38 protein-coding genes (1 of these 38 cut by a window edge) are annotated in these 45,762 nt (G+C 49.8%); 15 read left to right on the top strand and 23 right to left on the bottom strand.

The annotated features are described in order from the left end of the window. Positions 1 to 147 precede the first annotated feature (147 nt). Entirely contained in the window at positions 148 to 1,005 is an 858-nt protein-coding gene (locus tag ACY0JR_RS17785; protein ID WP_462635507.1) for a DUF3575 domain-containing protein, read from the top strand. A 213-nt stretch (positions 1,006 to 1,218) separates the two neighbouring features. Here ACY0JR_RS17785 and cysK read toward each other — a convergent pair whose 3' ends face one another. Next, positions 1,219 to 2,133 carry a cysteine synthase A gene (gene cysK, locus ACY0JR_RS17780; protein WP_462635506.1) on the bottom strand — a complete coding sequence of 305 codons (915 nt, stop codon included), beginning with the start codon at positions 2,131 to 2,133 and terminating at the stop codon, positions 1,219 to 1,221. A gap of 100 nt (positions 2,134 to 2,233) precedes the next feature. After that, the gene (locus ACY0JR_RS17775; protein ID WP_462635505.1) at positions 2,234 to 3,067 is read right to left on the bottom strand and encodes a serine O-acetyltransferase; all 834 of its coding nucleotides are present in this window, start codon (positions 3,065 to 3,067) and stop codon (positions 2,234 to 2,236) included. Between the two features lie 285 nt (positions 3,068 to 3,352). On the opposite strand from ACY0JR_RS17775, the gene ACY0JR_RS17770 reads away from it, so the two are divergent. Next, positions 3,353 to 5,206: an ABC transporter ATP-binding protein gene (locus ACY0JR_RS17770; protein ID WP_462635504.1), complete on the top strand. Its 1,854-nt coding sequence runs from the start codon at positions 3,353 to 3,355 to the stop codon at positions 5,204 to 5,206. An 89-nt stretch (positions 5,207 to 5,295) separates the two neighbouring features. Here the strand turns inward: ACY0JR_RS17770 and ACY0JR_RS17765 are convergent, their stop codons facing one another. Continuing rightward, positions 5,296 to 6,498, bottom strand: coding sequence for an MFS transporter (locus ACY0JR_RS17765; protein ID WP_462635503.1), 1,203 nt, complete (start codon positions 6,496 to 6,498; stop codon positions 5,296 to 5,298). Between the two features lie 135 nt (positions 6,499 to 6,633). Here ACY0JR_RS17765 and ACY0JR_RS17760 point away from each other — a divergent pair, with 135 nt between their 5' ends. Further along, a complete protein-coding gene (locus ACY0JR_RS17760; protein WP_462635502.1) occupies positions 6,634 to 8,577 on the top strand; it encodes a peptidylprolyl isomerase in 1,944 nt (647 codons plus the stop codon). 42 nt (positions 8,578 to 8,619) lie between these two features. Beyond that, positions 8,620 to 9,366, top strand: coding sequence for a DUF6882 domain-containing protein (locus ACY0JR_RS17755; RefSeq protein WP_462635501.1), 747 nt, complete (start codon positions 8,620 to 8,622; stop codon positions 9,364 to 9,366). Positions 9,367 to 9,518: 152 nt separating this feature from the next. On the opposite strand, the gene rsmG is transcribed toward ACY0JR_RS17755, so the two are convergent. The 4 genes from rsmG to ACY0JR_RS17735 all read right to left on the bottom strand — a co-directional run bounded on the left by rsmG (position 9,519) and on the right by ACY0JR_RS17735 (position 12,837). Then, on the bottom strand, positions 9,519 to 10,160 hold the full coding sequence (gene rsmG, locus ACY0JR_RS17750; protein WP_462635499.1) for a 16S rRNA (guanine(527)-N(7))-methyltransferase RsmG: 642 nt from the start codon (positions 10,158 to 10,160) through the stop codon (positions 9,519 to 9,521). Positions 10,161 to 10,558: 398 nt separating this feature from the next. Next, complete coding sequence (locus ACY0JR_RS17745) at positions 10,559 to 11,167, bottom strand: RNA polymerase sigma factor (RefSeq protein ID WP_062542709.1); 609 nt, start codon at positions 11,165 to 11,167, stop codon at positions 10,559 to 10,561. Continuing rightward, positions 11,158 to 12,294 carry a glycosyltransferase gene (locus ACY0JR_RS17740; RefSeq protein WP_462635498.1) on the bottom strand — a complete coding sequence of 379 codons (1,137 nt, stop codon included), beginning with the start codon at positions 12,292 to 12,294 and terminating at the stop codon, positions 11,158 to 11,160. Before ACY0JR_RS17740 ends, ACY0JR_RS17745 begins: the two co-directional genes overlap by 10 nt. A 60-nt stretch (positions 12,295 to 12,354) precedes the next feature. Further along, on the bottom strand, positions 12,355 to 12,837 hold the full coding sequence (locus ACY0JR_RS17735) for a hypothetical protein (RefSeq protein WP_462635497.1): 483 nt from the start codon (positions 12,835 to 12,837) through the stop codon (positions 12,355 to 12,357). A gap of 181 nt (positions 12,838 to 13,018) precedes the next feature. Between ACY0JR_RS17735 and tgt the strand changes: the two genes are divergently transcribed. From tgt to ACY0JR_RS17720, 3 genes are all read left to right on the top strand, one after another. Then, positions 13,019 to 14,149 (top strand): tRNA guanosine(34) transglycosylase Tgt, encoded by a 1,131-nt coding sequence (gene tgt / locus ACY0JR_RS17730; protein WP_462635496.1) that lies wholly within the window; start codon positions 13,019 to 13,021, stop codon positions 14,147 to 14,149. A gap of 24 nt (positions 14,150 to 14,173) precedes the next feature. Further along, positions 14,174 to 15,250 (top strand): LptF/LptG family permease, encoded by a 1,077-nt coding sequence (locus tag ACY0JR_RS17725; protein ID WP_462635508.1) that lies wholly within the window; start codon positions 14,174 to 14,176, stop codon positions 15,248 to 15,250. A 267-nt stretch (positions 15,251 to 15,517) separates the two neighbouring features. Next, the gene (locus ACY0JR_RS17720) at positions 15,518 to 16,441 is read left to right on the top strand and encodes a DMT family transporter (RefSeq protein WP_462635495.1); all 924 of its coding nucleotides are present in this window, start codon (positions 15,518 to 15,520) and stop codon (positions 16,439 to 16,441) included. Here ACY0JR_RS17720 and ispE read toward each other — a convergent pair. Beyond that, entirely contained in the window at positions 16,418 to 17,230 is an 813-nt protein-coding gene (gene ispE, locus ACY0JR_RS17715) for a 4-(cytidine 5'-diphospho)-2-C-methyl-D-erythritol kinase (protein WP_462635494.1), read from the bottom strand. The two genes, ACY0JR_RS17720 and ispE, sit on opposite strands and share 24 nt — an antisense overlap. Before the next feature lie 136 nt (positions 17,231 to 17,366). Here ispE and ACY0JR_RS17710 point away from each other — a divergent pair, with 136 nt between their 5' ends. Genes ACY0JR_RS17710 through ACY0JR_RS17695 form a run of 4 tightly spaced genes read left to right on the top strand, consistent with a single transcriptional unit; the run spans position 17,367 to position 20,910 of the window. Continuing rightward, positions 17,367 to 18,476: a transglutaminase domain-containing protein gene (locus ACY0JR_RS17710; protein WP_462635493.1), complete on the top strand. Its 1,110-nt coding sequence runs from the start codon at positions 17,367 to 17,369 to the stop codon at positions 18,474 to 18,476. A gap of 24 nt (positions 18,477 to 18,500) precedes the next feature. Next, entirely contained in the window at positions 18,501 to 19,121 is a 621-nt protein-coding gene (locus tag ACY0JR_RS17705) for a sugar transferase (RefSeq protein WP_462635492.1), read from the top strand. Then, entirely contained in the window at positions 19,118 to 19,777 is a 660-nt protein-coding gene (locus ACY0JR_RS17700) for an acetyltransferase (RefSeq protein ID WP_462635491.1), read from the top strand. Before ACY0JR_RS17705 ends, ACY0JR_RS17700 begins: the two co-directional genes overlap by 4 nt. Then, positions 19,774 to 20,910, top strand: a complete 1,137-nt coding sequence (locus tag ACY0JR_RS17695) for a DegT/DnrJ/EryC1/StrS family aminotransferase (protein WP_462635490.1) — start codon at positions 19,774 to 19,776, stop codon at positions 20,908 to 20,910. Before ACY0JR_RS17700 ends, ACY0JR_RS17695 begins: the two co-directional genes overlap by 4 nt. 594 nt (positions 20,911 to 21,504) lie before the next feature. On the opposite strand, the gene ACY0JR_RS17690 is transcribed toward ACY0JR_RS17695, so the two are convergent. From ACY0JR_RS17690 to ACY0JR_RS17620, 15 genes are all read right to left on the bottom strand, one after another. Beyond that, on the bottom strand, positions 21,505 to 22,089 hold the full coding sequence (locus ACY0JR_RS17690; RefSeq protein ID WP_462635489.1) for a 50S ribosomal protein L25/general stress protein Ctc: 585 nt from the start codon (positions 22,087 to 22,089) through the stop codon (positions 21,505 to 21,507). Positions 22,090 to 22,293: 204 nt separating this feature from the next. Further along, positions 22,294 to 23,226, bottom strand: a complete 933-nt coding sequence (locus ACY0JR_RS17685; protein WP_462635488.1) for a ribose-phosphate pyrophosphokinase — start codon at positions 23,224 to 23,226, stop codon at positions 22,294 to 22,296. Between the two features lie 631 nt (positions 23,227 to 23,857). Further along, a complete protein-coding gene (locus ACY0JR_RS17680; protein ID WP_462635487.1) occupies positions 23,858 to 24,445 on the bottom strand; it encodes a LutC/YkgG family protein in 588 nt (195 codons plus the stop codon). Next, on the bottom strand, positions 24,438 to 25,823 hold the full coding sequence (locus ACY0JR_RS17675; protein WP_462635486.1) for a lactate utilization protein B: 1,386 nt from the start codon (positions 25,821 to 25,823) through the stop codon (positions 24,438 to 24,440). Before ACY0JR_RS17675 ends, ACY0JR_RS17680 begins: the two co-directional genes overlap by 8 nt. After that, complete coding sequence (locus tag ACY0JR_RS17670; protein WP_462635485.1) at positions 25,823 to 26,566, bottom strand: (Fe-S)-binding protein; 744 nt, start codon at positions 26,564 to 26,566, stop codon at positions 25,823 to 25,825. The genes ACY0JR_RS17675 and ACY0JR_RS17670 overlap by 1 nt, the downstream gene beginning before the upstream one ends. 1 nt (position 26,567) lies before the next feature. Further along, the gene (locus ACY0JR_RS17665) at positions 26,568 to 27,959 is read right to left on the bottom strand and encodes an FGGY-family carbohydrate kinase (protein WP_462635484.1); all 1,392 of its coding nucleotides are present in this window, start codon (positions 27,957 to 27,959) and stop codon (positions 26,568 to 26,570) included. Positions 27,960 to 28,067: 108 nt separating this feature from the next. Beyond that, on the bottom strand, positions 28,068 to 29,342 hold the full coding sequence (locus tag ACY0JR_RS17660; protein WP_462635483.1) for a sugar isomerase: 1,275 nt from the start codon (positions 29,340 to 29,342) through the stop codon (positions 28,068 to 28,070). 99 nt (positions 29,343 to 29,441) lie between these two features. Beyond that, positions 29,442 to 31,568 carry a bifunctional aldolase/short-chain dehydrogenase gene (locus ACY0JR_RS17655; protein ID WP_462635482.1) on the bottom strand — a complete coding sequence of 709 codons (2,127 nt, stop codon included), beginning with the start codon at positions 31,566 to 31,568 and terminating at the stop codon, positions 29,442 to 29,444. 79 nt (positions 31,569 to 31,647) lie between these two features. Then, on the bottom strand, positions 31,648 to 32,700 hold the full coding sequence (rhaT, locus tag ACY0JR_RS17650) for an L-rhamnose/proton symporter RhaT (RefSeq protein WP_462635481.1): 1,053 nt from the start codon (positions 32,698 to 32,700) through the stop codon (positions 31,648 to 31,650). A gap of 311 nt (positions 32,701 to 33,011) precedes the next feature. Beyond that, positions 33,012 to 33,950 carry a glycoside hydrolase family 43 protein gene (locus tag ACY0JR_RS17645; RefSeq protein ID WP_462635479.1) on the bottom strand — a complete coding sequence of 313 codons (939 nt, stop codon included), beginning with the start codon at positions 33,948 to 33,950 and terminating at the stop codon, positions 33,012 to 33,014. A gap of 50 nt (positions 33,951 to 34,000) precedes the next feature. Next, complete coding sequence (locus ACY0JR_RS17640; protein WP_462635478.1) at positions 34,001 to 35,530, bottom strand: rhamnogalacturonidase; 1,530 nt, start codon at positions 35,528 to 35,530, stop codon at positions 34,001 to 34,003. Positions 35,531 to 35,712: 182 nt separating this feature from the next. Continuing rightward, positions 35,713 to 37,017, bottom strand: a complete 1,305-nt coding sequence (locus tag ACY0JR_RS17635; protein ID WP_462635477.1) for a rhamnogalacturonan acetylesterase — start codon at positions 37,015 to 37,017, stop codon at positions 35,713 to 35,715. 251 nt (positions 37,018 to 37,268) lie between these two features. Further along, positions 37,269 to 38,417: a glycoside hydrolase family 88/105 protein gene (locus ACY0JR_RS17630; RefSeq protein ID WP_462635476.1), complete on the bottom strand. Its 1,149-nt coding sequence runs from the start codon at positions 38,415 to 38,417 to the stop codon at positions 37,269 to 37,271. A gap of 187 nt (positions 38,418 to 38,604) precedes the next feature. Next, positions 38,605 to 39,438, bottom strand: a complete 834-nt coding sequence (locus ACY0JR_RS17625) for a rhamnogalacturonan acetylesterase (RefSeq protein ID WP_462635475.1) — start codon at positions 39,436 to 39,438, stop codon at positions 38,605 to 38,607. Between the two features lie 60 nt (positions 39,439 to 39,498). Next, the gene (locus tag ACY0JR_RS17620; RefSeq protein ID WP_462635474.1) at positions 39,499 to 40,284 is read right to left on the bottom strand and encodes a rhamnogalacturonan acetylesterase; all 786 of its coding nucleotides are present in this window, start codon (positions 40,282 to 40,284) and stop codon (positions 39,499 to 39,501) included. 515 nt (positions 40,285 to 40,799) lie between these two features. Here ACY0JR_RS17620 and ACY0JR_RS17615 point away from each other — a divergent pair. The 4 genes from ACY0JR_RS17615 to ACY0JR_RS17600 form a co-directional block, all read left to right on the top strand. Continuing rightward, positions 40,800 to 42,086, top strand: a complete 1,287-nt coding sequence (locus ACY0JR_RS17615) for a DUF4861 domain-containing protein (RefSeq protein ID WP_462635473.1) — start codon at positions 40,800 to 40,802, stop codon at positions 42,084 to 42,086. A 247-nt stretch (positions 42,087 to 42,333) separates the two neighbouring features. Continuing rightward, positions 42,334 to 43,755 carry a glycoside hydrolase family 88/105 protein gene (locus ACY0JR_RS17610; RefSeq protein ID WP_462635472.1) on the top strand — a complete coding sequence of 474 codons (1,422 nt, stop codon included), beginning with the start codon at positions 42,334 to 42,336 and terminating at the stop codon, positions 43,753 to 43,755. A gap of 168 nt (positions 43,756 to 43,923) precedes the next feature. After that, positions 43,924 to 45,180: a glycoside hydrolase family 28 protein gene (locus tag ACY0JR_RS17605; protein ID WP_462635471.1), complete on the top strand. Its 1,257-nt coding sequence runs from the start codon at positions 43,924 to 43,926 to the stop codon at positions 45,178 to 45,180. A 242-nt stretch (positions 45,181 to 45,422) separates the two neighbouring features. Then, positions 45,423 to 45,762, top strand: partial view of a PKD domain-containing protein gene (locus tag ACY0JR_RS17600; RefSeq protein WP_462635470.1) — the 5' end (the start) only. Its footprint extends 752 nt past the window's final position; the window shows 340 of its 1,092 coding nt (coding positions 1-340); it begins with the start codon at positions 45,423 to 45,425; its stop codon lies off the right edge, out of view.

Raw genomic sequence — 45,762 nt, 5'->3', positions numbered from 1 at the left:
AAAATACCTCTTCTGCGGTGGCAACTGGTCAATATGGTTCAAACCTTAGGCTCTAAAAATACCATTAGCTGAAAATACCTACTAGCGGGTATTTCAGGAGCCAGATTATCTGCGGACCTTTGTAAACATTTTATAAAATATATTTATATGAAAAAACTTTTTACACTTCTTTTAGTTCTGTCAAGTCTTCAAAGCTTCGCTCAAACCACCACTTCAATCCCATCAGATTCCTTAATTACGCTTACTGCCTCAGTGGCATCAACAGCGCAACGCAGTACTGCCGTAGAGAATACTCCCCGGGAAGAAGTCTTCAGAAAGAACATTGTTAAAATCAACCTGACTTCGCTGGCGCTGAAAAATTATAGCCTGAGCTATGAGCGTTCCCTCACCCGTAAAATGACATTTGTTGCCGGTTACAGCTTTTTACCTAAGCGCAATATCGGTTCGATTTCTGCCGTAGACAAAGGCCTTGACCAGTTTGCCGACGGTGAAGATGATATTATAGAGCAACTCAGAAACGCCACGGTAGACAGCAAAGCCTATACCGGCGAAATCAGGTTCTACACGGGTAAGAAACCAGGCGCAAGAGGCTTCTACCTGTCTTTATATGGCCGGTACATGAACATGGATGCCACGTACTCCCATAAGTATGAAACCGACTTCCGGACGTACACCATTCCTATTGACGGAAATATCAAAGGATTTGGTGGCGGATTGATGATTGGTTCACAGTGGCTGATTGCGAAGCGGGTATCGTTTGACTGGTACATTCTGGGCGGGCACTACGGCAGAATGAAACTGGACCTGAATGGCCAGGCAGACCTGAGCCTCATGACGCCGCAGGAAAGAAGAGACTTGGAAGAAGACATTGAGTCTATCAATGACAAATTACCGGGTAACCCGAAGATAGACGCCACCGTGACCAATTCAGGAGTCACCGTGAAAGGAAACTCGCCCTTCGCCGGTTTTCGCGGCTTTGGCTTCAATCTTGGAATTGCCTTCTAATACCAAATTGCTTAAAGGAACTTCCATCTTTAGATAGGCAGTTCAGCTATGCGTGCGGACGCTTGCGCCAGAAAGCTTTTGGAAGAATGTAAACACGAGAGGGGAAAAATAAAATCTCTTTGGTGGCTTTACCCCCGTTTCCAGAAAAACAGCCTTAAAACAAAGCCGCCCTTGCAGATGCAAGGGCGGCTTTGTTTTACAAGGAGATAAGGGCTACACGAACAAGCCTTCTACAGACAAGTAACGCTCACCGGTGTCATAGCAGAAGGTAAGGATGCGGGCACCTGGCTCCACTTCGGCAATTTTCTGAGATACCGCGGCCAAAGAACCTCCAGAGGAAATACCAATGAAAAGTCCTTCCTCACGGGCAGCGCGGCGGGTATACTCAAAGGCATCTTTTGGCTCTACCTGAATCACGCCATCCAGCACAGACATGTCCATCACTTTAGGGATGAAACCTGCGCCAACCCCTTGGATTGGGTGTGGACCTGGAGCGCCGCCGCTTAATACGGGAGACAAGGTAGGCTCCACGGCAAACACTTTCAGGTTAGGGAATTTCTGTTTCAGCACCTGGCCTACGCCGGTGATGTGACCGCCGGTACCAACGCCGGTAATCATGTAATCAAAGCCATCGGGGAAATCTTTAAGCACTTCCTGGGCAGTGGTCTCTACGTGGATGCGGGTATTGGCCTCATTCTCAAACTGCATGGGAATCCAGGCGTTTTCGTTTTGAGCGGCCAGTTCATTGGCCCTAGCAATGGCCCCGTTCATGCCTTTCTCGCGCGGCGTCAGTTCCAGGTGTGCTCCGTAAGCAGCCATCAGGCGACGACGCTCAATAGACATAGACTCGGGCATGACCAAAGTAATCTCATAGCCTTTCACGGCGGCCACCATGGCCAGACCTACGCCGGTGTTTCCAGAAGTTGGCTCAATGATATGGCTGTTCGGTTTCAACAGACCTCGTTTCTCGGCGTCTTCAATCATAGACAGCGCAATGCGGTCTTTGATGCTTCCGCCGGGGTTGGCGCGCTCCAGTTTCATCCAAACCTGGGCGTCTGGGCCGAACAATTTATTGATGCGAACAACTGGGGTGTTCCCGATGGCCTGTAATATGTTATCTACTTTCATCTCGTAAGGTTTACGTTAAAAGAGTATCGGTTTTAGACACTTAACGTGCCTGCCACTTACTACAAATGTAAAATTATTTTGTTAACCCCAAGGGGCGTGCTTAAATAGAGAAATCCAGGATATCTTCCGGCGCTTCTGACCTACTCACCTTAATCTGAGCCCGGTGGTACAGCCGTGAATAAGCAGGTACGCTCTCAGTTAGCCATACGTTACCGCCAATAATGCTGTGCGCCCCAATGACCGTATTTCCACCCAAAATAGTGGCCCCGGCATAGATGATCACATTGTTTTCCAGCGTAGGATGCCGCTTTAAGTCCATCATGTATTTAGCCACGCTCAAAGCCCCCAAGGTCACGCCCTGGTACAGCTTCACATTTTTGCCGATGACGGTGGTCTCGCCGATGACAATGCCGGTACCATGGTCAATGCAGAACGGATAATCAATCTGCGCCCCGGGATGGATGTCAATACCAGTACGGCTGTGGGCGTACTCGGTTAAGATGCGCGGTAATAGCGGAACGCCTTCCTGGTACAGCAAATGCGCGATACGGTACACCGCTATGCCGTAAAAACCCGGATAAGACCGCATTACTTCCTCAATGTGCCGGGCGGCGGGGTCTTCCTGTAAGATAAACTGTGCATCAGAAATAAGGCGCTCGTGCAGGTCAGGCAACTGGTTCATGAAACGGTCTACGGTCTCAGCCGCCGAGAACGCGCTGATGTGCTGCACCCCTTCCAGCAAAGATTCCAGTTCCTGCTCCAGAAACGTGGCTTCCTGCGCCAGCGCCTGCACACTCTTAAATGGTTGTTCCGTCAACGGCGGAAACAGCATCTGCAGCAATCTATTCAGGAACTGGCACAGCAAGTGGGTGGGTATCCGGAACTGGTTCTGCTGGTGCAGCGCCCAGAGCCGTTGTAAAAATAACTCTTCCATAAAAGTAGCCTACGAAATTATACCTCAGAAGGAAACAAAAACCTTCTCTCATTCAAAAGCCACAAAGGTAAAGCCCCTCAGGCGCAGATGGGTTATCCTTTCGGTTACTTACAGTATAGCATCTGCCTTGTTTCAGGGCTATTTTTGTCAAAAAGGCCTTAAAACAGCCCTTCTACCTTCCCATCAGTCCTTTTCCAACCTTCTTTTACGAGGAAGCCCGGTATGAATACAGCACGTTTTCCTGAAAACCGCGTAAGTAAAAGGTTTTTCAATAAATTAGCGCGTATGGCATTTTGGGATAATCTATTTGGCAAGAAACCACCCCGGCAGGGACAACCGCAACTTTCGGTGCAGCAGCGGGTAAGTGCGCTCAAGCATTTGCCACCCTTCCTGAAAATGGTGTGGCAGACGAATCCGCGCATGGCGTTTACCAATGTGGTGTTGCGCTTGCTGCGGGCTGCGGTGCCCTTAGCGGTGCTCTACGTGGGCCAACTCATCATTGACGAAGTGGTGCGCCTGACCCAAACCAACGACAAACTGTTGGGCCATCTTTTCACACTCATCGCGATTGAGTTCGGGCTCGCAGTATTGTCTGACTTCCTGAACCGGGGCATTGCCCTGTTAGATGGTCTGCTTGGCGATTTATTTGCGAACCAGTCTTCGGTGCGGCTCATGGAACACGCCGCCGAACTGGACCTGGACCAGTTTGAAGACTCCGCTTTCTATGACAAACTGGAACGCGCCCGTCGCCAAACCTTAAGCCGCACCATTCTCATGAGCCAGGTTTTGGGCCAGATGCAAGACATCTTAACCATGGCTTTTCTGGCTGCCGGACTCATTGCCTTTTACCCGTGGCTACTGCTCTTACTATTAGTGGCCGTATTACCTGCGTTTCTGGGTGAATCACACTTCAACGAACGCAGCTACTCGCTGGTACATGGCTGGACGCCCGAGCGCCGCGAACTGGATTACCTGAGGCAAACCGGTGCCAGCGATGATACCGCCAAAGAAGTCAAGATCTTCGGACTGTCAGGCTTTCTGGTAGACCGCTTCCGCACGCTTTCCAATCAATTTTACAAAGACAACGAGAAACTAGCCATTAGGCGGGCCGGTTGGGGCAGTGTATTCGCCGCGTTAGGCAGCGCCGGTTATTACGGGGCGTACGTGTACCTGCTCCTGCAGACCGTACAAGGCCAGGTTTCACTGGGTCAATTAACGTTTCTCTCCGGCTCGTTCATGCGCCTGCGCGGATTGCTGGAATCAGTCCTCAACCGGTTCACCAGCGTCGCCGAAGGCGCGTTGTACCTCCAAGATTTCTTTGATTTCTTTGAACTGCAACCCCGCATCCGGCGCCTAGCCTCCGCCCCTCCTTTTCCGAGGCCCATTAAGCATGGCTTTACCTTTGAAAACGTGGGTTTCCAGTACCGAAACTCCGAGAAATGGGCGCTCCGTCATCTTAACTTCACCTTACATGCCGGAGAGAAACTGGCTTTGGTAGGCGAAAACGGAGCCGGTAAAACCACCATGGTGAAACTGCTCTCCCGCCTCTATGACCCAACCGAGGGTAGAATTTTATTAGACGGCATAGACCTGCGCGAGTATGACCCTGCCGATCTGCGCCGCGAGATTGGCGTTATTTTCCAGGACTTCGTGCGGTTCCAGATGAGTGCTGGCACCAACATCGCCATTGGAAGGATTGAAGAGAAAGAGAATAAACCTCGCATTGAGTCCTCAGCACAGCAAAGTCTCGCAGATACTGTCATTGCCAAACTGCCCGAAGGGTATGACCAGGTCATTGGTCGCAGGTTCAACAAAGGCGTGGATTTATCGGGTGGTGAGTGGCAGAAAATAGCCTTGGGAAGAGCCTACATGCGCGATGCCCAGCTCCTGATCCTGGATGAGCCCACCGCCGCCCTGGACGCCCGTGCCGAGCACGAAGTCTTCCAGCGCTTCGCGGAACTGACACAGGGCAAAACCGCCGTGCTTATCTCTCACCGCTTCTCCACCGTGCGTATGGCCGACCGGATTCTGGTCATCGAAAATGGCCAGTTTGTGGAGATGGGCTCTCATGAAGAACTCATTGCCAAAGGCACCCGCTACGCGGAATTGTTTAGGCTCCAGGCAAAAGGATACATGTAAGGGGGGAGTTCTGAGTTAGAAAGTTTAGGTAACTAAAGCTTGTTCCGCGCCATAGTAAGCTTCATTTACTAAAAACGGCCTCTAAACACCTAAAATTCTACCCTCTTTTTGAAATTCCCCAGCATCACAAACAGGAACGCCAGGAAGCACAGAGCCGCGGCACCCCAGAACACGTAAGGAATAGCACCTACTTCATTTCCGTAGATCCAGCCGGAGGCGAAAGCGCCAATGCCGATACCGGCTTCCAAGGCAATGTACACGGTGGCCATGGCCCGGCCGCGGCGCTCTGGATGGCTCAGGTCTATGGCCCAGGCGTAGAGTGTAGGCGAGTTCATGCCCGTTCCGAAGCCGTACAACACCGCCGCACCCAGGAACATGGCTTTGTTTTCGGCCAAACCTAACACCACCATGGAGATAGCCATCATGAGCGTGGAAACCCGCAAAATGGGCACCCGCCCGAAGCGGTCAGAAGCACGGCCCGCCAGAAAACGCACGCCAATGGAAGCTACGGTGTAGAAAGTAAAGAACAGGCCTTTGTTCTGGATGCCCAGATGCTGGCTGAAATCGGGCGTGACGGTGAGCACCGCGCCGTAGCAGGACAGCGTCAGCAACATCACCACAAAGGTGGGTAAGACGCGGGGTTCAAAGATTTCATCCTTCCGGATGCGTAGTAAACCCAATTTAAATTTCTTCGGATTTGGCAGCGTCTCCTTCAGGTTCACCAGCACCAGAATAGATAACAATGCCATGCCAGATGATGAGTAGAAGAGCGCGTTCAAGGAAAAATGCCGGCTAAACTCGCCGCCAATGGCGGGCCCGGCCGCCAAACCCAGACTTCCGGCCAACCCGAAAATACCGATGGCCGCCCCTCTCCGCTCAATGGGCACAATGTCCGCGATATACGCCGATTCGCCGGTAGGCGTAAAACCCGTAGAAAAACCATGGATGAGCCGCAGCAGTAAAAACGCAAATACGGTAGTAAGTAGCGGGTACAGCAGACTGCATAAGATACAGACGGCTACCCCGAAGTACATGACCGGCAAGCGGCCTACGGTATCGGTGAGTTTTCCGCTGAAGGGGCGGGAAAGCCCGGCTGTGAGCGTAAATAAGCCTATGATGTAGCCTTTGTAATCGGCCCCGCCTAGGTGCGTGAGGAAGTTGGGCAACTCTGGGATAATCATGTTGAAACTAGCCGAGAAGAGAAACGAGCTCAGGCACAGCATCCAGAAACGGAACGAGTAAGTGGTAGTAGCGGGGGCAGCGGTAATCATAACGGGCGCAAAGGTCTGCATTTTTCAGACAATCAGTTTGAGTTTCTCCCCCATTTTCTCCAAAGTCGGGCAAAAACAAAATTTCGATTTCTGCTGCTTAGTGGTGATGCCGAAGACTCAGGACAGTTTTGTATCTTCCGTGCTTAAGTGCTCTTTATGAAAAAACACCTCAGAAACGCCGCTGCTTTGCTTTTGATAGCCGTCGCTTGCCGTCAGCCCGCCCAGCAAAGTGCCACCAGGGGCGTGAATAAATTCAGCGACGCTACCCTGCGCAAAATCTACACCCTGCAGGACGAACGCAAAACCAAGGTTCTGCTAGAATTTTTAGATCGCCCCGAAACCATGTACCGCCGCGAGGCTGCTTTGGCCTTCGGCTCGGTACAGGACAGTTCTGCTATCTCAGCGCTGACGCCGTTGCTGCAAGACCCAGAAGCCGAAGTTAGGAAGGCAATCGCCTATGCCTTGGGGCAGATAGGAAGTACCTCGGCGGAGCCGGCGTTGATGGAAGCATATAATCAGGAGCAGAACATCCCAGTGAGGGCCGAGATTCTGGAAGCCTGGGGCAAATGCGCCTCGCAGAACGGCTTGGACATGATCTCCAGGTACACAGCGCAACCTGAGCTACAGGCGGCGCAAGCCTGGGCCATTTACCGGGCTGGACAACGTAAACTGAATTATGCGGGCGCTATCACCAAAGTAGCTGATCTTCTAAACTCAGGTCAGGAAGAGGCTCGTTTAGGTGCCGCCCACTTTTTAGGCCGCACCGCGAAAGTAGACCCAAGCCCAGCCAAAGCACAGGTTTTTAAAGTAGTGCAGCAGGATCCCAGCGCCAACGTGCGCATGGCCGCGGCGCTGGCATTAGGCAAAATGACCGATACGGTGGGCGTAGCCTCCGTGGTAAACCAGGTTCTTAGTAAAGACCCTGATTACCGCGTCCGGATCAATGCCGTGCGCCCTTTGTATCAGTTGCCTTATGATGCGGTACAGGTTGCTGCCTGGAATGCACTGTCAGACAAACACCCGCTGGTGGCCCTCAGCGCTGCCGAGTACCTGACCGCCAAAGCGCCCGCCACGGAATCTGCTCGGTTATTGGATGCCGCCAACAAACAGCCCAATTGGCGGGTACGGGCTACCTTGTTGGCTGCGGCGTTGGCCTCAGCTCCAGCCGGCCAAAAGCAGAGTGTGAGCCGGCAGATTCAGCAGCGATTTGCCTCGGCGAAGAACCCGTACGAGAAAGCCGGTTTGCTCACCGCTCTTAGCAAAGACCCCGCACAGTATCCTTTTATTGAACAGCAGACGTTTCAAGCAGCGCATCCGGCCATAAGCACTTCGGGCATAGAAGCGTTGGTAGCCATCAGAGGGCTGAAGAACTTTGACGCAGCCGCAACCCCTGCTTTCAACCAATTATTCCAACGGGCCATCCAATCGGGTGATGTTGCCATGGTGGGCATTGCCGCCGGTGCCATCCGGAATCCTGATTTGAACCTGAAAGACGCCTACGCAGACCGCTCTTTCTTGACCCAGGCCCGCGACAAACTCACGCTGCCCCGAGACATTGAAACCTACCTGGAACTTCAGAAAACCCTGGACTACCTGGAAGGCAAGACCTCGGCTCCAACTCCGGCAACTCCATTCAGCCACCCTATCAATTGGACTATAGTGAACAAGCTGCAGAAGAACCAGAAGGCTCGTTTGAAGACCTCTAAAGGCGATATCACTTTTGAACTGCTGGTGGAAGACGCGCCCGGCTCCGTGGCAAACTTTGTGGAGTTACTGGAGCAAGGTTTTTACAACGGCAAGAACTACCACCGCGTGGTGCCCAACTTCGTGGCGCAGGGTGGCTGCCCCCGTGGCGATGGCTGGGGCTCCTCTGACTACGCCATCCGTTCTGAGTTCGCGGATTTGAATTACCTGGAAGGCTACGTAGGCATGGCCTCAGCAGGCAAGGACACGGAGAGCTGCCAATGGTTTATCACCCACTCCCCCACCCCGCACTTAGACGGCAAGTACACCATCTTCGCCCGCGTGGTCAAAGGGATGGACGTGGTGCACCAGTTGAATATCGGCGATACCATTGAGAAGGTGGAGTTGGTGAGGTAAGTTATAAGTTGGGCGTATTAATGTTAATTGAATCTATATAAAATGCTTTACTCTGTTTTTGCAAACGAGGCACTTGAGAATCTTAAGATTTTGCAAGAATCATTTCGAAAAGACTTCAATATAGATGATTATTCTAACTGGTTCTATAATCAGTCAACCGAACTATTAAGGTTGTATAATGAATCCGAAGAAGTGTATTTTAAATATATTCCCATTGGTTCTTACTCAAAGAATAGTAAGACATGGATGTGGGCATGGCATAACACCGGCTCAATTGAACAAAGTAAATATGACACTTTGGTTCTTCAGCATTATGGCGTAGACAATGATTTCGAGAAGCTATCAGAAGGTCACTTCGATAGTGATGTCTACGATGGATGGGAATTTACAGCTCTTGCTCATCAATTCTTAGGCGGAATTGGAGCATACAGAGTAGATTCTGACCAATTGGAAATTTATTTCTTAATCATGGAGAAAAAAGAACTTCATGAGGTTGAGGCAATAGAGGATAAACTCATTGAATGTACCGTACACGGGAAAATTAGAGCCGCATTCATTTGTCAGCACTTAAACAGAGAAGTGAAAACTGGGTTTGAAGAGGCTTTTCCCACTTATAGAGGCATGGCCTTAGAAGAAGATGATGATTTTCAAGCTTGGTGTGATGAATGTGAGAAGACAAGGGTTCTAAATGATGGTTGGAATGATGAATCAATGGAATTCGCCAAAATCAAATTGGTTTGCGAAAGGTGCTACTTTGAAATAAAAGAGTTTAATTCTGTAGAAGAATAACTTAGCCCAACAACCACTAACATATAGCTAGAGCAACTCATATTTTGTTACCAATTTTCAATTTTAAAGCATAAAAGCAGAAGCCTCTCCAATTGGAGAGGCTTCTGCTTTTATGCTTTAACCTAAGTTTCTGAAAAGAGGGTCCTAAATGCCTAAGCTGTAGGATGCAACGGCACGTACACCACTTTCTTCGTCTCGAAGAATTCCTCCTGGAAATAGGTACTCAAGTCAAACACCTCATGTATTAATCCAGACTCCGCTAGTTCTTCAGTTAAGTCGCCGCCTTTTAGGTAGTACAGTCCCTGGCCGAGTACTGAGTCCTTTTTGTAGCTGAACTGAATCCACTGGTAGAAAGTAGCCAATCTTGCCACGGCACGGCTCACGATGAAATCATACTTCTCGTGCACTTGCTCGGCGCGGGTGTGGGTGGCTTTCACGTTGTGCAAGCGTAATTCTTGGGCAATCTCCTGTACCACATGAATCTTCTTGCCTATGGAATCTACCAGGTGAAACTTTACCTCGGGGAACAGGATGGCCAGGGGCAAGCCGGGCAATCCGCCGCCGGTTCCTACGTCCATCACCGAGGTTCCTGCCGGGAACTGCACCACTTTGGCAATGCCCAAGGAATGCAGGAGATGGTTCACCATCAAGTTGTCCATGTCTTTGCGGGAAATCACGTTGATTTTGGCATTCCACTCTATATACAGCTCCGCGAGGCGCGCAAATTGGTGCTGTTGCTCTTGGGTTAGGTCTGGGAAGTAGTGCAGTAAGATAGCGGTGGATGTTGGGTTCATAGGCTCAAAGATAACGAAAGGAGTTCTGAGTCTTGAGTTCTGAGTCCTGAGTTTATCAGAATGCCGTAATCCTCTGGTTCTATTTAGGCCTGTTTTCAAGAAAAGAGGCCCAAAATGATACATGCCGCAAGTTTGAGCGCAGCGGTAACTTGTGGCTTTGCTTTGTGCCAGTTTGCAACTGGCGTATTCCTCTTGCAGTTGTGCCAGTTGCAAACTGGCAGTATGTTACCCACAAGTTACCGCTGCGCTCAAACTTGCGGGATTTCAGGGATTCTTTATCTACAACCCATTTCCGGAAAAACAGCCTAAAAACACAGAAAGCAGCCACATGGCTGCTTTCTGCTAACATTTCAATTTTAAAATCTTGCCACGTGATACTTGCTACTTGATACCAAAAGCTAAATCAGGTGCTTCTTATTTTTCACCATGTCATAGAGCAACTCACGGGCGCGGTGCAGTTGGGCTTTTACGGTTCCAAGTGGGGCGCTGAGTTCGGTGGCAATCTCCTCGTAAGACAGCTCGTCAAAATAACGGAGGGTTACCAGGCGCTGGTACTTATCTGGCAGCTTGCTCACGATGTACTGCATGATCTCAATCTTCTGGTTTTTGATGGCAGACTCCTGCGGGTTCAGGTTGTTGTCTTTGAAATCAATGGTGATCTCGTCGCCGTTGTCGATCTTGATGGCTGAGTCAATGCTCATGGTCTTGATCTTGTTCTTCCGGATGAAGTCAATGCAGTTGTTGGTGGCAATGCGGAAGAGCCAGGTACTAAAGGCGTACTCCGGGTTGAATTTGTGCAGGTTGCGGAAGGCTTTCGCGAAAGCTTCAATGGTGAGGTCCTCCGCATCATCTGCGTTGCGCACCATCTTAAGAACCACGTGGTAAACCGGCTTTTTGTAGATCTGCATCAGCTCGGCGTAAGCCTTCTCATCTCCGTCTTCTACCGCTGACTGGATCAGTTTAAAATCGTGTTTCGCTTTCGCGGAGAATTGTTTATTTACTTCCATCTTACCTTTTTAGTCGTTAAAACAGAGATCCCGATCCCTATATAATTGAGGTAATATCCCAGTTCCAGCACAGGCAACAGCCACCAGGCCAAGGGTTCTCTCAAGCGGCGCGCCACCGGCAAATAAGTGCCGTAGAGGGCGGCATACCTCACCCCAATAATGAGGCCAACCCAAAGCAGTTGATACTGCAAACCTAAAAGAACGGGTGATATTACATAAAATAGCCCATTTGACAAGACAAAAAGTCCGAGTCTGAACTGCTCCTTCTTCTGGTACTGCCGCCCTGCCGCCAAATGTCTTCGTTTCTGGCGCCACCAGTCGCGCCACCGGGTTTCCGGGGTGCTGTTTGTCTGGGCGTCTTGGTCAATGACAATCTGGACGGCAGAGTGTTTGGCAGCTTCCTGCACAAATAAATCATCGTCCCCTCCCAAGGACCTGATGTGGGAGGCAAAGCCTTTGTTACGTAAGAACGTTGATTTGGTATAAGCCAGATTTCTCCCCACTCCCATATATGCCTGGCCCCTCTTGGCAAACGACAGATACTGCATTGCCGTCAAGAAGGTTTCAAACCGGATCAAATGATTTAAGAATCCATATATCTGCATATACGGAGAAACGCCTAAAATGATGTCATTCCCCTCTAAAAACCCGCTGGCCATCTGCTGCGCCCATTGGTTAGAAAGAGGCCTGCAATCAGCGTCGGTGAGCAATAAGTGTTCATACTGAGCGGCTTTTATTCCTAAAAAGAGCGCGTATTTTTTAGGACTCATGAGGGGGGGCGTTTCCTTTATTTGCACCAGGCGCACGTTGGGGTGTTCCAGGGCATATTCTTTTACCAACACCGGAGATCCGTCCCAGGAGCGATCATCTATCACTATAATCTCTAACGCCTGCGGGTAGTCTTGTTGTATCAAAAGCGGCAGCAATTCCTGTAGATTATTCACCTCATTGTGGGCGGCTACCAGAATAGACAAGGACGGCAAAGCCGAAGGGTTGATTTCCGGCTGCTCTTTATGGAAGGCGAGCGGCAGGAAATAATAAAATTGGTAGAAAAGCTGCACCAACACGCAGAGCCCCAGAAGAGCTAAGGGCACATAGGTGACTAGGTTAGATAAATCTGGAGACAAGCAGAAGGGAATTTTACAGGCATGAAACAGGATAGACTGCAAAGGTACATCTGACCGAAGCTAATTTCTCCACCTAACATACCTTATTTCATAGTCTGCTGTGCCTAAAACCAGACTATCATTGGTCAGTTTCTTTATAAGGTAGCGTTCAGGGGCTTCTTCATAATACACAATGAGCGAATCCTTCTTTAACAGAAAGGGCATGTTCCCGTCACCATCATAGTCTACCACAAAGAAACCATCTTTGGTAATGTCAAAGGCTGCATGAGGGTCATGGATGTCATTCACCCAGGCATGGAACAATTTTTCTTCCGGAAAGGCCGGATCAATAATGGTGCTTTTTGCTGGCCTTTTGTAAATACTGGTATCTGGGCCGGTAGATTCGGTAATGGTAATAGTAGAGCCAGTGGTAGACACCGTATCTGGTAGTAAGTTTCCAACAGCAGCGTCCTGCACTTCCTCTCCTTCTGCATTCTTTTTCTCACAGGAGATGGTCAGAAAACAAAAGGAACCTAACACAAGGGTCGTTAAATAGCTTTTCATAGGGTTACTATGCTATAAGTTGGTCTTTACCAAAAGTAGTCCAAATTTTAATGCGTGGCGATTATCCGCAGGGCAATCTGTATCTTTGCAAATTGGAGAAAGACAAGGTTCAGGCAAAGAGCGTAACCTACTGCGCCCCAAACTTTAAAAGAAAGCTTCTCCAGCACTTTACCCATTGTCCATGACCTTTGATTTAGTAGCGAAAGATCCCGCTTCCAAAGCCCGCGCCGGTGAATTGACCACTGCCCACGGCACCATACAAACCCCTATTTTCATGCCGGTAGGTACCGCCGGTACCGTGAAGGCCGTGCACCAGCGCGAGCTCAAAGAAGATGTAAAGGCCCAGATCATCTTGGGCAATACTTATCACCTGTATCTTCGGCCCGGTTTGAACGTGCTGGAGAAAGCTGGTGGCCTGCACAAATTCAACGGCTGGGACCGCCCTATCCTCACCGACAGCGGCGGGTACCAGGTGTTCTCGCTTTCGGGCACGCGCAAGATCATTGAAGACGGTGTGAAGTTCCGCTCGCACATTGACGGCTCCAGCCATCTGTTCACCCCCGAGAACGTGATGGACACACAGCGCACCATTGGGGCAGATATTATCATGGCTTTTGACGAGTGTACGCCCTACCCGTGTGATTACAACTACGCCCGCAACTCCATGGAGCGCACGCACCGTTGGCTCCAGCGCTGCATTGACCGGTTTGACAGCACTGAGGGCAAGTATGGCTACGAACAGACGCTGTTCCCTATTGTGCAGGGTAGTACCTACAAAGATTTGCGAATCCAGAGTGCGGAAACCATTGCTTCAAAAAATCGGCCCGGAAACGCCATCGGAGGATTATCAGTGGGTGAGCCCGCGGAGATGATGTACGAGATGACCGAACTGGTCTGCGACATACTGCCCGCTGATAAACCGCGTTACCTCATGGGCGTGGGCACGCCGGCTAACATTTTGGAGAACATCGCCCTGGGCGTAGACATGTTTGACTGCGTGTTGCCCACTAGAAACGCACGGAATGGTATGCTGTTCACCACGCAAGGCATCATCAACATTAGGAACGAGCGTTGGAAAGAAGACTTCTCTCCAATTGATGCGGAACTGGGCGGCTACGTGAGCACGTTTTACTCAAAGGCGTATCTGCGTCACTTGATGCACGCCACCGAGATGCTGGGTGCCCAGATTGCCAGTGTGCACAACTTAACGTTCTACCTGTGGCTGGTAAGCCAGGCACGCGAACAGATCATTGCCGGTACTTTCCGGACCTGGAAAGACGAGATGGTGAAGAAATTAATGACAAGATTATAATCACGTATCTGAAGATCTGTGAAACTGAAGCTATTAGATAATTACATTCTCAAGAAGTTCCTGACCACGTTTGTGTTTGTGGTGATCATCTTGATTGCGGTCATCTGCGTGATTGACTTTGTGGAGAAGAATGATGACTTCATTCAGAACAACCTCTCCGTGAAGGTCATTCTGGTTGATTACTACATGAACATGATTCCGCACTACGTCAACATGCTAAGCCCGATCACGGTGTTTATTGCCACCGTGTTTGTGACGGCTAAACTGGCCTCTCATACCGAGATTGTGGCTATTCTGAGCAGCGGGGTTTCCTTCAAACGAATGCTGGTGCCGTACATTATCGGGTCAGTTGTCATTGGGATCTTTATCTTTTTTTTCTCGTCGTATGTGATTCCTACCGCCAACAAAACGCGGGTAGCCTTTGAGATCAAGTACGTAAAGAACCCCTATACCTTTGAGGGCCGTAACGTACACTTCCGCATTGGCCCAGACGCTTATGCTTATCTGGAGAGCTATAACAACCACGCCAACGTGGGGTACAAGTTCACCCTGGAAACCATCCGGAAGCAGGAATTGATCAGGAAGCTTTCCTCAGAATCTATTCGTTGGGACAGCACCAAGCAGAAGTGGCACATGGATAGCTACACTCTGCGCACCTTCAACGGCGACCAGGAAACGGTGATGCAGGGCGGTGCCATTGACACCACCTTGAACCTGTTGCCCAAAGACTTTGCCAGCACATATCGTCTCAAGGAAACCCTCACCAATGCTGAGTTGAACAAGCTTATTGACGAGAAAATCCTGCGCGGCGCCACTGATGTGGAAATGTACATGACCGAGAAGTACGAGCGCATGAGTTATCCGTTCGCCATCACGGTTTTGACCATTATTGGGGTAATTCTGAGTTCCCGAAAGGTGCGTGGCGGCGTAGGTTTGCAGATTGCCTTGGGCTTTGTGCTAGCGTTCGTATTCATCATCTTCGTGATGATGAGCCGAAGCCTGGCCTCTGTAGGTGGAATTCCGCCGCAAGTGGCTGCCTTCATTCCGTTGGCAGTTTTCTCCGTGATTGGCGTTATCCTGTACCGAACGGTGCCCAGATAACGGCTAGTTGTTTATTCTGGTGCGAGACTCCGGTCTGGTGACATGTGAAGCAGCGAGTCTACAAGCTCGCCGGAAACCAGGAACCGGAACCTACTTCATCGCTAGAGAAGACCAGCAATCCCGGTTTCGCTGCGAGGCAGCGAGGACAGTCTGGAGACTACCCAGCATCCAAAGGCACAACGCCAGAAGTGAATGAATCCAGAAGGGGCCGCTTTCCGGCCAGTTTACAGAAAACAGCCCAAAATCAACTAATCTCAACTCAATTCCGTGCAAACGCCTCGCCTCAAAGATTTCCTGGAACTTCATTTCATCATTTTGCTGTGGGGCTTTACGGCCATTTTAGGAAAATTCATCTCTATTCCGGCTGTGGAGTTGGTGTTTTACCGGACCATTCTGGCGGCCGTGGCGTTGGCGGTGGTTATTAAACTGCGGAAGGAATCTTTCAGGATTGGGCGGCGCAACATTACCAAAATCCTGAGCGTGGGTTTCCTGATTGCGGCACACTGGATTCTGTTCTTCGCCTCGGCACGGGTTTCCTCGGTGTCTATCTGTTTGGCGGGCATGGCTACGTCCAGCCTCTGGACGTCTATTCTGGAACCTATCTTTACCAACAAGAAAATCAAACCTCATGAAGTAGCGCTCGCCCTGCTCATTATGGTAGGACTGTACATCATCTTCCGGTTTGAGTTTGACCATGCCATCGGGATTTCTATGGCGGTGGGCTCGGCGTTTCTGGCCTCCTGCTTTACCATCATCAACAGCAAGCTCACTAAGCAGCACGCGGCTACTACCATCACCTGCTATGAAATGGCCGGGGCTTGGCTGGCTACCTGCCTGTTCTTTCCGTTTTACCGCCAGTTTATGACAGATACCGGAGAACTGCAACTGGCCCTTACTTGGGTAGATGTGCTAAGTATTGGGGTGCTTGCCCTGGTCTGCACGGTGTACGCGTATACGGCTGCGGTGAGACTCATGCAGAAATTCAGTGCCTACACCATGAATCTGACGGTGAATCTGGAACCAGTGTATGGGATTCTGTTGGCCTTCTTTATCTTCAAAGAAGGCGAAATGATGTCGGCGGGATTTTACTATGGGGCGGCTATTATTCTGTTCAGCGTGTTTCTGCACCCCATTCTGGAAAGTGTGCTTAATAGGCGGCAGCGCAAATTAGAGGACGCCCTGCCAAACTGAGTACTCAGCCGGGAAAGGCAATGGTCCTTCTGGAATTGTCTTGAACAGCCCATACATAGTAGACCCTGAACCGGACATGGACGCGTACACGGCTCCCATCTTATACAACTGCGCCTTCAGTTCTGACAACACCAGATACTTGGGGAACAGGCTTTGCTCAAAATCATTCACGACTTGTTCTTTCCAACTGGAGACATCCTGGCTTAACAACGTTTTGAGGTCTTTCTCTGGAAAACGGGGCGAAACCCCGGCATAGGCTTCCGCAGTACTGATGGCCAGGTTGGGGTACACCAATACCAAGTGCCAGCCAGTCAAATCAAGCGAGATAGATTCAAACACATCGCCTTTCTCTACCGCCAGTACGGGTTTGTTTCTGATGAAGAATGCGCAATCGCTGCCTAGCTGGCGGGAGTAGTTTTCCAGGGCTTCCTCAGTCAGTCCTAAGCTGAATTGCTGGTTCAGAATCTTGAGGGTAAACGCGGCATCGGCGGAGCCGCCGCCTAGGCCTGCCCCCATGGGAATGACTTTGTGCAGGTGCATTTGGATGGCAGGCAGATCAAAGTCCCGACGCAGGAGTTGGTAGGCTTTCCAGCAAAGATTGGCGGTAGGGTCGCCGGGCACCGGAAGGCCCGAGAGCGTGAAAGTAGCCTCGCCTTCTGCTGGAACGATTTCCAGGGCATCGGTCCAGTTTACGGGATAAAAGCAGGAAACCAGGTTATGGAAGCCATCGGGGCGTTTCTCTACCAGTTGCAGACCAAGGTTTATCTTCGCGTTCGGGAATTGAATCATGGGCGCAAAATACGGGAATCTGCGCAGAGAATCGTACTTTCGTTTCAGGGCGACATCTGGAAAATCTACCTAAAACACCTCTGGCATTCCCTTTTCAAATCAGTATTCAAACAAACAGGTACTTCTCTTACTAAAGATGAAAATCCTTTATATTTTTCTTTTCAGCTTTGCTCTGACCCTATCGGCTGTTGCACAGAAAAAGCCTTTGTTCTATGAAGTTGACAGAAAAATCAAGTCAATGCCCCAGCAACATGACATTACGGTTGAAAAGCTATCCTATTTCATAGACCAGGAATTTAAAACACCACAAGAAAAGGTAAGGGCAATTTATGTGTGGCTTGCAGAAAACATAGCCTATGACGTGAAAGGATTAGTCTTAACTCCTGCCATCGGCTCTGGGAAAGGCCTTGTAGACTACACTTTAAAGAGCAAAAAAGCGGTTTGCCAAGGCTACGCCGAGGTTTTTCAGGAGCTTTGCTCAAAAGTTGGCGTAAATGCCTGCTTTGTTTCTGGTTATACAAAGAAACAAGGCCTAGTAAGCTTTGTTGGCCATGCTTGGTGTGCGGCACAAATAGACGGGAAATGGTACCTTTTTGACCCTACTTGGGGTGCGGGCTATGTAGATGGGAATACTTTTGTAAAGCAATTCCATGAACAATACTTTATGGTAGCTCCGGCGATAATGATCAGGTCTCATTACCCGTTTGACCCGCTTTGGCAATTATCCTCTTCGCCCGTAAAGGCCCATGACTTCCAGAAGGAATCCTCTTCTTTGAGGCCTCAACAAGTCTCCTTTCGATTTACAGATACCTTAGCTCAATACTTGGCTGCCAATGAACTCGCAAGGTTGAAAGGTATGGTTAGACGGATGGAAGCACACGGCATAGACAATGCTTTTCAGCAGGAGTATCTGCGGTCTTTTAAGCAAGGTGTGGACTATTACAACTTCCAACCTCTAAACACTTCTTATAACAAAGGGATTGATTTCCTGAATCAATTTATTCTACACAGAAACAATCGCCAGCTTACCAGAAAAAGGGAGGAAGAAATGAAAAAACTTATTTCTTCTTCAATTTCATATCTTCAGGAAGCCAAAGATCGCCTAAAGAAAACTACTTGGGAAATGCAGAACCCGCAAGTTACCCTTTTGGAAGGCAGCTTGAATGAAGCATTAACCCAAGCGTTGGAACAGGAATCATATATCAACAGGTTGTATAATCCCTTTGGTTTAAGCAAAAAGCGCTAGTTTCTAAACTGAGTTATACACCACATGTATCTTTCCTTCGGAAAACGTTTGCTTGATCTACTCCTAGCTGTAGGCGCCCTGCTGCTGCTTTGGCCGGTCATGCTGCTGGTGGCGGTGGTGCTGTGGCTGGGCTTTGACGGACAGGTACTCTTCCGGCAGCAACGCCCGGGTTTGCACGGGAAGCCTTTTCCTTTTTATAAATTCGTGACCATGACGCAGGCCAAAGATCTACACGGGAACCTGCTGCCCGATGCCCAGCGCTTGACGCCTTTAGGTAAATTCATCCGGAAAACCTCTTTAGACGAACTACCTCAGTTGCTGAATGTGTTATTAGGGCAAATGAGCGTAGTAGGTCCGCGTCCGCTGCTGATGGAGTACCTTCCGCTGTACTCGCCGGAGCAGGCGCGGCGGCACGAGGTGAAGCCCGGCATTACGGGCTGGGCGCAGGTGAACGGCCGCAACCTGCTGCGCTGGGAAGAGAAATTCAGGTATGACCTCTGGTACGTAGAGCACGTGTCTCTGCGGGTAGATGCACTTATTCTATGGCTTACCGTCAAGCATTTAGTTAAACCCGAAGGCATCTCGGCCCCGGGCACCGCCACCATGGAGCGCTTTACGGGCTCCTCCAACTCATCTTCCTCATGAATACCGGAAAACAGAAAATTGCGATTGTGGGTGCCGGCGGCCTGGGCCGGGAGGTGCTGATGCTGCTCCACCAGATCAACCATGTCTCCCCTAAATGGGAAATAATTGGTTTTTATGACGATGCGGCTCCCGCAAAACCTGAAATCTGTGGCTACCCGTACTTAGGCACAGTAGAAGACCTAAATGCCACCCAAAGCCCTTTACATGCTGTACTGGCCATTGGAAACTGCCAGGCCAAAACAGATATAGCAGACCGACTAATCAATCCTTTGGTACACTTTCCGGTATTGGTACACCCATCGGTCATTTGCAGACCAGAGCAGGGAAACAAACTGGGCGAGGGCACTATCGTTTGCCAGAACTGCGTGCTCACAACCAACGTCACGTTGGGCAGACACGTACTGCTGAACCTGGCCTGTACCATTGGGCATGATGCGGTGATCGGCGATTTTTGCTCGCTTATGCCGCAAGTAGCGGTAAGCGGCTGCGTGAAGATGGGAACCGGCGTGTACGGAGGCACCAACAGCACCATTTTACAGAACCAGAAAGTAGGGGCTTTCACTACCATTGGCGCGGGTGCCGTGGTCACGAAGGACCTGCCCAGTTACTGCACCGCCGTGGGGGTTCCGGCCCGTATCATTGAACAGATTGCATGAGCCAAACCTCAGACTTTATCTACCTCTCGCCTCCGCACATGGGCGGCAGGGAACAACACTACATTCAACAAGCTTTCGACCAGAATTGGATTACCACGGCCGGAGCCAACGTCAACGGTTTTGAACAGGAACTAGCTGCCTACACCGGAGTAGCTGCCGCTACAGCCCTGGTTTCTGGTACCGCTGCCCTCCATCTGGCGTTGCTGGCCTTGGGCGTAGGCCCCGGCGACGAAGTGTTCTGTTCTACCTTCACCTTCGTAGCCAGCACCAACCCCATCCGGTACGTAGGCGCTACCCCGGTGCTCATAGACAGCGAACCGAGTACCTGGAACCTCTGCCCCACTGCTTTAGAGCAAGCTTTGGAAAACCGGCACAAAAACGGCAAACTTCCCAAAGCCCTCCTATTGGTGCACCTGTACGGCATGCCCTCCCGCCTACAAGAAATCCAGGAAATCACTTCTAGGTACGGGGTTCCCATCATTGAAGACGCCGCCGAAGCCCTCGGTTCCAGCTACAAGGGACGTTTATTAGGCACTTTCGGGAAAGTAGGCGTTTTTTCGTTTAACGGAAATAAAATCATCACCACCTCCGGCGGCGGAGCCCTGGTTTCCGCTGATGCTGGTTTGGTTGAACAGATCCGCTGGCTGGCCATGCAAGCCAAAGACAATTTGCCCTACTACCACCATACGTCTATGGGCTACAATTACCGCCTGAGCAATATTCTGGCGGGAATTGGCCGGGGGCAACTGGAAGTTTTAGAAGACCGAATCCAGCAAAAAAGAAAGGTATTTGACACGTACCGCCAGTTATTGCAGGACGTGGAAGAACTGGAATGGCCCCTGGAACCCGACGGATTTTACTCCAACCGCTGGCTTACGTGTATCACTATCAGGAAAGGCTGCCCGCTTACCCCGGAAGCGCTTCGGCTCCAGTTGTTAGCCGCTAACATGGAAAGCCGTCCGCTTTGGTACCCCATGCACCTGCAGCCTTTGTATAGCGGCTGTGACTATTTCGGCAACCAGGTGAGCGATGACCTTTTCGCCCGTGGGCTATGCCTTCCTTCCGGTTCTAACCTTACATTTTCAGAGCAGGAACGGGTAGCCGCCGTAATCAGAAAAGCGTTTCAAGGCTGATTTCAGGAAAGTGCCCTGCAAACGGAACGCTCCTGATTGGGCAACCACAAGAGATTGTCCCTATTTTTTTCTGGTTCACTAATCTCCATAGCGTTTACTTGTTGAAATTGGCAAACCAGCCTTAAAACAGAAAATTCTGCCCTGCCAAGGAGGAGAATACACATTCCCATCACCGCCTCCACTACTTTCCCCAGTTCCAGTCTTTCCTGAGCGCGCCTCGCTTTTGGCCCTAGACAGACACCAAATAAGAGCAAAGGACACTTCAGGCCGAAAGGGCAGTGCGCGAGGGGAAGACGGGGCCTCGCGGCCGTGAGCGCACGGAGGGAAAAGATGCAACAACAAAGCATAATGGCACCGCATCAACCCACCGCCACGCTAGCAGCAGGTAAAAGGCATGCACCTACTTTTACCCTAGAAAAGCAGACAAGCCAAGGAAATAGCAAACGGCATGCACACCTTCCAATTTCTCCGAAGTCAAGCGCAAAAACGATATGATATTGGTAATAGGCTTGTCTCTCCAAAACAGCCTTAAAACAGAAAATCCTGCCCTGCCAAGGCAGAACAGGATTTTCAAATACATCAGAAAGCCAAAGACTATTTCTTGCCTTTTTTCTCCTCGGTCTGAGCGCTTTTCAGAGCTCTTGGGATAGTTACAGTAGCCACAGGTGAAAGTGGGTTTGTCAAGATAGTGTAGTTCGCAGGAGCGATTTTGTTCACTTTAATTGACTTACCTAATTCCAGGTCAGAGATGTCCACCGCGATTGAATCTGGCAGGTTAGCTGGAAGAGCTTTCACGCGCAGTTTACGCAGTTTGGTCACCAGTTTACCACCGGCCATAACTCCTGGAGAAGTACCAGTGAAACGTACTGGAACGTCAACTTTCACTTCTTTCTCGTCTTGCAATAAAAGGAAGTCCACGTGCAGCAACATTTCGTTTACTGGGTGAAACTGCAGGTCTTGCATGATGGCTTTGTAGTGCGTGCCTTCAATGTTCAAATCAACCTGGTAAACCTCTGGAGAGTAAACCAAGTCACGGAACAAGATAGCAGGTGATGAGAAATGAACTTGCTCTGAACCACCGTACAACACACATGGAACTTGAGCTTCCTCACGAAGCGCTTTGGCTTCGGATTTACCGAGATTTGCTCTTTTAAACCCTATAATCTCTAAGCTTTGCATAAAAATGAATATAAATAAAAAATGAAAAAACTCTTTTGAAGAAGATGCTAGCAGCCAGATGTTAGACGCTAGACTTCTGTATTTCTTCTGCCTTTCTGCTTGTTGGTGAAAACACCAACAAGGGCACCCTTCTTTTTAGCCATTATTGGTGTTTTCACCAACAACTTTTTCCCAAAACAACAATCAACAATTAACAATCAGCAATTAAATAAACAGCGAGCTGATGGAATCGTGGGTTACTACGTTGCTGATGGCCCGGGCAAACAGGTCCGAGAACGTTAATACTTTGATTTTGGAAGACTGACGTTTCAAAGGAATGGTGTCTGAAATCACCAGTTCTTCTAACACAGAATTCTCAATGCGGTCAATGGCCGGTCCAGACAAAACGCCGTGGGTAGCAATAGCCCGTACACTTTTCGCGCCTTTGTCACGCAACAACTCCGCGGCTTTGGTAATGGTTCCGGCGGTGTCTACCAAGTCGTCTACCAATACTACATCCATTCCTTCCACGTCGCCAATCACCTGCATAGAGGCAATTTCGTTGGCGCGTTTACGGTGTTTGTCGCAGACTACCATCTCCACGCCAAATACTTTCGCGAAGCTTCTGGTTCTTACCACCCCTCCTACGTCTGGCGAGGCGAAGATCAGATCCTGTCCTAAATCCAGGCTGCGCAGGTACGGCACAAAAATGGCCGAGCCATCCAGATGGTCCACCGGAATATCAAAGAACCCTTGGATCTGGCCGGCGTGTAAATCGCAGGTCATCAATCTATCGGCGCCCACGCACTGAATGGCGTTAGCCATCACTTTGGCTCCAATGGAAACCCGGGGCTTGTCTTTTCTATCCTGGCGGGCGTACCCGTAATAAGGCATGACCACAATCACTTTGTGCGCCGAGGCTCTTTTAGCCGCGTCTACCAGCAGCATCAACTCGAAGAGATTATCTGCCGGCGGAAAAGTAGATTGAATCAAAAACACCTCACAACCCCTCACCGACTCATTGAAGTGAACCGAAGTTTCCCCGTCAGAGAAATGTTGCACAGTCAGGTCACCGAGGGGCAAGCCATAGGCATCTGCCACTTTTTCAGCAAAGTATCTTGAGGCAGTGCCGGAGAAAATCTTAACTGTAGGATTCATGAGGAGAAGAGGTTGCCGAATGAAGTCGCAAAATTACGCCTTATTTTGGTAGGCTCAAACCCCAGTGGCAAAAAATAAGAGGTACTTTTTCAAGAACTTACAGGTATAAATACTGAAAACACAGCTTATGTAAATATCTGTGAATCATTTATTTATCATTTAGGAAAGAGTTAAAGTGATGCTTGCAAACGGAAAAGGTGCTTTGCAGCACCTAGATATAGATTATGCCAAAAGAATGGCAACAGGCCTTATTCCACCGTTTTTAAGTGAGATAGCCCGAATTCTAGTTCCTCAGTAAACCTCTACTCTGGATGCGTTAAGGCCTAAATCCAGAAAGCTCTTCAACGTTTCTTTCTGCACAATTTGGGAGGCAGTACCCTTACTTGTTTCCAACGTGTAAACGACTCCGCTGACAGAATCAAAGGCTCCTAGTGAGATGTGCTTCCCTTCCCTTTCGCCTTTCTTAAGAAACAGGACAGCAGAATATAAGTCAGAAAACACATGTTGTATCACAATGCCATACCTAATGGCCACAGCAATAATTTTCTTAGGTGATTCCATAGCCTGCGTTCTGCTTTCTTTCAACGTTCACTTTCTCTGTAGGCTTCCACCAGGCGTGGAAACCCTTTTTCTATCCCAGCAGAAATACAGTCAGCGTTCTGGGGCCATGTGCGCCCAGCACCAGTGACTGCTCAATGTCTGCCGTTTTGGATGGACCGGCAATGAAGACGCCATATCCGTACTCCGCAGCTCCAATCTTCGCGTAAGCATCATGCATTAAAGGCACAATGCTGTCCTTAGGCAGAATGATGGCCAGATGCTGGCAAATGAACGGAACCACGCGCAGCCCTAACACATCTTCGGTCACCCAAGAAGCTCCGTTTTCGGCCACACCGAAGTGTCCTTTTATAATAGCCAAATCCACATTCTCCAATTTATGCCGATGCTGGTCCTCTAGCAGCGTAGTGTCTGCGAACGAAGCTAGTTCCGGCACATGGGAGATTATCCTGTGATGGATTTTAAAATCATTAGATAAAATATCCTGAATTTCCTGGTAACTCTTTACCTGCAAAACGCCACTGCCAATGCTCACCGCCACCTGGGTAAACTTCTCCACCAAATCCGGGGCTTCTAACTGAAAACAAGGCACCTCCGGTAGGGGCGTTAATTCCGGCTGATTCAGAGAAACTGCCGCCAGAATCCTATCTCTGCTACTCATGGGTTTTTCGGTTTTTGCGGTACCACTCGCCAAAAGATTCCTTTGGTGGCTGCGGCATTTCGCGTTGTTTGTACCAGGGGTTCATCTTATTACTGACCAAAAAAGGAACCGTTTTCATAAACCACCTTCCCGCCTTGCCCGACAATTTAAACGTCCTAGGCGAAGACAACACCAGGTTCATGGCCTTCATGCTCACGGTCTTCTTAGGGTCAACGTAGCCCTCTTTTACAATGACTTGCCGCCATTTGTAGAGTTGGTTGTGAATGTCAATCTTTACCGGGCATACGTTGGAGCAAGAACCGCACAACGTAGACGCAAACGGCAAATCGGCGTGCTTCTTCATGTCCAGGTTGGGGGCCAGAATAGAGCCTATAGGCCCTGCCACCGCTGATTGGTAGCTGTGTCCGCCACTCCTTCTATATACCGGGCAGGTGTTCATGCAAGCTCCACAGCGGATACATTTAAGCGAGTTCCGGAAGTCTTCGCGGCCTAGTTGTACACTCCGGCCATTGTCTACCAGCACGATATGAATATCATGTCCAGGACGAGGCTTTTTGAAATGGCTGGAATAGGTAGTAATAGGCTGGCCGGTGGCGCTTCTGGTCAATAATCTTAAATACACCCCTAAATCAGACCGCCTGGGAATCAGTTTTTCAATGCCCATGCTGGCGATGTGTACATCTGCCAGGTGCGCGCCCATATCAGCATTGCCTTCGTTAGTGCAAACCACAAATTCACCCGTCTCAGCAATGGCGAAGTTTATTCCTGTGAGTGCAGCTTTACGGGTAAGAAACGTCTCGCGTAAGTGTTGCCGAGCGGTTTCCGTCAATACCTGGGGGTTAGACATACCAGCCTCCGTACCCAGGTGCTGATGGAAAATATCGCCGATTTCCTCTTTCTTCAAGTGGATGCAGGGCAGAACTATGTGGCTAGGCGGCTCTTTGGCCAACTGCACAATGCGTTCTCCTAAATCTGAGTCAATTACTTCAATGCCGTGCTGCTCCAGATAGTCGTTCAGGTGGCATTCCTCGGTGAGCATGGATTTGCTTTTCACCATTTGGGTTACCCCATGCTTCGTCAGGATGGAATGCACAATTTGGTTGTGCTCTTCGGCGTCTGCGGCCCAATGCACCGTGATGCCATTGGCTTTGGCATTGGCTTCAAACTGCTCCAGGTACTGGCTTAGGTTTGACAGCGTATGAAACTTGATCTGCGAAGCGGTCTCACGCAGCATCTCCCAATCTGGAATGGCGAAAGCAGCTCGGTCGCGCTTTTCACGGATAAACCAAAGGGTTTCATCGTGCCAGTTTACCCGAGGTTCGTCCTGGTTAAAATCATCGGCTAAGGCCGCGTGATCTTTGGTGTGTCCTTCCTTCATCAACCTACCTCCTGTGCGTTTAATATCTCGGCGATGTGCATCACCTTTACATTACTTTTCTGTCTTCTCAAGATGCCTTCCATGTGCATGAGACAGCTCATATCGGCACCGGTAATGAATTCCGCATCGTGCTGCAGATGGTCCGCCACACGGTCTTTGCCCATTTTCACCGATACGGCTTCTTCAGCTACACAGAATGTACCACCAAAACCGCAGCACTCATCTTTCCTGGATAACGGAATCAATTCCAGATCCTGCACCATGCTCAGCAGTTTCTCAGGCTTTGAAAAAGTAGGCTCCACCAGTTCCGACATCTTTGACAGGTGTAGGCCACGCAGTCCATGACAGCTTTGGTGCAAACCTACCTTGTGCGGAAAGCGGGCAGATAGCTTTTCTACTTTCAATACATCCGTCAGAAACTCTACTAGTTCGTAGACTTTGCCACGAAGGGCTTGTGCCTGGTCTTCGTGCTTGTCTGAGTGCAAATGGTCCTTGATGTGTAAGACACAACTACCCGAAGGCGACACGATATAATCAAACTGCGCGAAGTTCTGCACAAAAAGCTCGTTACAGTCTTTGGTTAAATGCTCAAAACCAGAGTTCGCCATGGGCTGCCCACAGCAGGTTTGCCGCATGGGGTAGACCACGTTTACCCCGGCCTTCTCCAGTAGTTCCAGCGTAGCAATGGCTGCGTTGGGATAAAATTGGTCAACGTAACAAGGGATAAAAAGCCCTACCGTCATATTATGCCTCCTGGTGCGTTACTGCGTAATATTTTAATTCAATGATGTCGTTCGGGAATGGTTTGGTATTCCAAATTGGATGGATCGCCATGGCTGTCCCGATAGCGGTTGCCTGTGCCAAAGAGGCGGCGTACACTTCTATTTCGGGGAAGTGCATGGCAAGAAGGTTCATGTAAATGGAATTTTTCCCGAAACCCCCGTCTACAAAAATCCGCTTCACATTGGTACCCTCCAGCACTAATCTGCTGGAAGCAGCCTGCTGCACCACCAAGTCCATGACAAACTGATGGTAAGCCTCGATGCCTGTGGAAAAAGAGGTTAAATCACGCTCTGAGAACCCTGAGGTAGGCAAGGCGTTTACTTTCTGTTGTGTCTCCTTTGATGCTTTTTGCTCGCTTTGCAGTTTCTGGATGATTTCTGGATTGTACTCAATGTTTTTAAACACGGCCGTACTCATGTCGAAATGAATCGCGATGCGTTTCACCTCCTGTTCATGCTCATACCCGCCGAAGAACCTAGAGGCCTTCACGGGCTTTCCTTTGTACTGCAGATAACTTAGGCAATCCTGCTTCAATTCCTCTGCAGTTAGCGGTAAAGCGTTAAAGGGATTGAGAGTGATACACCAGGTTCCGGTGGAAATAAGCGCGAAAGGCTCATGAAAATTCACTAGATACGGAATCAATGCCGCCGAGCTGTCGTGCAAGCCAATGCCTACTTTGTAACTATTCCCTGGGAAAGAGGCTTCCACGGCTTCATCACCCCTTTTAATTGGGGCCAGTTTCTCCAGTAAACCTTCCTGCTCCACCCACGCATGGTAATCGCCTTTGGTGAAATCCCAAAGGTTGGTGTGGCAGCCGATGCTGGTAATGTCTGAATAGAACTCGCCGGAAATAAGGGAACTGAGGTACTGAGGCAAATGCAACGCGTACTTCACCTGCTTAAACACTTCGGGTTGTTCGTGCTTGAGCCGATAGAGCTGCATGCCTGAGTTCAAACTGCCCAACACGGGTGAGGCCGTTTCTTTCGATATCTTTTCCTCGCCGCCGTAAGTGGTGTAAAACTGCTTCTGCAGATCCTCTGGATATGGTTTCAGATAATTGTAAAGCGGCGTGAGTGGCTTACCTTCCTCATCTACGTACACGAAGCTGGCTCCGTAGGTAGCGAAGTTGATGGCCTTAATTTCAAACTCAGGGCGCTTAAACACATCACGCAGAGAATCAAACACCGATAACCGTAGGCTTTCCAGGTTCTCGCAAGGGTCACCGTCTTCATCCACCGTCTCTATAAACTTAGCCGACCGCTCATACACTATTTTGTAGTGCTCATCAAAGAGGAACAGCTTTTTGTTTGTCTTGCCCACATCAAAGATGGCGATTACCGGTATCTTCTGCATGCCTGAATAAATGACTGATTGAGTGAAGGCGTGAATGAGAGAATAAAAGCAATTGGTTCGCTTCTATTCTCTCATCACTTCAATATTTAAATGGTAGAAGAAGAAAGCTTATAAACCAGAAGAAACAGTCTTAAGACCTCTTTCCTGAATCAGGTTCTCGCGTACTTTCAACTGACGGTACAACTGTAATGCATTGGCCGCACCGCCCGCTCTTAACTGCGCCTCGGCTACCAACGGACGAACATCGGTACGGAAAGCATCCTGCAGGATTTCCTGTGCACGAGCCACGTCGTTGTTCTGCTGGGCCTCCGTCAAAGCAACTCTGTCTACTATCAATGACTGCGCATACGCGATCATGATGGCCTGTACAGATTGTAATAAGTCTTCTAATGGATCCTTCAGGTTGTGCGAGGCGTCGATCATCCAGCCCAAATCGGTGGCGTGGTTCATGCCGCGGGCATCCATGCCTTCTACCAGTTCATTGAAAATCAGGAACAATTGGTAAGGCTTGATGCTACCAGCGGTCAGGTCATCATCTGAGTACTTAGAGTCGTTGAAGTGGAATCCACCCAGTTTGCCTTCCATCAAGAGTAAAGAAACGATCTGCTCAATGTTGGCATTTGGCAAGTGGTGACCCAAATCAACCAACGTGTAAGCTTTAGGACCCAATTTGTTCACCTGCAACAAGGACTGTCCCCAGTCGCCCACGGTAGTGGAGTAGAAGTTTGGCTCAAAGGCTTTGTATTCCACAAATACTTTCCAGTTGTCTGGTAAGGCCGCGTACACTTCCTGAAGGCACTCCTGCACATTCTGGAAGGCCTTCCGGAAATTCAACTGACCCGGGAAGCTGGAACCGTCGGCTAACCAAACGGTCAAAGACTCAGAACCCAGTTCAATACCATGCTTGATTACTTCAATGTTATGGTCAATAGCTTGCTGGCGCACCGCTCTGTCTACGTGTTGCATAGACCCGAACTTGTAGCTCTGTCCTTGGCCTTGTTGGTCCTGGAACGTGTTGGAGTTAACGGCATCGAACTTCAGTCCGAACTGCGCGGCCAAAGCTTTGGTAGCTTTGTAATCCTGGGGAATGTCCCAAGGAATGTGCAGGGAAATAGCGCCACTGGAGCGGTTCAAGGCATGCAGTAAACCTACATCCTCAATCTTCTCTTCCAGGCTTCTTGGCTCTCCGCCTCCGGAGAAACGCCCGAAACGGGTTCCGCCGGTGCCCAGTGCCCAGGAAGGAATGGCAATCTGGAAATCCACCAACTTCTGCAGCACACCTTCTACGTTTGAGAGGCCTTCGGCCAGAAACTCAAACTTGCGGGTATGTTCCGCCTGCTGGCTATGGTTAAATTCGTCTATTTTATATTTTTCTAATTGCATGGCTTTGTTCGTTAGGACCTCACCTAAGGTGAGAGAAAGTTTGAAAACAGTTTTAGGGCCGTTTTTGAAAAAACAGCCCTAAAACAAATCAATCAGAAATTATCTTGGGAAGGCCATGGCTACACCGCCGTCTACGTTGAGCATGTTGCCTGTAGATTTGCTCAGCAATCCGCCCACAAAGGCGAAGCAAGCGTTAGCGATATCTTCTGGCAAGATGATTTGGTTCAGCAAAGTCCGCTTGGCATAATAAGCAGGCAGTTCTTCTACCGTAATACCGTATGCTTTGGCACGACCTTCGGCCCAGCCACCGGCCCAGATGTTACTGTCAGAGATTACCGCGTCTGGGTTCACCACGTTTACTCTGATACCATCGGCACCAAGTTCTGCGGCGTTCAGACGGCTCAAGTGCAACTGGGCAGCTTTGGCACTTCCGTAACCAGCGTTGTTCGGGCCGCTTACCAGAGCGTTTTTGCTCACGATGTTCAGGATATCACCACCAATGGCTTGCTTGCGCATTACCTCCACCGCAGCCTGCGTTACGAAAAACTGGCCTTTCACCAATACATCGTATAACAAGTCCCAATCCTTCTCAGTGTGGCCTTCAATGGTTTTAGAGATAGACAGACCGGCGTTGTTGATCACGATGTCAATCCCGCCAAAGGCCAGGGCTGCCACATCAAAAGCATCCTGAATCTGGTCTGCTTTGGTTACATCCAGCTTAGCGGTCGCATACGAATCTTTGCCGTACTGCTTCTTGAACTCCTCGCCCGCACTTTGCAGACGCTCTTCGTTCATGTCGTTTAGAATCACGACACCACCTTCTTCCACAAACTTCTTCGCGATGGCTTTGCCAATACCACCAGCACTACCCGTGATCAAAGCGATCTTACCGGAAAGGGCTTTTGGCTTAGGCATGCGCTGCAATTTAGCTTCTTCCAACAACCAGTACTCAATATCAAAAGCCTCTTGGCGCGGCAAAGAAGTGTATTCTGAAATCGCTTCAGCCCCTTTCATCACGTTGATGGCGTTAATGTAGAATTCAGAAGCTACGCGTGCGGTCTGCTTGTCTTTGGAGAAAGAGAACATACCCACGCCTGGGAACAAGATGATAACCGGATTGGCGTCACGGATGGCCGGGCTATTAGGGTGCTTGCAAGACTCATAATACTGGGTGTACATCTGACGGTATTCTTCAAAAGCAGGCGCTAAACGCTCTTTCAACGCTTTTACATCAGAAAGGTCCTCACCGGGTTGCAGGTCTAAAACCAGCGGGCTGATCTTGGTGCGCAGGAAGTGGTCTGGGCAGCTGGTACCCATTGGTGCCAGTCTGGACAAGTCATTTGAGTTGGTGAATTCCAGTACGCGGGCATCATCGGTGAAATGACCTACCATGTGGCGCTCGCTGGAGCAGAAACCACGCAATACCGGGGCCAAGGCAGCTGCTTGTTTCAAACGCTGCTCAGATGGCAGGCTTTCAATTCTGGCTCCCCCGAAGGCAGGGCCTTTTTTGGCGTAATTTTCTTCCAGGTACTCGGCACACTGCTCAATCACCTCCAGGGTGTTCATGTAGCTTTCATACGCCGTGTCACCCCAGGTGAACAATCCGTGCGAGCCCAACATGATGCCTCTGATACCTGGGTTTTCTTCCAGGCACTGACGTAACTGCAGACCCAGGTCAAAACCTGGACGTTGCCAATCTACCCAGCCAATGGTTCCGCCAAACAATTCTTCAGTGATTCTTTTGCCGTCTTTAGCCGCCGCAATGGCAATGGCTGCATCTGGGTGAAGGTGATCTATGTGTTTGAACGGCAGGAAGCCGTGCAAAGGCGTATCAATAGAAGGAGCTTTAGAAGCCAGATCAAAGATGCTGTGGTTGAAAAGCTCCACCATCTCGTCTTCGTGTTCAATGCCGCGGTACACGTTCTCCAGGCTTCTCAGACGGTCTACATACAAAGCCGCCAACCCGCTTTTCTTCAACGTCCCGATGTCGCCACCGGAGCCTTTGATCCACATCACCTCGGTTTCTTTTCCCGTTAACGGGTCTTTGGCTGTGGTCTTGCAGGACGTGTTGCCACCTCCGTAGTTTGTCAGGCGCAGATCAGCACCCAACAGGTTAGAGCGGTAAATCAACAGCGCTACTTCGTCGCCCTCCATTTCGGCCGCTTTGGCCTCGTCCCACAGGTAGCTTACGTGCTTGAATGTTGTGTTTGACGTTACTTCTGACATATCTAAAAATTTTGAATGAATTACTTATTTATATTTTGCGCCTGTTTTCTTAAAAGCGGCCGCAAAACAGTTGTACTTGTTACAAAGAGTTTCCTATTCCTACCACCACAATGGAGAGCATGATCACCGCCACACCTGTAAGAATGGTTCTGAAGGTTTTGCGTTGCACCCCTTTCCACTCACCCAGAGCTATACCCCATACATTGGAAATCAGGATAATGAAGGCCATGTGCAGAATCCAAGAACTGGCGCCGTTGCCCAGTTTGCTTTCGCCCATGCCGTAGAAGAAGAACTGCAAATACCAGGTGACGCCGGCCAAGGCTGAGAACAGATAGTTTCTAAGCAAAGGAGCGCTTTTCTTGGCATAGTCGCCGAAGGTCCTGTTACGGGCATTCAAGATCATGCACCAGATAAAATTGGTGGTAAGACCGCCCCAGAGAATCACCACGAAGGTGACATTGTTCTGGAACAAGGGGTTGCCTCCGTTCTGCACCGCTTCCAGCGCCATCGGTTTACCCGCCTCTATGCCGTAGTTGAAGCAAGCGCTCAAAATACCGGAGATGATGCCTACCGTAAATCCTTTTTTAATATCGAATTCCTTCACCCCCACCGCTTTTTCCTCCGTGGTCATGTCGCCCTCTTTCATCATACCGGCTTTTCCGCTAATGGCAATACCCACCAGACAGATGAGAATACCCAACAATACTACCTGTCCGCCGGTGTTGGCCAGCATGCCCGTGAACGTCTCCCCATTGTTGGTGCCCACAATGTCTCTATAGATAGGTGGCGCCAAAGCCCCAAAGGCCGACGAAAAGCCCAGAATAAACGTTTGGCCCAATGACACGCCCAAATAGCGCATCCCCAACCCGAAGGTGAGTCCGCCAATGCCCCACAAAAGTCCCATCAAATAGGTCCAGAAAACGGTATCAGATTCGGCGGCGCCGATGATGCTCATGAAATCTGGAACGGTGAGGTACGCCCCCACAAAAGGAGCAATAAGCCAAGAGAAAATACCGCCTACTAACCAGTAGGTTTCCCAAGCCCAATCTTTAACTTTCTTAAAAGGAATGTAAAAACTGCCGGAGGCGAAACCGCCAATAAAGTGGAAAATAACGCCAAGAATTGCCTGCATAACGTGGGTCTAGAATGAATGATGATTCAAGATAGAATAATGTCAACTCAACACTATCCTGTACTGTCATGGCAGGTAAGTGATTTTTTCTGATTTCTTTAGTGCGGCAACTTTAGCAGTTCTGGTAATTAGTTGACTTTATTGATGATGCTCTTTCCTCTTTGCCAATGTAGCGATGCATAAATTCTATCATCAAAAAGCCTCTGTTTTATTCACTGCTTTTAATTGCAGTGAATAAAACAGAGGCTTTGCACTTGCCAAAGGTTGTAATTCACCAGAAGTAATCAGTCAGATTTCACCGGTTACGCAACCTATTGCAACAGCTTTTCAAATTCTGGCTTGGTGACTTTGAAGATGGTGCCATGCCGCATGCCTTTGGGGAAAGAGATCTTGTCAGAAATGTCTTCCCAGGTCTTCAGGTCTTTAGACTGCACGGCGCCCATGCTTTTCAAGGTGTATTTGTCAAAGTAGACCAGCCAGGTATCACCCAATTTTAAGGTAGTAGGCCCTTCGGCCCAGTAGTTACCGGTAATGGGTGCGCTGGCAGCGGTGTAAGGACCGGTTAGTTTCTGGCTGTAAGCTACTTTCAGGTTTTTCTGGGCGGGTTCACGGGTCTCGTCTTTCAGGAACATGACGTACCGCTTGCCGTCCTGCACAATAGTGGCATCAATCACGTTAAAGCCCGGTTCATACAGCAGCTTGGTGGGGCTGAAACTTTTAAAGTCTTTGGTGGTGGTGTAGTACATGCGGTGGTTGTACCCGGCATCTTTCTCTGACTGGGTTTCGGGGTAAAGGCCGGTGATGGTAGTGGCCCAGTAGATCATGTATTCCTTGCTGCGCTCATCATACGTGATTTCCGGGGCCCATGTGTTGCGGGCCTTTTCTTCATGCGCCATCACGGGAATGAACTGTTGCTCTGACCAATGCAGCAGGTCATCTGAACTGGCGTAGCCTACTCCCTTCTCATTCCAACTCACCGTCCAGACCATATGAAACTTGCCATCTCCGCCTCTTATGATACAGGGATCACGCATGAGTTTGTCGTTGCCAGCGGTAGGCTTCAGAAAAATAGAATCATTTTTCAGGGCTTTCCACTGGTAGCCATCCAGGCTGTAGGCCAGGTGCAGACCGTCCCCGTTTCCTTTAAAGTAGGAGAACAGATAGACTTCCTCGTTTACGGCCTGTTTTTTAGAAACTGTACAAGAAACCAAAGAAATGAAAAATAAAATAAAGCCAAAGGTGCTTCTCATAGTATTACGCTAGGGTATTTGCAGGAGGGTTGCTAAGATATAAATGATGTTTAAAAGCTTTTCTGCTTCACTCTTTTCTTCCTGATATTCTTCATAGAAGCACTTCCGGAGACAGAAATAGCTGACACGTTCTTCAGTACAAGCAAGGGAGATTTCCCGGCTTTTTGCGCTTCCACGTTGGTTAGCTCAATGCCTGAAACATCATCCAAAATAAAAGCGGGGCGTGTTTCCTTGCCCAGGAACTTGACTTCCACGTTGCTTAGCTGCACTTTTTTAGCGTGCCGAATAAAAAAACCATAGGCTGGAATAATTCCGAATTTGGCTGGTTCAGGGTACACTTTTTCATTTTCAGGCACCGTCTCCGGGATTTGGGTTGCGGCAGAATCCATGGGCCGGTAATAGATTCTAATGTCTTTTAGGGTGATGTCTTCAATGGGGTGATTAGGCAAACCGGTAATTAAAGAAGAAAAGTGGGAATCTGCATTGTACACGTTCAGGTTACTGATGGTAACCCGGCGCAATTTACCAATGGGAGTTCCTTCTGGGCCGCGCATTCTGGCCCCTAATCGCAAAAATAAAGGCGAATTGATGAGGTCCCGCATGGTGACGTTGGTGATAGTCACGTCTTCCAGCAAGCCGCCGTCTACCGTTTCCAGCGCCAATCCGCGGCAGTACTCAAACACACAGTTGGAGATGGTGATATTCTTGAAACCTCCGTTAGATTCAGTACCAAACTTGATTCTGCCCGTTGGGCCTTCATGGTCGGGGACTAGGTGGGGTTCGTTGCGCAGGTACGTGCCGTTGTACAGCGTGCCCCGGTCAAAACCACTCACCTGGCAGTTGGTGATGGTCACGTTCTCCGTGGCTCGGGCATATCCCAAGGCGTAAGAACTTTTCAGGCAGATGGCATCGTCCCAGGGTGAGTTGATGGTACAGTTAGAAATGCGCACGTTCCTGCAGGCATCCACGTCAATGCCGTCACGATTGGTGTCTATCTTGAGGTTATCAATGGTGAAGTTATCTACGCCGGTGGCCAGAATCCCGAAATGGCCGCCGTACAATATGGTAAAATCTTTCAGAATCACGTTGCGGCAGAGTTTCAGGGCAATGGCTTTGTTCCCGATGGGTGCTCGGTGGGGCCCTTCCCTGGTCAAGCCTTTGCCGTAAATAGTGCCCGGCCCTAGAATAGAGATGTTCTCCAGATTCTCGCCCCAGATTAAGCTGTTATGCCAGTGGCTGTGGCCGAAGTCCTGGAACTTGTTATCGGGACCAGGCTCGGGTGCATCATACCCTTTGTCTCCTTGGGGCGCTGCCGCCAGAATAGTGGCCCCTTGGTCCAGGTACAGACTGATATGGCTTTTCAACCGAATGGAATAACTCAGGTACTTTCCCGCCGGAAAATAAACGGTACCACCTCCTTTTTTGGATGCAGCCTCAATGGCCTTGTTAATGGCTTCTGAGTCCAGGGTGGTGCCGTCGCCGGTTGCCCCAAAGGCACGCACGTCATAATGAACGGCGGCAGAAACCTTCAAAGAAAACAGTAGAAACGAGAGCAGGACGAGTTGGGTAAGCTTAGGCATGAACAGAGTTGGGCAGTTTTGATAGACGCAGCTTCTAGCGCGAAGTCAACAACAATAAGACGCTTTTCATTGGTGTCATCCTGAAAGGATCTTGGTTGCGAACGGCAGTAGCAGTTCAAATTTGTAGTTCTAGCCTTCCCACAAGATCCTTTCAGGATGACAAAATAATATAGTCTTTCTTGTCAATTACCGTCTGGTTTCACTAAACTGGACTGAGGACTGGCCGGCCACTGAAAGCTCTTGAAAGCGTCTGGCTTTTTAGGATCATAGGCCGGCATCTCTACCAGGTAATCGGCTAGTTTCAGTTTATTCGCTTTTATTCCTTCCGCTACTATTTTGGCAATCTGGTAGGCACCGTACGGATTGAAGTGCGTGTTATCGTTCAGGTTTTGCTCTGGGTAGATAACGAATGCGTTTTTAGACCCTTCCACCCCCAAGGCTTCATACAAAGTGGTGGTTTGGGTAGTGAGGTCAATGAGCGGGACATTTTCCTGCTGAGCTACTTTTTTGGCCGCATCTGGGTAATCACCGTGCGAGTTGGTCATCTGGCCTTGCTCATTGAAAGACCGACGAGCCGTTGGGGTAAGAATCACCAAGTGCGCGCCTTTTTGCTTCGCCTCTTTGGCAAACAGCTGCAGTCGCTCGGTGTAAGACTTGTAAGGACCAGAATTGGGGCCTTTTTCTTTCTCGTCGTTATGTCCGAACTCCACGAAAAGATAGTCTCCTGGTTTTATCACGCTTAATACTTTCTCCAGGCGGTGACTGCTGATAAAGCTTCCTAGTGACAAGCCAGATTCTGCGTGGTTCGCAATGGCGACCCCAGGCTTGAAGAAACGGGGAATCATCTGTCCCCAGGAAGCCCAGGGTTCCTCGTTCTGGTTTACCACGGTAGAATTCCCGGCCAAATAAACGGTGATCTGGTCTTCTACTTTGGTAATCTCCAGCGCAACCAAGGCAGGTTGCAGGTCAAACTCCAGGGTGAGTTTGTTGTCCCAGTCCAGTTTGGTCAGTTCCCTCGGTTTTAGGCTTACCTGCTTGGTACCGTTTATCTTCCGATCTTTGATATTGACGATAAATGTTTTGGTTACCAGTTCTCCCGGCTTGGTCTGCACGTTCTCCAGCATCAGGCGGCGTGATTCCGCTTTAATCGTTGTAGTGGTTTTCCCTTTCAGATCGCCTAGCGTAACCGTGACTTTGTAGTTGCCCTCCGGCACATCCACCGAGAAGTAAAAAGGCGTGGCACTGGTCACAAAATCTCCGTTCAAAGCATCTTTCCCGCCCCGGTCAAGTGCTTTTACCGGAGTAGCCGGATCAAACCCGTATCCTAATTGTTCTGAGTAAACAGTGGAAGCAGAAACGCCAGTGTATCCTTTAGCTACTTTGCTCCCACCAAAATCGAACTTGAAGGAAGTCTTTTGGGCATAAGCGACGGTGGTCATTAAAAAGAGGGCTGCCGTCATTTTGCCCCATCTGTTCACGTTTATCATGTTTGTTACTCTTCTGTCTGGATGTAAGAAAGTGGCTGTTTGTAACCGTTTGCCCAAGGCGGTGGTGTTTAAAGGCTACGGTAAGAAACCTTTATTTTAAGCGTGTTTTCTGAAAACAGGCCTAAAACAAAGGTTTGCTTTTGGGGAGGAAGGATCATGTTTCACAGAAAGACATTAGGCTGCTACTCCTATGCGGCGTACAAAACAAGCGAGCCGCCCCCGTTTAGAAAGTAGCCCTTTTGCAGTATCCACTATTTCATTTTCATCACTTCGGTGCCAGCCAACAGGAAGCAACCTAAGCCGTAATCCTCAAAATCTGGTTTACTGGTATAGCTTACCGGCTGACCGTCTTTGGGTTCTTTGCCGGTGCCCTGCAGGTAGCCCAGGAAACCGTTAGGGTGCACGGCATCTTTGGTCATGGCATTCCAAGCTTTGGCAACAACGGGGGTGTAGGTTTTCTTATCCAGCAAGCCGTTGTTCACGCCCCAGGCCATACCATAGGCAAACAAGGCGGTACCGGAGGTTTCTTTTCCGCCGAAATGATTGGGGTCATGCAAGCTCACGTTCCAGAAGCCATCTTCCCGCTGAAGCGGGACAAGGGCCTTCATCATTTCCAGGTACGTTTTCTGGTATTCCTGGTAGTTGGGGTGGTCTTTGGGAAGCATGCTCATCACCCGTACCAGCGCAGCTACTACCCAACCGTTGCCTCTGGACCAGTAGATGTCTTTCCCGTTCGGTGATTTTACCGGCGGCACAAAATCTTTATCTCTCCACCAAAGACCGTGCTCCTGATTGTATAGCCCCCCGCCAATCTCATCTTTAGTGGCCAGATACATTTCGTGCATTTTTTTGTAGTAGCCGTCGGCACTTTCTGGGTACACCTGCGCTAACTGGGTATACAAGGGCATCGCCATCATGAGGGCGTCAATCCAGGTCCAGTCATCTACTTTGGTGCTGTTGACCATGTTATCCATAGAGGCTTTGATAGAACGAATGCGCTCCGGCTTCGGATCTATTTTATAGAGGTCTATGTACGTCTGGCCGCAGGTCTGGTAGTCCGCATGACGCACGTTGTCGCCACCGGTCAGGCCCCATTTGTGTTTCTGTCCCCAATCTACCGCGTAATCATAATAGCGCTGCTGCGGGTCTGAGCGGTACAGTTCCATGAGGCCAATGTAGTAGATGCCGCGGGTCCAGATGTTGCTGGGCCGGGTTTTATTGGTCACAATCTCTTTCCCCGGATCAGGCCACTTCTGCATAAAGTAGTCGTTTGTGAGCCGAAGGGTTTTCAGGATCTTTTTCTTGGAGGGCAACTTCTCCGGCTTGGCTTGCGCCACACTGCATATAAGGATGAAACTGAACAGGAAAAGGCTTTTCAGTAAGATGAATCTGTTTGTCATTTTAGAGGTGATTTTATGAAAATCGATGGAAAACATGATGGCAGGTAAAGCAAACGAATAGTAGCGTGTGCCAATTTCATTAGGAAGATGCTCTGCATGCAAAGAGAATCTGGGCGCGGTTTCTAAGGCTAATTTGGTAAAAGAGGTAAAAAACAGACCTACTTTACCACAACAGCTTCTGGCCTATTTACAAACTGGCAGTTTTGGCAGATTTCTGCAGGTACTTGTTCAACTCCAGCTTTTTGTTCTGCCTGATGCCCTCTACAACAGCCGCGGCGTTCACCTTGGCGCCTGCTTCAATGGTATGGGTGTGGTCGGTGGTGTTGAAGTAGGTGCTCTTTACTTTTTGCTCGCCTTCTTTTTCATAGCGCTCGCTAATGATCCTGTTCAGGTCAATGAAAGGAGCATTCTTCTGGCTGGCTGCCTCGGCGGCCCATTTGCCGTAATCCTGGTCGTTGCGGTTGGCTTTGCCGTTCCGCCAGGTGTTTCTGGGCACCGGCGACAGCACAATGGCAGTGGCGCCTTTGGCCTGGATTTCCGAAATAAACTGGCGGAGGTACCAGCCGTAGGAATGCACCACCTCATGCTTTTTAGTGATGAGGTTGTCTATTTCCTGCGACTCATCGCTGTTATTTTTGATGGTTCCGCGGGCCCGAAGCGTGTCGTTGAGTGGGCTGCTGTCATTGTGCCCAAACTGGATCATCACAAAGTCACCGGCTTTCACGTTAGGCAGCACTTTGTCCCAGTGGCCCTGCGTGCGGAACGTGCGGCTGCTGGTTCCGCCCAGCGCATGGTTCTCCACTTTTATCTTGGTGGTGTCAAAATGCTCGGCCAGAAAGCTGCCCCAACCCCAAAGGCCTCCCCCTCCGTTACCTCTGCCATTTTTAACCGTAGAATCGCCAATAAGGAAGAGCGTAGGCTTTTGCTTATTGGTTTTTAAAACGGCGCAGGAAGCAGAAAACAACAAGCAAAGGAAAAGTAGGAGAGCCGGGTTACTTTTCTTTTTTTGGAAACGAACCATGGTGGGTGTCTTGATTTTTAGTTAAAGTGTATAGAGGTCTAGCGTCTGTTGAGATAGACATCAGGATTTCTTTTTCTTCAGATATTTATTCAACGGATGCTTTTTGTTCAGCTTAAGGCCTTCCACTACAGATTCAGCATTGATGCGGGCTCCCTGGGGGTTGGTGTGCGTGTGGTCGGAGGGGAATAAAGCTTTTACCTTCTCTGGTCCCATCTTTTCGTATTTCTGGGCAGTGATCTCGTTCAGGTCTATGAACAAGATATTCTCTGCCTGTGCTGTTTCTTTGGCCCACTTGCCAAAATCATTGCTGGCGCGCGGCACCTTGCCGTCTTTCCATTGGTTTCTGGGAATCATGGAAGCAATAATGGGCGTGGCGCCTCTTTCTTTGGCTTCCTTCACAAATTTGCGCAGGTACCAACCGTAGGTATGCACGGTTTCTTTTTCCCCGTCTTTCCAGGTAAGCTCCTTGGTTTCCTCGCCTGTTCCCTTGAGCACGCCGCGGTAACCGGCTCTGCTGGTATCGGGCACGCTGCCCTCGTTGTGGCCAAATTGCATGATTACAAAATCGCCGGGCTTGAGGGTAGACAGCACCTTTTCCCAGCGCTTTTCTTTGATGAACGTGCGGGTACTTCTGCCGGCCATGGCCTGGTTGCTCACCGAGATCTTGGTGGTGTCAAACAACTCGCCAATGTAAGATCCCCAGCCGCCGTAGCCTGCGCCGGTGTTGCGCACGGTAGAATCCCCGATGATGTAGAGCGTGGGCTTGGTTTTCTGGGTGAACCCTGACACCAGGATAGACACCAGGAAAATGGCAAGAACAGAGGTAAGCAGTTTGTGTTGAGACATGGTTATTTACTGTTTTTACTTTTGGTCACTGTACTTGGCGTTCGGTTGCTCGGCTTCAGACCCTTTCCTATCTGAAAGTTCGGTGGCAAGCACTTGCTGAAGCCCCCGTTTCAGCGCTGATTTCTCGAAAACGAGCCAGATACCCTGCAAGTAATCCTACAAGGTTTTCCAATCAACCGAAATGTAGGCTATCTTTTTCCGCTTTCTATCCTGCACTATCCTGTTAGCTTTCTTTTTTAAACCGAGAGCTGCTTTCTTTTTTAAACCGAAAGCTGCTTCCTTTCAAAACAGGGCAGAACAGGATAGTATGCTACGGCCACTATCTTACCTTTGGCGAAGGTGTACAAGTAAAGAAGCTGCTTTAGAAACCAACTACAGGCAAAAGCTTGGTAGACGTTGCTGTTTTTCGGTTTGGTTAAACACAGCTGCATCGGGCAAAGCCATTAATTCTTGTTTACCTTTCGTTCTTGAAAGTGACTTCAAGTGCTACCCTTCATAAATCATACCCGTTTGTAATGGAAAGAAAATGCCTCCTATTTTCCTTTTTCGCGTTAAGCTGCTCCTTGGCTTCCTGCGTGTCTACCCAGGAACTTGTGCTGACCAATGCCTCTTCGGTTGCGTTAAAGGACAAAGCCATTTCTGTTAAAAGAGACAAGCTGAAGAGTCCGGCTGCCAGCAACGCTTTTCCGGTTTTAGTAACCCAAACCGGAGACACGTTGGCCGCACAGCTTGATGATGTAGACGGTGATAAGAAGTGGGATGAACTGTTTTTCGTCACCAATCTTCCGGCTACCGGAAAGCAGACGTTGAAACTTGCCTGGTCAGAAATCAAGCCCAACTACGTGGCCCGCACCAATGTGCGGTTCGGGAAGCGTACCTCTGCGACCACGCCGGTGCAACCCAAAACCAGCGACACCACCTACGCGAACCAGTTACCTAAAAGCCCCGGCTACGGGTACCAGCCCTACCAAACCGATGGCCCTACCTGGGAAAACGACAAGGTAGCGTTCCGTCATTACTTTGATGGCCGCAATGCCAAAGACTTGTTCGGGAAGAAGGTTTCCTATATGTCTCCTGAGACAGTAGGCATCAGCGCGGCCGGGGCGGTGGAAGACAATTACCACGTCATGGCCGACTGGGGCCGGGACATCATGGCAGTGGGCAACTCGGCGGGCATTGGCGGACTTGGGCTCATGATCAAGGACAACCTGTACCGCCTGGGTGTTACCGCCAATGACACCATCAACAACGTGGAAAGCACCAGCTTCAACATTCTGGCCGAAGGACCGGTACGCTCCGTAACGCATCTGCAGTACAATTCCTTTAAACCAGACGGCACCAACCGCCGATACCACATAGAGGAAAACCCCACCATCTGGCCCGGCATGTACGCCTACCAGAACACCGCCAAAATCTCAGGACTGCAGGGCGATGAATTCCTGCTTATTGGGATGAACAACCTGGACCGGACCGATCAACTGAAGGAGTTTACGGTAGAAGACAAATGGGTAGTATTGCTCACCCATGACCGTGAAACCTACAACAAAGAATGGATCTTGGGCCTGGCGCTTATTTTGCCTAAAGACACGTACCAGGGCTTTGTAGAAGCCCCAACGTCAGGTAGACTGGCGCAAGGGTATTTTGCCAAGATGAAGGTAAAAGACAACCAACCGGTGACCTATTATGCCGTGGGCGGATGGGAACTGAGCAACGATGCTTTCAAGAATGCCGCTACGTTCCAGCAGTACGTACAGGATTTAGCCAGGCAATTAGCCGCCGAAGTCACGGTGCAGGTAAAGTAGAAAAGCAGCTTTCCGCAGAAAGGCCTCTGTCCGGTTGGGCAGAGGTCTTTTTATTTCTCCCCTAGTTTTCACAAAACGCCCGCAAAAACAGTACTCCCGCCTTCCGGCACCGGACAGTACAGGATAGCTTCCCCTAGATTCCTTTCTACTTTGTACCCCTCTATCTTAGGCACATGCTCCCCATTTCTTACTGCTGGAACAGGGAAGCTCGAACCTAAAACCTATTGGCAAACCATGAACGCAAAACATGAACGCAAAAAAGAACCAGATACCGGCGGCGGCCCTTCTGCAACGGCTTCAAGAAGTGAAAAACACAGTCAGAAAAGCGTTGTTCGCCTTTGCGTTGGCAGGTGCCTGGCAAGGAGCCGCTGCCCAGACAGTTCCCGCCAAAGTCTCTGACACCAACACGCCCCTGCACGCCATGCAGCCCGATTATGCTACCCCGTATGGCACTACCAAAGTAGGGGACGTGACCAAGGTATTGAACCGCGTGCACGCGTATTTGGATGCCGTTACTCCGTCCCGGGTCATAGACAAGAAAACGGGCAAGCAGGTTACAGACTTTAAGAAGCTCAACGAAAACTCGGCCATAGAGCAAGGCGATTTCCGGCTCACCAGTTACGAGTGGGGCGTAACCTACTCCGGCATGTTACTGGCCGGTCAAGCCACCGGCGATGCGCGGTTCACCAATTACACCAGCCAGAGATTAAGCTTCCTGGCCGATCTGGCCCCTTATTACCGCAAAGCGCTAGAGAAAAACCCCAAGCTGGCAACGCCTATGCGGCAGGTGTTACTTCCCCATGCCTTGGATGATGCCGGAGCCGTGGGCGCTGCCATGATCAAAGCTACCCGGGCTAATGTGGTGAAAACAGATTTACGCCCGCTCATCAACAACTACCTGGACTATATCAGCCACCAGGAATTCCGCTTGGCAGATGGCACCTTGGCTCGTAACCGACCGTTGCCTAACACCATCTGGTTAGATGACTTATTCATGAGCGTACCCGCGCTGGCGCAAATGGGCAAACTCACCGGCGAGCAGCGGTACTATGACGATGCCGTGAAACAAATGGTGCAATTCTCTGAGCGCATGTTCAACAAAGAGAAAGGCTTGTACATGCACGGCTGGGTACAAGGCATGGACCCGCACCCGCAGTTCCATTGGGCGCGCGCCAACGGCTGGGCCGTGATGACCTTGGTAGAACTCCTGGATGTACTGCCCCAGAACCATCCCGGCTACCCTAAAGTGCTGGAGCAATTACGGGCCCACGTGAAAGGGTTGGCCGCCTACCAGTCCGGCGAAGGTTTCTGGCACCAGCTCATTGACCGCAACAACTCCTACTTAGAAACTTCGGCTACCGCTATCTACACTTACTCCATCGCCCGCGCTATTAACAAAGGTTGGCTGGACAAACAAGCGTACGGCCCCATGGTGCTGCTGGCCTGGAATGCCGTGGCCACCAAAGTCAACGATAAAGGACAAGTGGAAGGCACCTGCGTGGGCACCGGCATGGCCTTTGACCCGGCGTTCTACTTTTACCGCCCTATCAACGTGTACGCGGCGCACGGTTACGGCCCGGTGTTATTAGCCGGAGCCGAGATCATCAATTTACTCAAAGGCAATACATACGAGATCAATGACAGCGCTGTAATGTTTTCTACAAAGTAAGTAACCTGTTTGCCATCAATTAGAACACCTTCTTCTGAAACGCTTAGAAAATTCCACATGAAAAACGTACCGCTGTACTTAGTACTACTCTGCTCCTTCCTTTTAACCTCTTTCCAGAAAAATGGGCGCGTAACCCTGATCGAGGTAAAAGTAAAAACCCCCTTCAGCATGCCAAACATTAAAGTACCGGATTTCAGTAAATGCCAGAGAATGCCCATCACTGATTTTGGAGCGGTAAAGGGAGACAAGCAGAAAACGTCTCAGGCCATTGCTCAAGCCATTGCCAAGGCATCTAAACTAGGAGGCGGCGTAGTAGTGATTCCGGCGGGTGAATGGCTAACCGGCAAGGTGCATCTGAAAAGCAACGTGAACCTGCATTTAGACAAAGGAGCCGTTCTGCTTTTCTCCGAAGACCCCGCTGATTACTTACCGGCGGTACATTCTACCTGGGAAGGCATGGAGTGCTACAATTATTCACCCCTGGTTTACGCCTATAATTGTAAAAACATAGCCATAACGGGCGAGGGTGAACTAAAAGCAAAGATGGATGTCTGGAAAACCTGGTTCTCCCGTCCTAAACCGCACATGGAAAGCATTAAGCGGCTCTATAATCTGGCATTCCAGTACACTCCCGTACAGGAGCGACAGATGGTGAATGACACCGCTAACCTGAGGCCCCAATTTATCCAGTTTAACCGAAGCGAGAATATTTTACTGGAAGGCATCTCCATTGAAAACAGCCCTTTCTGGACCATCCACCCGTATCTGTCTAAGAATGTAGTGATCAGGAACATCAAGGTGTACGCCCACGGCCACAACAACGATGGAATTGACCCCGAGATGAGCCAGAACGTCTTAGTGGAGAACTGCACGTTTGACCAAGGCGATGACGCGATTGCCATCAAATCAGGCCGGAACCCGGAGGGCTGGCGTTTGAAGACTCCGTCCAAGAACATCGTCATCCGGAACTGCGTGGTGAAAAATGGCCATCAACTGTTGGCTTTGGGCAGCGAATTATCTGGCGGCATTGAAAATGTCTTCATGGACAACTGCACGGTGGTAGACGGTGCCAAGTTAAACCACCTGGTATTCATTAAAACCAATGAACGCATGGGCGGTCACGTCAAGAACATCTACATCAGCAACATCAAGGCAGGCAAAATTGACCAGGGCATACTAGGGATTGATACGGATGTGCTCTACCAATGGCGCAACCTGGTTCCCACCGTAGTGCGCAGACTCACCCCCATCAGCGATATTCACCTGGATAATCTAGCGGCCACAGACGTCAAGTTCCTTTCCAAAATTGTAGGACAAAAAGAATTGCCAATCCAAAACGTATCAGTGAAAAACGTCACGGCTAACACCATTCACGGGGAAAAGCACATCCATGAAAACGTACGCAACTTCACCAATGCTAAGTAACGAGACACCCTGCGCGTAAGCGACAAGCAGGCTTGAGATAGGGCTTTGGGGCTTGGGTCAATGTCCGGTGATCAGCAAAGTGGCCCCGCTCTGTTCAATGTTCAACCACTAGATAGTACCCTCAAAGGCATCGCTTGAATGTGCTTGTTTTAGAGCCGAATTAGAAAAACAGCTCTGAAACGGAACTCGGTATTTTCAGCTATCAGCGTAGCTTCAAAATTCAAAACTTACTTTTCACGTCCATGCCGCTAACCACTTCAATGGTAAAATCTTGTTTCCTTTTCTTCGCGTGTGTTTTGCTGGGAAGTATTTCCGGCTTTGGGCAGGAGAACCGCAGTTACAAAATCTTCCAGTTTCCGGCCAATATGATTCCCCGCATAGACGGAAACAAAGACGATTGGAGCATGGTGCCGGAGTCTTACACGGTGGGCATGGACCAACTGCAAGAAGACACCGACAAATCCCGCAAACCAGACCCCAAGAACCTGGAGGTGAAAGTAAAAGTGGGTTGGGTAAAAGGGCTGAACCGCCTGTACTTCCTCTACGAAGCCTATGACAATTACTGGGATTTCACCCACCCAG

This window comes from Rufibacter sp. JT3400010, assembly GCF_054956755.1.
The sequence above is the reverse complement of the archived record's forward strand: the minus strand, read 5'-3'. Positions and strand labels throughout refer to the sequence as shown.

Coding starts and splice junctions, on each gene's coding strand:
- ACY0JR_RS17770 (WP_462635504.1), top strand. CDS start 3,353: ATGGCATTTTGGGATAATCTATTTGGCAAGAAACCACCCCGGCAGGGA.
- ACY0JR_RS17625 (WP_462635475.1), bottom strand. CDS start 39,438: ATGGTTCGTTTCCAAAAAAAGAAAAGTAACCCGGCTCTCCTACTTTTC.
- ACY0JR_RS17640 (WP_462635478.1), bottom strand. CDS start 35,530: ATGCCTAAGCTTACCCAACTCGTCCTGCTCTCGTTTCTACTGTTTTCT.
- ACY0JR_RS17745 (WP_062542709.1), bottom strand. CDS start 11,167: ATGGAAGTAAATAAACAATTCTCCGCGAAAGCGAAACACGATTTTAAA.
- ACY0JR_RS17755 (WP_462635501.1), top strand. CDS start 8,620: ATGCTTTACTCTGTTTTTGCAAACGAGGCACTTGAGAATCTTAAGATT.
- ACY0JR_RS17675 (WP_462635486.1), bottom strand. CDS start 25,823: ATGAAGGAAGGACACACCAAAGATCACGCGGCCTTAGCCGATGATTTT.
- ACY0JR_RS17610 (WP_462635472.1), top strand. CDS start 42,334: ATGAACGCAAAAAAGAACCAGATACCGGCGGCGGCCCTTCTGCAACGG.
- ACY0JR_RS17645 (WP_462635479.1), bottom strand. CDS start 33,950: ATGAGAAGCACCTTTGGCTTTATTTTATTTTTCATTTCTTTGGTTTCT.
- ACY0JR_RS17690 (WP_462635489.1), bottom strand. CDS start 22,089: ATGCAAAGCTTAGAGATTATAGGGTTTAAAAGAGCAAATCTCGGTAAA.
- ACY0JR_RS17705 (WP_462635492.1), top strand. CDS start 18,501: ATGTATCTTTCCTTCGGAAAACGTTTGCTTGATCTACTCCTAGCTGTA.
- ACY0JR_RS17665 (WP_462635484.1), bottom strand. CDS start 27,959: ATGCAGAAGATACCGGTAATCGCCATCTTTGATGTGGGCAAGACAAAC.
- cysK (WP_462635506.1), bottom strand. CDS start 2,133: ATGAAAGTAGATAACATATTACAGGCCATCGGGAACACCCCAGTTGTT.
- ACY0JR_RS17670 (WP_462635485.1), bottom strand. CDS start 26,566: ATGACGGTAGGGCTTTTTATCCCTTGTTACGTTGACCAATTTTATCCC.
- ACY0JR_RS17615 (WP_462635473.1), top strand. CDS start 40,800: ATGGAAAGAAAATGCCTCCTATTTTCCTTTTTCGCGTTAAGCTGCTCC.
- ACY0JR_RS17685 (WP_462635488.1), bottom strand. CDS start 23,226: ATGAATCCTACAGTTAAGATTTTCTCCGGCACTGCCTCAAGATACTTT.
- tgt (WP_462635496.1), top strand. CDS start 13,019: ATGACCTTTGATTTAGTAGCGAAAGATCCCGCTTCCAAAGCCCGCGCC.
- ACY0JR_RS17695 (WP_462635490.1), top strand. CDS start 19,774: ATGAGCCAAACCTCAGACTTTATCTACCTCTCGCCTCCGCACATGGGC.
- ACY0JR_RS17785 (WP_462635507.1), top strand. CDS start 148: ATGAAAAAACTTTTTACACTTCTTTTAGTTCTGTCAAGTCTTCAAAGC.
- ACY0JR_RS17605 (WP_462635471.1), top strand. CDS start 43,924: ATGCCAAACATTAAAGTACCGGATTTCAGTAAATGCCAGAGAATGCCC.
- ACY0JR_RS17655 (WP_462635482.1), bottom strand. CDS start 31,568: ATGTCAGAAGTAACGTCAAACACAACATTCAAGCACGTAAGCTACCTG.
- ispE (WP_462635494.1), bottom strand. CDS start 17,230: ATGATTCAATTCCCGAACGCGAAGATAAACCTTGGTCTGCAACTGGTA.
- ACY0JR_RS17760 (WP_462635502.1), top strand. CDS start 6,634: ATGAAAAAACACCTCAGAAACGCCGCTGCTTTGCTTTTGATAGCCGTC.
- rhaT (WP_462635481.1), bottom strand. CDS start 32,700: ATGCAGGCAATTCTTGGCGTTATTTTCCACTTTATTGGCGGTTTCGCC.
- ACY0JR_RS17635 (WP_462635477.1), bottom strand. CDS start 37,017: ATGATAAACGTGAACAGATGGGGCAAAATGACGGCAGCCCTCTTTTTA.
- ACY0JR_RS17775 (WP_462635505.1), bottom strand. CDS start 3,067: ATGGAAGAGTTATTTTTACAACGGCTCTGGGCGCTGCACCAGCAGAAC.
- rsmG (WP_462635499.1), bottom strand. CDS start 10,160: ATGAACCCAACATCCACCGCTATCTTACTGCACTACTTCCCAGACCTA.
- ACY0JR_RS17620 (WP_462635474.1), bottom strand. CDS start 40,284: ATGTCTCAACACAAACTGCTTACCTCTGTTCTTGCCATTTTCCTGGTG.
- ACY0JR_RS17660 (WP_462635483.1), bottom strand. CDS start 29,342: ATGCAATTAGAAAAATATAAAATAGACGAATTTAACCATAGCCAGCAG.
- ACY0JR_RS17710 (WP_462635493.1), top strand. CDS start 17,367: ATGAAAATCCTTTATATTTTTCTTTTCAGCTTTGCTCTGACCCTATCG.
- ACY0JR_RS17735 (WP_462635497.1), bottom strand. CDS start 12,837: ATGAAAAGCTATTTAACGACCCTTGTGTTAGGTTCCTTTTGTTTTCTG.
- ACY0JR_RS17765 (WP_462635503.1), bottom strand. CDS start 6,498: ATGCAGACCTTTGCGCCCGTTATGATTACCGCTGCCCCCGCTACTACC.
- ACY0JR_RS17680 (WP_462635487.1), bottom strand. CDS start 24,445: ATGAGTAGCAGAGATAGGATTCTGGCGGCAGTTTCTCTGAATCAGCCG.
- ACY0JR_RS17630 (WP_462635476.1), bottom strand. CDS start 38,417: ATGACAAACAGATTCATCTTACTGAAAAGCCTTTTCCTGTTCAGTTTC.
- ACY0JR_RS17700 (WP_462635491.1), top strand. CDS start 19,118: ATGAATACCGGAAAACAGAAAATTGCGATTGTGGGTGCCGGCGGCCTG.